Source organism: Vibrio sp. D173a (genome assembly GCF_030248475.1).
The window spans coordinates 1-47,987 of record NZ_JAHGAH010000248.1 but is presented as its reverse complement, the minus strand read 5'-3'; the positions used below and the strand labels follow the sequence as shown (position 1 = coordinate 47,987).

Annotated in this window: 44 protein-coding genes and 1 pseudogene; 26 read left to right on the top strand and 19 right to left on the bottom strand. The window is 44.9% G+C overall.

Going from position 1 to position 47,987, the window contains the following annotated elements:
* Positions 1 to 66 precede the first annotated feature (66 nt).
* Positions 67 to 2,085: a methyl-accepting chemotaxis protein gene (locus KIV40_RS22155; protein ID WP_285351342.1), complete on the bottom strand. Its 2,019-nt coding sequence runs from the start codon at positions 2,083 to 2,085 to the stop codon at positions 67 to 69.
* A 140-nt stretch (positions 2,086 to 2,225) separates the two neighbouring features.
* Here KIV40_RS22155 and KIV40_RS22150 point away from each other — a divergent pair, with 140 nt between their 5' ends.
* Positions 2,226 to 2,714, top strand: a complete 489-nt coding sequence (locus tag KIV40_RS22150; protein ID WP_181145802.1) for an NlpC/P60 family protein — start codon at positions 2,226 to 2,228, stop codon at positions 2,712 to 2,714.
* A gap of 34 nt (positions 2,715 to 2,748) precedes the next feature.
* Here the strand turns inward: KIV40_RS22150 and KIV40_RS22145 are convergent, their stop codons facing one another.
* From KIV40_RS22145 to KIV40_RS22135, 3 genes are all read right to left on the bottom strand, one after another.
* On the bottom strand, positions 2,749 to 3,093 hold the full coding sequence (locus tag KIV40_RS22145; RefSeq protein WP_005427720.1) for a DUF3802 family protein: 345 nt from the start codon (positions 3,091 to 3,093) through the stop codon (positions 2,749 to 2,751).
* 140 nt (positions 3,094 to 3,233) lie between these two features.
* A complete protein-coding gene (locus tag KIV40_RS22140; protein ID WP_285351340.1) occupies positions 3,234 to 4,196 on the bottom strand; it encodes a GGDEF domain-containing protein in 963 nt (320 codons plus the stop codon).
* Positions 4,196 to 5,164, bottom strand: coding sequence for a response regulator (locus KIV40_RS22135; protein WP_285351338.1), 969 nt, complete (start codon positions 5,162 to 5,164; stop codon positions 4,196 to 4,198). The genes KIV40_RS22140 and KIV40_RS22135 overlap by 1 nt, the downstream gene beginning before the upstream one ends.
* 224 nt (positions 5,165 to 5,388) lie before the next feature.
* On the opposite strand from KIV40_RS22135, the gene KIV40_RS22130 reads away from it, so the two are divergent.
* Positions 5,389 to 6,255, top strand: coding sequence for a fructosamine kinase family protein (locus KIV40_RS22130; protein ID WP_285351336.1), 867 nt, complete (start codon positions 5,389 to 5,391; stop codon positions 6,253 to 6,255).
* 252 nt (positions 6,256 to 6,507) lie between these two features.
* On the top strand, positions 6,508 to 6,702 hold the full coding sequence (locus tag KIV40_RS22125) for a CPXCG motif-containing cysteine-rich protein (RefSeq protein ID WP_005427574.1): 195 nt from the start codon (positions 6,508 to 6,510) through the stop codon (positions 6,700 to 6,702).
* Between the two features lie 108 nt (positions 6,703 to 6,810).
* On the opposite strand, the gene KIV40_RS22120 is transcribed toward KIV40_RS22125, so the two are convergent.
* Positions 6,811 to 7,422: a riboflavin synthase subunit alpha gene (locus KIV40_RS22120; RefSeq protein WP_285351335.1), complete on the bottom strand. Its 612-nt coding sequence runs from the start codon at positions 7,420 to 7,422 to the stop codon at positions 6,811 to 6,813.
* 281 nt (positions 7,423 to 7,703) lie between these two features.
* Here KIV40_RS22120 and KIV40_RS22115 point away from each other — a divergent pair, with 281 nt between their 5' ends.
* Together KIV40_RS22115 and KIV40_RS22110 are read left to right on the top strand one after the other, a co-directional pair.
* Positions 7,704 to 9,074, top strand: coding sequence for an MATE family efflux transporter (locus KIV40_RS22115; protein WP_012127939.1), 1,371 nt, complete (start codon positions 7,704 to 7,706; stop codon positions 9,072 to 9,074).
* A 120-nt stretch (positions 9,075 to 9,194) separates the two neighbouring features.
* Positions 9,195 to 10,211, top strand: coding sequence for a DUF3080 domain-containing protein (locus tag KIV40_RS22110; protein WP_134976928.1), 1,017 nt, complete (start codon positions 9,195 to 9,197; stop codon positions 10,209 to 10,211).
* 22 nt (positions 10,212 to 10,233) lie between these two features.
* Here the strand turns inward: KIV40_RS22110 and KIV40_RS22105 are convergent.
* Positions 10,234 to 11,076 (bottom strand): annotated as a pseudogene (locus tag KIV40_RS22105) (DNA ligase).
* A gap of 314 nt (positions 11,077 to 11,390) precedes the next feature.
* Between KIV40_RS22105 and KIV40_RS22100 the strand changes: the two are divergent.
* From KIV40_RS22100 to KIV40_RS22025, 16 genes are all read left to right on the top strand, one after another.
* Positions 11,391 to 11,711 (top strand): STAS domain-containing protein, encoded by a 321-nt coding sequence (locus KIV40_RS22100; RefSeq protein ID WP_005528376.1) that lies wholly within the window; start codon positions 11,391 to 11,393, stop codon positions 11,709 to 11,711.
* A 25-nt stretch (positions 11,712 to 11,736) separates the two neighbouring features.
* Positions 11,737 to 12,591: an OmpA family protein gene (locus tag KIV40_RS22095; RefSeq protein WP_005528374.1), complete on the top strand. Its 855-nt coding sequence runs from the start codon at positions 11,737 to 11,739 to the stop codon at positions 12,589 to 12,591.
* Positions 12,588 to 14,690: an SLBB domain-containing protein gene (locus KIV40_RS22090; protein WP_285351333.1), complete on the top strand. Its 2,103-nt coding sequence runs from the start codon at positions 12,588 to 12,590 to the stop codon at positions 14,688 to 14,690. The genes KIV40_RS22095 and KIV40_RS22090 overlap by 4 nt, the downstream gene beginning before the upstream one ends.
* On the top strand, positions 14,690 to 15,379 hold the full coding sequence (locus tag KIV40_RS22085; RefSeq protein WP_134976924.1) for an AAA family ATPase: 690 nt from the start codon (positions 14,690 to 14,692) through the stop codon (positions 15,377 to 15,379). Before KIV40_RS22090 ends, KIV40_RS22085 begins: the two co-directional genes overlap by 1 nt.
* A gap of 12 nt (positions 15,380 to 15,391) precedes the next feature.
* A complete protein-coding gene (locus KIV40_RS22080; protein WP_050904803.1) occupies positions 15,392 to 15,775 on the top strand; it encodes an Hpt domain-containing protein in 384 nt (127 codons plus the stop codon).
* 210 nt (positions 15,776 to 15,985) lie between these two features.
* Positions 15,986 to 17,527 (top strand): sigma-54 dependent transcriptional regulator, encoded by a 1,542-nt coding sequence (locus tag KIV40_RS22075; protein ID WP_285351332.1) that lies wholly within the window; start codon positions 15,986 to 15,988, stop codon positions 17,525 to 17,527.
* Positions 17,502 to 18,578: a glycosyltransferase gene (locus KIV40_RS22070; RefSeq protein WP_285351331.1), complete on the top strand. Its 1,077-nt coding sequence runs from the start codon at positions 17,502 to 17,504 to the stop codon at positions 18,576 to 18,578. The genes KIV40_RS22075 and KIV40_RS22070 overlap by 26 nt, the downstream gene beginning before the upstream one ends.
* A 152-nt stretch (positions 18,579 to 18,730) precedes the next feature.
* Positions 18,731 to 19,915 carry a glycosyltransferase gene (locus tag KIV40_RS22065; protein ID WP_285351330.1) on the top strand — a complete coding sequence of 395 codons (1,185 nt, stop codon included), beginning with the start codon at positions 18,731 to 18,733 and terminating at the stop codon, positions 19,913 to 19,915.
* 10 nt (positions 19,916 to 19,925) lie between these two features.
* Complete coding sequence (locus KIV40_RS22060) at positions 19,926 to 21,098, top strand: glycosyltransferase family 4 protein (protein ID WP_005528345.1); 1,173 nt, start codon at positions 19,926 to 19,928, stop codon at positions 21,096 to 21,098.
* A complete protein-coding gene (locus tag KIV40_RS22055; RefSeq protein ID WP_228174102.1) occupies positions 21,091 to 22,512 on the top strand; it encodes a lipopolysaccharide biosynthesis protein in 1,422 nt (473 codons plus the stop codon). The genes KIV40_RS22060 and KIV40_RS22055 overlap by 8 nt, the downstream gene beginning before the upstream one ends.
* Positions 22,509 to 23,894, top strand: a complete 1,386-nt coding sequence (locus tag KIV40_RS22050) for an O-antigen ligase family protein (RefSeq protein ID WP_285351329.1) — start codon at positions 22,509 to 22,511, stop codon at positions 23,892 to 23,894. The genes KIV40_RS22055 and KIV40_RS22050 overlap by 4 nt, the downstream gene beginning before the upstream one ends.
* A 92-nt stretch (positions 23,895 to 23,986) precedes the next feature.
* Positions 23,987 to 25,114, top strand: coding sequence for a glycosyltransferase (locus tag KIV40_RS22045; protein WP_285351328.1), 1,128 nt, complete (start codon positions 23,987 to 23,989; stop codon positions 25,112 to 25,114).
* Complete coding sequence (locus KIV40_RS22040) at positions 25,111 to 26,538, top strand: chain-length determining protein (protein WP_134976920.1); 1,428 nt, start codon at positions 25,111 to 25,113, stop codon at positions 26,536 to 26,538. The genes KIV40_RS22045 and KIV40_RS22040 overlap by 4 nt, the downstream gene beginning before the upstream one ends.
* 225 nt (positions 26,539 to 26,763) lie before the next feature.
* Positions 26,764 to 27,876: a glycosyltransferase gene (locus KIV40_RS22035; protein ID WP_228173976.1), complete on the top strand. Its 1,113-nt coding sequence runs from the start codon at positions 26,764 to 26,766 to the stop codon at positions 27,874 to 27,876.
* Positions 27,873 to 29,069, top strand: a complete 1,197-nt coding sequence (locus KIV40_RS22030; protein ID WP_285351327.1) for a glycosyltransferase family 2 protein — start codon at positions 27,873 to 27,875, stop codon at positions 29,067 to 29,069. Before KIV40_RS22035 ends, KIV40_RS22030 begins: the two co-directional genes overlap by 4 nt.
* A 10-nt stretch (positions 29,070 to 29,079) precedes the next feature.
* Positions 29,080 to 29,718: a sugar transferase gene (locus KIV40_RS22025; protein WP_285351326.1), complete on the top strand. Its 639-nt coding sequence runs from the start codon at positions 29,080 to 29,082 to the stop codon at positions 29,716 to 29,718.
* A 48-nt stretch (positions 29,719 to 29,766) separates the two neighbouring features.
* Here KIV40_RS22025 and KIV40_RS22020 read toward each other — a convergent pair whose 3' ends face one another.
* The 3 genes from KIV40_RS22020 to KIV40_RS22010 all read right to left on the bottom strand — a co-directional run bounded on the left by KIV40_RS22020 (position 29,767) and on the right by KIV40_RS22010 (position 31,544).
* A complete protein-coding gene (locus tag KIV40_RS22020; protein ID WP_134976915.1) occupies positions 29,767 to 30,156 on the bottom strand; it encodes an ATP-binding protein in 390 nt (129 codons plus the stop codon).
* Between the two features lie 419 nt (positions 30,157 to 30,575).
* A complete protein-coding gene (locus KIV40_RS22015) occupies positions 30,576 to 31,325 on the bottom strand; it encodes a class I SAM-dependent methyltransferase (RefSeq protein WP_285351325.1) in 750 nt (249 codons plus the stop codon).
* Between the two features lie 3 nt (positions 31,326 to 31,328).
* A complete protein-coding gene (locus KIV40_RS22010) occupies positions 31,329 to 31,544 on the bottom strand; it encodes a DUF6434 domain-containing protein (RefSeq protein ID WP_285351324.1) in 216 nt (71 codons plus the stop codon).
* A gap of 254 nt (positions 31,545 to 31,798) precedes the next feature.
* Between KIV40_RS22010 and KIV40_RS22005 the strand changes: the two genes are divergently transcribed.
* Positions 31,799 to 32,230, top strand: a complete 432-nt coding sequence (locus KIV40_RS22005) for a hypothetical protein (protein WP_021017747.1) — start codon at positions 31,799 to 31,801, stop codon at positions 32,228 to 32,230.
* Positions 32,231 to 32,282: 52 nt separating this feature from the next.
* Here KIV40_RS22005 and KIV40_RS22000 read toward each other — a convergent pair whose 3' ends face one another.
* Positions 32,283 to 33,821, bottom strand: a complete 1,539-nt coding sequence (locus tag KIV40_RS22000; RefSeq protein WP_285351323.1) for a diguanylate cyclase — start codon at positions 33,819 to 33,821, stop codon at positions 32,283 to 32,285.
* 448 nt (positions 33,822 to 34,269) lie between these two features.
* Between KIV40_RS22000 and KIV40_RS21995 the strand changes: the two genes are divergently transcribed.
* Genes KIV40_RS21995 through KIV40_RS21985 form a run of 3 tightly spaced genes read left to right on the top strand, consistent with a single transcriptional unit; the run spans position 34,270 to position 39,030 of the window.
* On the top strand, positions 34,270 to 37,434 hold the full coding sequence (locus KIV40_RS21995; RefSeq protein ID WP_285351322.1) for a response regulator: 3,165 nt from the start codon (positions 34,270 to 34,272) through the stop codon (positions 37,432 to 37,434).
* A 17-nt stretch (positions 37,435 to 37,451) separates the two neighbouring features.
* Positions 37,452 to 37,925, top strand: coding sequence for a hypothetical protein (locus tag KIV40_RS21990; RefSeq protein WP_285351321.1), 474 nt, complete (start codon positions 37,452 to 37,454; stop codon positions 37,923 to 37,925).
* A gap of 1 nt (position 37,926) precedes the next feature.
* Positions 37,927 to 39,030, top strand: a complete 1,104-nt coding sequence (locus KIV40_RS21985; RefSeq protein WP_285351320.1) for a porin — start codon at positions 37,927 to 37,929, stop codon at positions 39,028 to 39,030.
* Between the two features lie 78 nt (positions 39,031 to 39,108).
* Here KIV40_RS21985 and KIV40_RS21980 read toward each other — a convergent pair whose 3' ends face one another.
* From KIV40_RS21980 to KIV40_RS21945, 8 genes are all read right to left on the bottom strand, one after another.
* Complete coding sequence (locus KIV40_RS21980) at positions 39,109 to 40,050, bottom strand: DMT family transporter (protein ID WP_285351319.1); 942 nt, start codon at positions 40,048 to 40,050, stop codon at positions 39,109 to 39,111.
* A 183-nt stretch (positions 40,051 to 40,233) separates the two neighbouring features.
* Positions 40,234 to 40,848 (bottom strand): sugar O-acetyltransferase, encoded by a 615-nt coding sequence (locus tag KIV40_RS21975; RefSeq protein ID WP_285351318.1) that lies wholly within the window; start codon positions 40,846 to 40,848, stop codon positions 40,234 to 40,236.
* A gap of 171 nt (positions 40,849 to 41,019) precedes the next feature.
* On the bottom strand, positions 41,020 to 43,503 hold the full coding sequence (locus KIV40_RS21970; RefSeq protein ID WP_306431876.1) for an ATP-binding protein: 2,484 nt from the start codon (positions 43,501 to 43,503) through the stop codon (positions 41,020 to 41,022).
* A gap of 202 nt (positions 43,504 to 43,705) precedes the next feature.
* Positions 43,706 to 44,035 carry a hypothetical protein gene (locus tag KIV40_RS21965; RefSeq protein ID WP_012127910.1) on the bottom strand — a complete coding sequence of 110 codons (330 nt, stop codon included), beginning with the start codon at positions 44,033 to 44,035 and terminating at the stop codon, positions 43,706 to 43,708.
* A gap of 137 nt (positions 44,036 to 44,172) precedes the next feature.
* On the bottom strand, positions 44,173 to 44,721 hold the full coding sequence (cyaB, locus tag KIV40_RS21960; protein ID WP_285351316.1) for a class IV adenylate cyclase: 549 nt from the start codon (positions 44,719 to 44,721) through the stop codon (positions 44,173 to 44,175).
* A gap of 144 nt (positions 44,722 to 44,865) precedes the next feature.
* Entirely contained in the window at positions 44,866 to 45,252 is a 387-nt protein-coding gene (locus KIV40_RS21955; RefSeq protein WP_285351315.1) for an MAPEG family protein, read from the bottom strand.
* A 74-nt stretch (positions 45,253 to 45,326) separates the two neighbouring features.
* Positions 45,327 to 45,761: a DUF962 domain-containing protein gene (locus KIV40_RS21950; protein ID WP_134976905.1), complete on the bottom strand. Its 435-nt coding sequence runs from the start codon at positions 45,759 to 45,761 to the stop codon at positions 45,327 to 45,329.
* 185 nt (positions 45,762 to 45,946) lie between these two features.
* Complete coding sequence (locus KIV40_RS21945; protein ID WP_045380316.1) at positions 45,947 to 46,429, bottom strand: MarR family winged helix-turn-helix transcriptional regulator; 483 nt, start codon at positions 46,427 to 46,429, stop codon at positions 45,947 to 45,949.
* A gap of 120 nt (positions 46,430 to 46,549) precedes the next feature.
* On the opposite strand from KIV40_RS21945, the gene KIV40_RS21940 reads away from it, so the two are divergent.
* Positions 46,550 to 47,452 carry a DMT family transporter gene (locus tag KIV40_RS21940; RefSeq protein WP_285351314.1) on the top strand — a complete coding sequence of 301 codons (903 nt, stop codon included), beginning with the start codon at positions 46,550 to 46,552 and terminating at the stop codon, positions 47,450 to 47,452.
* Between the two features lie 65 nt (positions 47,453 to 47,517).
* On the opposite strand, the gene KIV40_RS21935 is transcribed toward KIV40_RS21940, so the two are convergent.
* Positions 47,518 to 47,844: a cupin domain-containing protein gene (locus KIV40_RS21935; protein WP_285351313.1), complete on the bottom strand. Its 327-nt coding sequence runs from the start codon at positions 47,842 to 47,844 to the stop codon at positions 47,518 to 47,520.
* Between the last annotated feature and the right edge of the window lie 143 nt (positions 47,845 to 47,987).

The window sequence follows — 47,987 nt, the reverse complement described above, 5'->3', positions numbered from 1 at the left end:
GGCATTAGAGCGATTGCCCTGCCTTTGGTCGTATTGGAAGTTCGTTTGGTCTTACCTAATGCTGGATCAACTCACTTGATGCAGTTCGTATTTATGCAGCATCGCTTGTTGATGCCCTGCGATGTCTGCAACTTGCTCTGAGCTTTCGACCACCGACTCCAACTGAAGTTTGGTGTGTTCACCTTGGTCTGAAATATGTGTAATGGCTTGCGACACATCCGCCGTTGCTCGCTCTTGCTCTTCTGTCGCAACAGAGATCTGGTCGACACGCTGCTGAATCAGTTGTACCGCTTCATTGATATCGGTAAATGCTGATTTCACTTGTTGACTTGATTGCAACGCACATGACATTTCTTCTCGCGAATCACTCACCGCTTTACGAGAACGTTCTGCCGCCGCAACTAACTCATTCATAATGTCGCGAATGTTGGTCGTTTGCTGCGAGGTATCTCTGGCTAACTTGCGAACTTCATCCGCAACGACCGCAAATCCTCGGCCTTGGTCTCCTGCCCGAGCGGCCTCGATCGCCGCGTTTAATGCAAGTAAGTTAGTGTTATCAGCAATGCCACTGATCATGTCCACCATTTCACGAATCTGTTTGACGCGCTCATCGAGCTCTAACATCGATTGTTCATTCATATTGAGTGAATTCTCTAACGACTCCAAACGCTGGCGATTTTTCTCAACCACGCCCACGCCTTTGACCGTATGTTTCGTCGCTAAGTGTGAAACTTCGGAAGAGGCATTGGTCACCATCGCAATCTCTCGAATCGAAGCCTCTAGTTGCGTAACCGTCGTTACCATACTCGCCAGCGCCGAATTTTGCACAGTTAGGCTTTGATTTGTTTGCTCTGCCGCATCATGGCTAATCTCCGCGGTTTGATACAAGGTTTCGCAGTTACGCGTGACAGTAGAAATTGAATCATGCGTTGAGTCGATAACTTGGTTCAGTTTGCGCGCGACTTCTTTTAACTCAAACGGTCCAACCTCTTGCGCTTTACCTCGGAAATCGTGCTCTGTCAGTGCCGACAAACGGCTAAGGATATTCTTGAGGCCCCGGTTGATCCACGTTCTTAGACCAAACCACGTCACTAAGACCACTAGAGAGATAACACCAGCGGATATAACTGACATCAAACTCGCGTTTTGAATTGTGCTGTGAACTACGGACTTACGATCATCAATAAGATCAGACGCGGCATCAGATACCTGGTCGAGCAAATACATGGTTTCGTTTGCGAGCTGCGAGGCACGTTGAAACTCCGCTTTCTGCTGTTCGCTCTGCTCTAGCTTGGTCAGTATTAAACGCAAGACGCCGTCATCGTTAAAGCCAGCTTGCACCATGTCATAAGGCGCGACCAAGCTGGTAAACTCATTAACCTCCGGATGCCACTTTTTGAAATCATCAAAAGCGAGATTGATACCAGCAATTCGATTGCGCATTTCCCTATACTCTTGCTCGGCTTTCTCTAACTCGGTGTGCGTCATCATAAGCAAGAAAGTACTCTCCATTGAGCTTGCTGAGGCGATAAAGCGGTTCGCTGCGTCACTAGACTCAGGGTTATCCTCACTCAGGAACGAACTAATTCGGTTCATCTCCGGCCCGATAGAGCTCAAGCCATAGCGAAAGCCACCCACTGCGGCGTTAATATCGCTTTGCATCTGAATCACCGCAGACTGTTTCGATAAGATGGAATTGGTGACTTGATGCAACTCTGCAACGTTTTCTCTCAGCATACTTGAGAGATGTTCAGCCACAGTGGATGTTTGCTCGATTACCCCATCACTCTGCTTTGCTAGCGCCTCAATTTGTGAAATGGTAAGAGGTAGTTCAGTGGGATCCGTAATTTGCATCCCATAGTTAAGTAACTTGACCTGTTCTAGCACATTGCGAGTGAGTGTCGCATTTGCCATTGCCATGGGTAACGCTTTTTGAGACAACTCTTCAAATTGTTCCCCAACCTGCTCCATTCCTTTGAAACTTGCGGTAGAAAGGGCTATAACAAGTGCGATGATAGTTAAAAATGTTGCACTGATAGTCTGAATCAGTGAAAAAGAAAAGCGTAAACGTTTGCGCGTCGTCATAATTAATTTATGTTCTTTCTCGGGTTTGAATCAACTTTCCGTTTGTTCGTCACATAAGTGAGACAATAACGTGATTTGCTGCCCATATTAGGTATTGGTTATGACATTAATATTTCAGTTTTAAGTCGTAGGGATGACAGATGGGTGATGTGCGTCGTATTTATTTTCCTTTGATAATCAGTGTGCTATTTAGTGCTTGTTCATCTGGCCCAGATCCAGAAACGCACGCAGAGCACTCCCTCCCTGTAACTCAGCTCCTCTCAGATAATCAAAGTTTGTTCGACTTTTATGATGAATGGGAAGGTACACCTTATCGATTAGGTGGAACGAAAAAGTCCGGCATTGACTGCTCTGCATTCGTGCAAAAAGCATTTGTTGAAGCATACCAAATGTCGCTACCTCGAACGACACGCCAACAATCTAAGCAAGGCGTTGAAATGAGTTGGTCAGACGCGCAACAAGGTGACTTGGTATTTTTTAAAACGAGAAGAAGCACCTACCACGTAGGTATCTATCTAGGAAATAAACAGTTTATGCACGCTTCTACATCAAAAGGCGTGATCATTTCTAGAATCGATAACCCTTACTGGGCGTCGAAATTTTGGCAAGTAAGAAGAGTTACCATGTAACCCTCCTTTAGATTGAAATGACGAAAGATTAGAATCAGTCGTAAGTCGCGACAGCGGTATCAAATAAGTTTTTCACCAACGCAATGTACTCATCTAGGAAAGCGATCTGTTCATTGGTCGCTTTCTTCGTCCATACACCCGCAAGCACTTCACCCAAATCTTCCACTACCGCATCAGCTTCTTTTAGTAACTTAAAGCGCACACTTGAATGCAATTCTGGGTTTTGTTCGAATATCGCCATGATGTTCGACGCAACCATGTCCGTTACGACATCTTCAATGCTTTCTGATCCTGTGTCACCAATTTCAGACGTGAAAATGTCTAAGTTGAGTGACAAGTGCTCGATTAGAGCGAGATATCCATCGGTTTCTACAACCACTGTTTTTCTCCGTTTTGTGCAAGCCTTCGAAGCTGAAAGCGAATTAGTTTCAATAGTAAGACATGCCGAGAAAATTTCATTAACTTATTTCATATTAATAAGCATTGATGCACTAACTGCATGGTTTTTATCCAATTAGCTTAAGCATCCTTATGATTGCAGGTTTGATTTCTTCCACTTTCTTTAGCGCGATATAACGCTGCATCGGCACTCTTTAGCCATTGTGTATGACTCTCAAAATACGATTTATACTCGCAAACGCCGATACTTATCGTGTAGTTAATCAAAAACTCTTCAACTTTCACGATTTCTTGCTCAATTCGCTTTCGTAATCGTTCAGCAAAGTAATTGGCTTGTTCTTGATTAGTGTGCGGCAGTAACACCGTAAACTCTTCCCCTCCGAAGCGACCACAAATATCACTACTACGCGCTGTTTTACGCAACAGGCTTGAGGTACGACGAATCACCTCATCTCCCGTGTGGTGTCCGTAGGTATCGTTGACCTTCTTAAAGTGGTCGATATCGAAAATAACCAGTGAACTCGCCCCTTCGATGACTTTAAGTTGAGCGAACTCCTCTTTCAACGACTGCTCCCAATACGCTCGGTTAAACAATCCAGTAAGGCCGTCTTTACGACTGATTTCCGACAGATGTTGGTTAGTCTCTCGCAAATGAATACGGTTACGCGCCGTTTCGGAAACGTCGTTAATCTGAATGGCAATGCGGCTAACATCACCTGACAATGAGCGCAGAGGTGTGATCACAATATCTTGGAACATCAGGTTACTGCTGTTGGAAACCGGAGAGAAGTTGTTGAACTTAAAAAGGTATGGTCGGTTTTCCCAACTAGAGAATGAACGCGTTTCTAAATCTGCAGATGTCTTAAGCTTGGTTTCTAGCCACGTTCTGGACAGCTCTTCAAAGTGATCGAACAAGCACTCACCAAGAATATTCTGGGACAAAATACCACTATAAGACTGCATAAAGCTGTTCCAAACACAGACTTTATAGTCTTGATCGAGAACAATAAGCCCAGAGTCCATGGTATCCAGTATTTGAGTGACCCAGTGAAAGTCTGCTATGTCCAGCGTAATTTCGGACATTAGATTAGCTCCATAATTTCATAGATGATGTCTACGGATGATTTATCTATCAGGAACAGAACTTCACACTCAAAGTCGAGTGATTCTGCCATATAGGTGTATTCAATGGTAAAGAGTTCACCAGATTCTTCTTTTTCTTCACAGTAAGGTGTGATGGTTTCAATAATGCCAGGTTGGCGCAGGGAAAACTGTTTATCTAACTGGTTTCCCAAAGAAGTTAAGAATGATGAAACCAGTAGGTTCGATACGTTTAGAATGATTTCATTATGTGGCGTGAATTCCAACAGGTACCCAAGGCGCTCACCAATTTGGTTAATGTCTTTACCACGTAAGCAGACCAGCGCTTCACCATGAATGCCACCGCCTACAAAGCGCTGCGCAACCGCCACGGAGCCATCTCTTCCAATAACGTCCACCAGCGTCATATGGAGTTCACCATAAGACAAAGGGCCAACATGAGGAACTGGAAGCTGAATGAATTCTCGTAAGTGGTCTGCCATGATCGCGGCACCTTTACCCAAAGCGATATTCGCGACTTCGCGGAACTTCGATAAGGGAGAGACCTCAGCAACAGGTAAAGGTTCTGCATTAGCATGAGCACTGAAGGCATAATGTAACCCCAGCTTTTCGTAGAGAGGAATGATCTCTTCTTCAGCCAGAGGCTTGGCGATAAAATCCATTGCACCAAGCTCTAAACATCGTTGCTTGGCTTCGTGTTGGACATCACCCGAAATAATGACAATCTTGGTTGGATATTGACTAACGGGTAACGACTCTAGTACTTCGAACCCATCCATGACGGGCATGGTCAAATCGAGGAACAAAACGTCAATATTTTGTTCCGCTAGGATTTTCAAAGCCTCATGGCCGTCTTGGGCCTCAAGTAGGTGTAATGATGTATCTTGTACGATGGAGCGGGTAATCAACTTTCGTGCGACTGCCGAATCATCACAAATTAGTATTTTCATGCCACCAATGGAACTAAAGTCAAAAAAATTATAATACTAGCTGTGCTGTTATAGCTCCATATGTTAAGCCGATAAATCATAGGGTTATAGGCGACGTGATTCACACTTATAAACATTTTTCACTATAGGTGGAAAAATTATTGTCGAAGTTTGCTTCACTCCGCGTCAATGTTCCGCCGTTTATCCTAAACTATTGTTGGTCAAATAGATAAGCGAGGTTTTGTATGTGGCAAGCAATATCGCAGCAGCTTTCTGATACCTTGATGTTCGAATATCAAATAACTGAGAAGGTAAAACTCTCGGGTGGGGACATCAGTGAAAGCTATATGATCAATGACGGAGAGCAGCGCTATTTCGTCAAACTCAACGATCGGGATTTCTTAGCCAACTTCGAAGTCGAGGCGGAAAGCCTGCACTTATTACGCGAAACCTCTACTCTATTTGTCCCAGAGGTTGTTTTGGTCGGAAAAACCAAGACGAACTCCTTTATTATTCTCAATTATCTGCCAACGAAACCGCTTGAAGATGCCGATAACAGCTTTAAATTTGGCGAACAATTAGCGCGTCTCCATTTGTGGGGAGAACAGAAAGAATTTGGTTTCGATACCGACAATTATATTGGTTCGACGCTGCAGCCTAACCAGTGGCATAAAAAATGGTGTGTGTTCTTTGCTGAACAACGTATAGGCTGGCAGCTTCAATTGCTGAAAGAAAAAGGCGTTTCTTTGGTCGATATCGATGACTTTATTGACGTCGTGAAACAGCTTTTGTCTCATCACGTCCCGCAACCTTCTCTATTGCATGGTGACCTATGGAACGGGAATGTGGCACTAACACCTGCCGGCCCTATCTGTTATGACCCATCCTGTTACTGGGGAGACCGTGAATGCGACCTCGCCATGACTGAGTTATTTGGAGGTTTCCAACCTGATTTTTATCAAGGATATGAATCAGTTGCACCACTTCCTGCTGGATATGAAGAACGGAAAGACATTTATAATCTTTACCATGTTCTCAACCATTGTAACCTGTTCGGAGGGCATTACCTCGAGCAAGCACAATCGATAATCAAGAAGATAATTTCTTATTGATTTGGAAGGGAAAGATCATTACTGAGTGTAAAATTTCGACGCACATCACCCAAGATAATGACCCCAAGCCCAACGTTGGGTTTGGGGTCAACTTTTGCACTTATTTCGACTCAATTAGCAACAAGAGCACCTAATATTCAAAGTAGCTCGACTTACGTTGTATCTCTAACTCTAAGAGACAAGCGAGTAACTAAGGGCTGTATTTTCTCTACAACAAAGTATTAAAAGCCCTGCAATACTAGGAGTTTTTGTATGCAAAATTACACTGAAAGACATGTGAAATGTCCCCACTGCGGGCACTCAATCGGCATCACGCTCGATGCAAGTAATGGTAACCAAGAGTTCTATGATGACTGTCCGGCCTGTTGTCATGCGATTCACCTCAACATGAAAGTTGATGAGTTGCAGCAGAAAGTCGAATTGTTCATCGACGACAACTACGAGTAACAACTTATCCCCCCAATAGAAATAAGAAAAGGAGCCTCGAGTGCTCCTTTGTTATTTTTACTCTGTTACTTTTACCTGGTTAGGCAAAGCCAACTATTGCTCGAAGATCTAAAGCTGCTTCGCGGCCAATACACGTTCTACCGTATCAACAATCGCTTGCGTTTGCGGGTCGAATTCCACATTGATCTTTTCTCCGGCTTGGCGACGACCAAATAGTGTTCTTTCTAGTGTTTCCGGAATTAAATGAACAGAGAAACGATTGTCTTCAACTTCACCAATCGTCAGTGAACATCCGTCGAGGCCGATATAACCTTTAGCAAGTACATACTTCATGGATTCTTGCGGTAGCGTAAACCAAATCGTACGGTTGTTTGTTGTATCAATCACTTCCGAGATTTCAGCCATCAAACTGATGTGGCCCGACATGCTATGACCACCAATCTCATCGCCAAACTTAGCCGCGCGCTCAATATTTACACTGTCGCCTTCCTCTAACTCACCAAGGTTGGTCAGCGCTAACGTCGCTTGCATTAGGTCAAAGCTGATTTGAGTCCCTTCGATTTTGGTTACAGTGAGACAACAGCCGTTGTGCGCGACAGATGCGCCAATTTCTAGCCCTTCATTTAATGCTCCTTCAAGCACCAAAACGTGAGTTTGAAAACGATCTTTCTTGTCGATATGAACGACTTTAGCCGTACCTTGAACAATTCCTGTAAACATTCTTTTTACCTATTTGTTATACGCAATTGATAGCCAAGACAAACGTCCACAGCTGATTTTTACAATCGCCTACCAATTAACCAAAATTCCACATGTTGTAGGTATGGCATCGGAGCATACAATTGTTTATCATCTGCGCGGAGTTCCTTCGAGGCATTTTTTCACCTTATAGTGACTAAAATCAACCATCAGATCAGTTCATCACATCTTTTGTCCTCAAGTACTCCCTATCTTTTCAAATAATTTCTTTTACAACCTATTGTTACGCTCTGGAGTATTTCGTGCATCGCTATAAAGAAGAAGCATCGAGTCTTATAAAATTAGCAACCCCTGTGTTGATCGCTTCTGTCGCGCAAACGGGGATGGGCTTTGTAGATACCGTAATGGCAGGTGGCGTAAGTGCGACCGACATGGCAGCGGTTTCTGTGGCAGCAAGTATTTGGCTTCCATCAATTTTATTTGGTGTGGGCTTATTAATGGCACTTGTGCCGGTAGTCGCTCAGCTTAATGGCTCAGGTCGTCGCGTTAAGATTCCATTTGAGATCCAACAAGGCATTGTCCTTGCGCTACTGATCAGCATTCCAATCATCGGAGTGTTATTCCAGACCCAATTCATTCTTGGGTTAATGGATGTCGAAACAGCAATGACAGAGAAGACCATTGGCTATATCCATGCGGTTATTTTCGCGGTTCCAGCCTTCTTGTTGTTCCAAACCTTGCGCAGCTTTACTGATGGTATGTCTCTCACTAAGCCTGCAATGTTTATCGGCTTTATTGGTTTGATGCTGAACATTCCACTTAACTGGATTTTCGTTTACGGCAAATTCGGTGCTCCAGCACTCGGTGGTGTTGGCTGTGGCGTTGCAACAGCCATCGTGTACTGGGTGATGTTTGGCTTACTACTACTTTACGTGACAACTTCAGCTCGCCTAAAGAGTATCAATCTATTTGGTGAGTTCCACAAACCTCAACTTAAAGCGCAAATTCGTCTGTTCAAACTGGGCTTTCCTGTGGCCGCGGCGTTGTTCTTTGAAGTTACCCTGTTTGCTGTGGTAGCACTCTTGGTTTCACCACTAGGGTCAATTATTGTTGCCGCGCACCAAGTTGCGATTAACTTCTCTTCGCTTGTGTTCATGCTACCAATGAGTGTGGGCGCGGCAGTAAGTATTCGCGTAGGTCACCGCTTGGGTGAAGAAAACGTAGACGGTGCACGAGTCGCTTCTCGAGTGGGCGTCATGGTCGGTCTGGCGCTTGCAATGATGACCGCTATCCTAACGGTGTTGTTCCGTGAGCAAATTGCCCTGCTCTACACTAATAACCCAGAAGTAGTTGAACTTGCGATGGTGTTATTGTTGTTCGCTGCAATCTACCAATGTACAGATGCGGTTCAAGTTATCGCAGCTGGTGCACTGCGCGGCTACAAAGATATGCGTGCTATCTTCAACCGTACTTTCATTGCCTACTGGTTGCTTGGTTTGCCTATCGGCTACGTGCTTGGCCGTACAGATTGGATTGTTGAGCCTATGGGTGCACAGGGTTTCTGGCTAGGTTTCATCATCGGTCTTTCTTCTGCGGCATTCCTATTGGGTATCCGCCTGCGTTGGATGCATCGCCAAGAGCCAGAAGTGCAGTTAAACTTCTCTCAGCAATAATTCAAATTAAAGCGTGACTCGATTTGAACGCATCATTTTAAAGCCAGCATCCGCTGGCTTTTTTGATCTCTCACGGCCGTCTGAAGGTATACTTATCTGAGTGATTAAAAAGGAAATGCTGTGAGAACTTCACTTATCGCAACAACGCTTTCGCTATCAATAACCTTGCTAAGTGGGTGTAACGAGTGGTTCAACCCGGAGAAAGCAGTGTTTGAGAAATACAACCAACGCCTGGCGAATGTATTAGACGTGTCGGAATCTGCGCTTGAACCTTCACCTGCGATTACCATTCCTGATAAACGGGAGCTGTTCCAAGAGCTCCCTCGCCTGTCGCTTGGGTTACTAGAAAGTTATCAACTACGTCAATGTGGATTGTTCAATTTGATTGCGGAAAAAAACTCGCAGCTCGGGAAAGTGCAAGACGCTTTTTACGATTTTGATTATCAAACCAGTTTACTTAGAACATTGAATGGCTGCTTGAGTGAGTACCCATTGAGTGATGAAGAAAGCACAAAGCTCAGCGGATTGTACGATCAGAAATGGCATCACCTGACAGTACACCTCGACAACATGCTGCTCACCAGTGACGCAATGCGCAAACAACTTACTGGCTCCGCGTGGCTCCCCTTGGAAAGCAAAGAACAGGTCGCTCACGTACGGGATGCTTTCTTCGTGTTGAATGCCATGTACCAAACCCCTTATCGCACGCTTTCTCGACTACCTGAAACCACCATCGTGAACTACCAAGAAGAGCTAGAAAAAACGCGTCTCATTGGCCGACTCTATTACACATTAATTGATGCGACTCACTGGTTAAATCACACCACACAGATGCTCGAAGCAAACCAAGACAAAATTATTTGCGGTGCTAACCGTGATACCACTCAGTTTCGGTATTTAAGAAATGTGTTTCAATCCATCTATGTTGCAGAAGTGCAACCTTACATGGCCTTTGTTGATGGCACTTATCAGCAGTTAGAGGGTGGGATTAACTTAGTTGAGCGTAGAATGGCAGCGCACGGTGCGGGTTATGGTATTGAAGAAGCACATGAACAATTTCGCAGAGAGACTTTAGAGCACGTTCAATTCTGGAAAGGCTTATTCAAACGTTGCGGGGTAACGGTTGGTAATCAGTGAAGAGACAACACACCAAACTTTGTCATTGAGAAATTCGTTCTCGTAAGAATCGCGCGAACCGAGGCTTCCCGTTATGGGTATATCCGTTGTATCGAAACGTGATTGTCGAGCCAATCTTTGGCGGTGATTTCCTCACATCATCGGTAAAGCCACTGCCTATATAAAACTCAGTCCCGTCCGTCAATCGAACTAGCACCGCTCCCATCATTCCCAGTAGCCGTCCCGTGCCGGGCTTGTACCCAATCACAGTCGCTTCTGCATCTGCAAAACGTTTTAATTTGAGTAAATCACTTCCCCTGCCTGCTTGATAACGGCTTCACACTTTTCTAAGCATCACGCCTTCGCCATCAGATTGCGAAATGTGATCTAACTGTTCAAACAAATGTTTCTCATCTTGAATGGCGCGATGCTCAACGTACTTAATATGCGGTGCATCCATTGCAAGCACTAAATGCTGAATATTGTAGTAGCGCTTTCTGTAATCTCCTGCCGAATAAGGCATGTCAAACACCATAAAGTCGATACGCTGCCAAACGCTTTAAATGGGCGTCTTATCCAATACCGTTTGTTGCACAAGATGAAAGTTACCTCGCCCTGCCCACAACTCCCCATCCAATGGGTAATCGGGCAATACGCGAATGAACCATTCCGGTGCGTATATGCGATTTCCATTACGAGTAACCAGATGCTGGCCTGTCCAATAAGATCTAATACCGTCCAACTTCTCGCTGTACCAATATTGGGAAATATCGATTCCGTCTCGATAAGAATCCGCGAGTGAAACCGGAGGATGTAAATGTGGACCCGCTTGCGGCTGTGCGGACGCAATCACGGCAAGTGCAATCAATGTCATTCTTAATGGCATGAGGAAACCTTTTTAATAAAGATTACCTATTGAACCGCATCTATTCATAAACGCCTAACCACAATTGACGTTCTTCGATCAATCGCAACTCCAACTCGCAATTAAATGCAACAACATACATAAAGTTCAGACAGATCTGGCACTTTAAAACAGGGGGATTTTTACGTTTATTTGATTCTCAAATTGAGAACACAAGTATTCTCAAAATGAAACCCTTCTCGCTATTAGTTTAAACCTCTGTTTTTAAAGACATTCACAATTGGCACACTCTCTGCTCTATTGAACCCAAGAAATCTTCAAACGGAGAGTGAAGCATGGAATTACGCAAGCAAGAAACGGCACCAAATACCTTAACCATTGAGTTTTTTGGCGATTTAGACGCAAAAGGCTGCCGTCAAGCACAGCATCAAATTGATGAAGTGATTCACAGTGATCATCACAAGGAAGTAGAAATAAACCTGCAACACGTCCAATTTCTTGATTCTTCAGGTATTGGTGCCATTGTTTATTTATATAAGCGCCTAGTTGAACGTGAACGCAGTATGATCATCGAAAACGTATCGGGACAACCATTGGAAATTATGAGCCTGCTACGTATCAATCACGCGATTCCGGTCAATTCAAAAGGTCACTAAAAAACCGGTTAATACGGAGGTTGGCATGGTGAAACTCTTACGACAAAGCGTGTTGTGCAGTCTTGTAGTCGGCACGTTTGGTTGCTCGACATTTGACTACCCTGATAATGGCAAGGGTGGCATGGCGGAAAATTACCAAGACATCTCCATCGAGAACTATCAGTTTTCACCTGTGATGCCAGACGAACCTCTTGGCCCTGAACATGGTTTGCGTTTCGACTGGCAACTAACCAAGTTGCATTTAGATGCTTTGATCCAAGAAGGTGCTCGTTGGTGCTTCCCTGCAGCGGTCGTTCAAGCACTTGAGAAACAAAATCGCATTGCTCGTGAACTTGAAGGTGGATTGTTATTGGATGCCGCCAACGACATCGTAATTCAACGTCGTCGTCTCAACCAACTTGAGCTCCAATTGGACTACGTGCTATCTCAAACCACTTGTAAGCCACCGCAAGACATCGAAGCGCTACGCAGCGACCTCAACATCGTCGCCAACATTTATGATCTACTGAACGTGGATAACCAGTTCGCCATCGATTCTGCAGAGATTAACCCTAAATACATGGGGCACCTTGCAGAAGCAGCTTACATCCTACGTGACCACCCTTCTCTTTCATTGGTTGTAACCGGACACGCTGACGCAACCGGCACGCCAGAATACAATCAAAAGCTAGCGCAAGATCGAGCAGAACAAGTGAAACGCTATTTAAACGTATTTGGCATTACCTCTGACCGTGTGCAAACAAAATCCGTGGGTGAAACGCTGCCTCTGTACGACGGGCAAACACCCGCAGTGCGGTTAACCAATCGCCGTGTCAGCATTGAAGTTCTTAATGCGAGATCTGACACCAGCGCAGAAATGGACATGGGAGGCACATTATGAGATTCCTCAAAGCGACTATCTCCCTGATTATGCTGTGTATCATCACCACGATGAGCTCTGCATGGGCTGATGAAGATGACGTGGTTAGAGTCGGTGATTTAGTGCAAATCAACCTACCCGGTGAAGCTTCTCTTAACAAAGGCTTCCAAGTCGACAAACGTGGCCGAATCAATTTGCCGGAGATTGGGCCGATATTTGTAGCTGGTTACAACGAAGCCCAGCTACAAAATGTGATTACAGATAACCTCAAAACGGCTTTTAGGGATGTGGACAACGTGCGTGTCTTCGTTAAGGAGCAACAGTTACTCATATCCGTGCAAGGTTATGTGGTCAAACCAGGAGAATACACACTCCCTTCTGGCTCCAACATTCAAATGTTCCTCTATGAAGCAGGAGGTCTGCGGGCCGGGGCTCAATTGGACAAAATCATCGTCAAGCGCGGTAACAAGAACATAGAATTCGACTATAAACTTTTTCTCGATACTGGCGATGATTCCAAACTACCAGCTCTAGAATCTTTAGATGTGCTTTTCGTCCCTGCATCCCCTCTAGTTGGGAATATCGAGCAAGAATTCGATGCAGCGAAATTCGCAAACTCTGGTGACAGTGCCGATTCCGCCCGTGCCATTAAAGTGTTTGGTGAAGTGAATGCACCCGGTTCATTCACTTACAAACCAAATACGACGCTCGTTGACGTGATCATGCGTGCCGGCGGTGTTACTCGTTACGCCAGTGTGGAACAGATCCGCGTGATCACTAATAACACGCCCGTCATGTTTAATCTTAAGCGCTATTTAGACTCGGGCGACCAAAGCTTACTGCCTAAAGTTCTGCCCGGCACGACCATTTTTGTACCAAAACAAGAAGAAGAAATTAAAGCCGGTGCAAACGTGGTTTATGTCATGGGTGAAGTTGCTCACCCAGGCGCCTATGAAGGTAAAAAAGGCGCGAGTTTTATGGACATTCTCGCCAATGCAGGCGGTCCGACACGTTTTGCTGAATCTCGCCAAATCCGCGTCATTAAAGCCGACGGTGGCGTGATCAGTTTCGATCTAACTTCGCATACCGAAGGGCTGTCGAATCAGCGTGTACCCGCAGTAGGTCCGGGCGATGCGATATTTGTCCCAGAGAAGACAGATATGAACGAAAAATCTTGGCTCAAAGTCGCGCCGAGTCGCGCCGTTGCGGTGATGGGTGAAGTTGTTCGTCCCGGGCGCATCGAATGGTCGGACGAAATGGATTTAATAGACCTGATCGCTCATGTTGGCGGCCCTACTCGCCGCGCAGACACCAGCAAAGTGGAAGTATCTAACAACGGCAAAGTCACCAAGTTCGATTTAGACAAATACATACTTCAGGGCTCACCGCATTCTAAACTGCCAAGGGTGTCCGCTGGTACTGTCGTTCGTGTACACGCGCTTCCCGACGATCCATCCGACAACAAATCGCAGTGGGTAAGTCAAAGCTCTGATGCTTCAATCTACGTCTTTGGCCAGATCAATGCACCAGGTCGATACCGCTTTACGACTGAGATGCACTTCCTTGACATTCTCTCAGTGGCGGATGGACCGACAAAGGATGCTGACATTCACAATATTAGAGTGACACACCGTGGATTGGGCTACGCCAAAGTCAGCAAGCTCAACCTATCGCTTTATTTTGAAACGGGTGATGAATCAATTCTCCCAGATGTTCGCCCAGGCGATACGATTTACATCCCTGAAAAAGATAGGAACTGGTTAGACCGTTCGAAAGAATCCACCGTTCGCGTATTAGGGGAAGTTCACTCACCGGGTCGTTATGTTTTTAATGACAACATGACGATTCTCGACATACTCGCCGAAGCTGGTGGACCCAGTGACAGCGCTTATGTCGAGAAAATCAGTGTGGTTAACATGTCTTGCTGCCAAGGTCAGGCTCGAGTCTTTAACTTGGCTGAATTCAGCAAGACTGCAAACATCTACGATCTACCTGTGATACGAGCTGGCGATACAATTTACGTTCCGCATAAAGATGAAAGCTTTGCCGAAAAAGCTCGTGCTGGTTTGCGTGATTTGCTGCAAATCACCACCACCATCGTACTGATAGGAGCGTTGTAATGACCATTCCTGCAACACATGCCGAGATTGAGCAAATCTATCTACAAAGTGAGCTCAAAGGTTATAAGTCTATTTGTGTGGTTGCTTGCCAATCTGAAGACGGCGTAACCTCTGTCGCTTCCGCATTGGCGGAACGTTTAATTCTAGCCGGACATAGAACCCTGTATGTAGACTTGAACCTATTTAAGCCCGCTTATAGTACGGTACATGCCTTCGATGAAGACAGTGAAGAAGTGGGACAATTGATCGCTCGTAAAGAAGATCATCAAACATTAGTAGGATTAACAGTCCCAGCTTTGGCAAGTACACAGCTTGCTTACCGAGATCCGACAATGCTACGCAACGCCGTCGAGGCTTGGCTCAAACAATACGATCGAGTGGTGATTGACACCTCTCCTCTGCTTAGCATGAACCGGAGCAATATTCCGGCACAAGTAGTTGCCGGAGTCTGCAATGCATGTGTATTAGTTGCTTGTTATGGTTCGACTACCACCAGCCAAATTGATCAAGCCAAAGCACTATTAGAGACAAGTAATGCCAATCTCTTGGGCGCGGTGCTTAACATGAAACACAACGCTGACCTCAAAGACGAGCTCCTTCGCCAGATCAAAAAGCTACGATTTGTGCCAGAAAAGCTCAAAGCAAAAATATCTGAACAAATCAAAAACAGTGAATTGTTTACCCTATAGGGAGCGCACACTATGAATACTCAAACAGGCACAGCATTAGAGGCAGAGTTGGTCGACGAGTTGATTCTCCAACAAATGATCAAAGACACATGTGCGGAGGTCATGCCCACGTTGATAGAGCACTACATTGAAGAGTCCCGAGAGCGCGTCGAAAAAATCCAGCAAGCATTAAGCAACCAAGATAAAGAAATGATAGAGTTTGAGGTGCATACGTTAGGCAGCTCGGCCCTCGCGCTGGGTAACCGCACTCTGTCACGACACGCTCGTACCATAGAAAAGCATTGTGTCGAAGGCGACACCGATCTCGCTTTTGAGCTCTGCCAATCATTACCAGAACTTGCAGAACTATCATTTCTCGCGTTAAACCAAAGAAAAGAGCAAGGTTTTGAAGACTAAGCAGGAAGAAAACGAATTTAATCCACTAAAAATAGAGAACTTTCAGCAATCCTCACTGTGTGTGCTAATACTTAAATATAAAGATTCTCAAAATGAGAAGCGCGAACAAGCCATTTGCTTGAGGTAATAAATTGAATTCATCATCACTGCATGAATCTCAAGCCGACTTAACGGATTAAAACAACAATTTATACAAGTTGGGAAAGGATTATGAGACCAAGGGTGTTACTGGTAGAGGACTCTACTTCACTAGCCATACTTTATAAGCAGTACGTCAAAGATGAACCTTACGACATTTTTCACGTTGAAACTGGCCGTGAGGCGATTCAATTCATTGAGAGCAACAAACCACAACTTATTATTCTCGACCTAAAACTTCCAGACATGTCCGGTGAAGACGTTCTTGATTGGATTAATGAGAATGAGATTCCAACCTCTGTCATCATCGTAACGGCGCATGGTAGCGTTGATCTAGCCGTCAACCTGATCCAGAAAGGCGCAGAAGATTTCCTAGAAAAGCCCATCAACGCAGATCGTTTGAAAACCTCCGTTGCCTTGCATTTAAAACGCGCCAAACTAGAAAATCTCGTCGAGAACATTCAATCGACTTTCGATCGTCACAACTATCACGGATTTATTGGCTCTAGTCTTCCAATGCAGGCGGTTTACAAAACCATTGATGCAGTTGCCCCGACCTCAGCTAGCGTATTTATCGTTGGTGAAAGTGGTACAGGTAAAGAAGTGTGTGCCGAAGCGGTTCACCGACAAAGTGATCGCAGAGACAAGCCATTCATTGCAATTAACTGCGGCGCTATCCCTCGTGATTTGATGGAAAGCGAAATATTTGGCCATGTAAAGGGAGCTTTCACTGGCGCTACCATCGATCGTAAAGGTGCAGCGACCCTTGCTCATGGTGGCACACTATTCTTGGACGAACTGTGTGAAATGGAGCTAGAGATGCAGAAAAAGTTATTACGCTTTCTGCAAACGGGAACCTACATGCCTCTCGGGGGCACCAAAGAGATGAAAGTCGATGTTCGTATTATCTGTGCAACCAACCGAGACCCTCTGAAAGAGGTAGAAGAAGGTCGTTTTCGTGAAGACTTGTATTATCGCGTTCATGTCGTCCCCATCGACATGCCGCCGCTAAGAGAAAGAGGCAGTGACATTGTCATGCTAGCGAAGCACTTTTTGCTCACTTATGCCAAACAAGATAAGAAGAAGTTCAAACACATCGGTAACGACGTCCAGCATGTCATTAAGAGCTACGACTGGCCAGGGAATGTTCGCCAGCTACAAAACATCATTCGTACCATTGTTGTATTAAATGATGACGATAAGGTAACGCTAACGCACTTGCCTGTTCAACTGACTCGTAAGCCGAAAAAGACGCCTTCTGTATCGCCTGCGAATGCTGAGAGCGCAGAGGAAACAAGCATCATTACCGAACAAACCTACTCCGTGCAGAATGAAGCCTTCCCAACCTCAGAGCCAACAAGCGCCGCCTATTCTTTCTCTGAGCCTGAAAGCCAACCAACTATCTCTGGAGTACAAAGGGCTTCAGTCTATTTCAATTCAGACGGCAGCATTCGTCCGATGTGGGAAGTCGAGCGAGAGGCGATTCAAAACGCAATTGCTTACTGTGATGGAAACGTACTTAACGCTGCGGTGATGTTGGAACTCAGCCCCTCAACGGTCTATCGCAAAAAACAAGCTTGGGAAGCGGATGAAGCTAATCTCAAACAATCTTGAGGTCCCCATTGCGGGTGAAGTCTGGATACTATTGGATAGTGGTGTGTTTGGAGGGATCGAAAGTCACGTTATCGAACTCAGCAAAGGACTACAAGCGTCGCATGTTCATGTAAGAGTGGTGTTGGTGTCAGAATCCTCACCACCCGCACCACTGGTTGGAAAACTCGAACATGCCAACATTCCCTTCAGTTACCTCTGGCACCTCTGTCCAAAATCGGAACGTTCCAAGAATATCCCAATTAAACAAATGACCAGTGCGATAGCCGAACACCAACCTAGCGTTATACACACTCACGGATACAAATCAGCGTTACTAGCCAGAGGAGCGAAGCTCTTTACGCGTACCTTCCCCCGCCTTATCTCTACTTTTCATGCCGGCGAGACGCCCAAAGGGAGAGTCTGGCTGTACGACTGGCTTGACCGACACTCAGCTCGTCTTTCCGATCATTGCTTTGCGGTTAGCCAAGCGATACAACACAAGCTCCCTACTCAATCAGAATTGCTTAATAATTTTGTCTCTATTCCCAACCACCACTGCCGCTATCAAGAAATCGCTTTTGTAGGCCGCTTGAGTCACGAGAAAGGCGCAGATCGTTTTATGGAAGTCGCGCGACACATTCCCGACCACCCCTTTTCTATCTACGGAGATGGCCCTGAAAAGAGCTCATTGGTTGAAAATACACCTTCTAATGTCATATTTCACGGATACCAAAGCGACATGGATGCTATTTGGAGCAACATCAGCGTCCTCGTGATTTCATCCCGTTATGAAGGGTTACCAATGGCAGCATTGGAGGCTATGGCTCGTGGCATTGTCGTGATAAGCCTGGAAGTTGGTCGACTGCCCGATCTCATCGAAGATGGAAGAAATGGATTCCTCGCTCACAACATCGTCTCACTTATCGGCAAAATCAATCAATGGTTAGGCATGAGCCACAGCGAACAGTATTCACTGCGTCATAACGCAATTGAGACCATCAAAGCTCATTACTCCTCTAGCTGCATCATTCCTGTTCTTATTGAACGCTACCAAATTGCGAACCCTACTTGATGCATATCCATTCTCAAATTGAGAAGTCTTCACCTTAGATTCTCTTTCTTCCCCACTTCCCACGCAAAAACAGAGGTTTAAACCAATAGCATATTTTGGCATTTCGGTTGCAATGGTTAACTAAAACAGATTGGCTGACCGAGGTAACACATATGACTAACCCAAAACGCATTCTCTATGTGCATTACGGGGACAATTGGATTCGCGGCAGCGAAAGAGTGCTGTTAAACCTTGTCTCAAACATCGACAGCAACCAGTACCAGCCTTTCGTTTGGTCAAACTGCGCGCCACTCATCGAGCGGTGCCAATCATTAGGTATCGTGACAAAGTATTCCGATTTCAGTCTAGTTGGCGGATGGAACACGCCACGATGGGATATCAGTGGCTGGAACGATTTGATCAAACAAGGCACAACCTTGATCGAAAACCACAACATTGACCTTGTCCACGTAAACAGTGGCGGCCCATGCCAATGGATGTGCCTAGCTGCTCGAATGAATCACATCCCTTTGGTAACGCAACTTCATTGCCACTACACCTTGCTTGACCGTTTCTCACTGGGTCTGCACCTTTCTCCAAAATTGATTTGTGTGAGTAAAGACGTAGGTCACGAGATTCTCAAAGATGGCTACCCAGAAGAACATCTCCATGTCGTTCATAACGGCGTGTCATTGGAGAGTCACGATGCACCTATCGATGTCAGAGATCGTCTGGGCATTCCGCACCAAGCATTTACCTTTATTTCGGTTGGATCTCTCATTAAACGCAAAGGCTTTGACCGCTTAATCCAAGCCATGCGTATGCACAACTACTATCAACATAATCCACACTTGGTAATTGTTGGTGACGGTGAAGAAAGTATCTCGCTGAAGCAGTTAGCCGTTGATTTGGGTGTGAAGGAGCGTGTGCATTTTGTTGGGGAACAACATAACGCCGGAGACTGGATGAGAGGTAATGTAGATGCCTTCATCAGTGGAGCTTACGAAGAGGCATTTGGTCTCGTTCTTGGTGAGGCGGCACTCGCGAAGTTACCAATCATCGCACCAAAAACAGGTGGCATCCCGGAATTGTTTGAGCACAACCACAGTGCTCTATTGTTCGCTAATCATGGTATGGCAAGTCTGTTAAATGCAATTCAGCAAATGATTCAAAATGCGCCGCTACGAAATAAGCTAGCCGAAAATGCGCATCAACACGCGAATCAGCATCTGACGGTTTCTGCCTCAGTCAAAGCAATTGAAGACATTTACCGCGATGAACTGACGCAGAAAGAACTGACATCCATGCCTGTCAGCCACTGCATGAAACCAATTTCGCGCTGGTTAAACATCAACTGAGGAGCTAGCCATGAAACGTGTTTTGATGTTTGACGCAATTCCAATGCAAGGCGGCTCTAAAATTGCCAACGCTGAATTGATTAAACAGTGCGACCAGCGTGACGTCATTAGCTATCTCGCAACAACGCACCCAGAGCATTGGACCGCTGCTTTTCGCTCCAATCCTCGCGTTCAGGTGCTTAAGATCAAATGTTCACCCATCACGTCACATCATGGTATCGCTTATTGGTTGATGAACTGTTTCTACTTAATCCAGCTCTTCTTGGTTACACTGAAGCTACCCAAGCTTGATTGGTTTATGGGTCTATCTTCGCCAAACAACGACATGCCTTTGTACCTGCTTCGTTTACTTTCTCGCAAACCTATCGTTCAAATGGTTCACGGACCAGTCGGCGTTTCACGTACTTCAGGCTATTGCTTGGTAAAAGCCCATGCGATTCATTACCTAGCCAATACCCGCGATTCAATGATTAATGCGCTTATGGCTTACCTAAAAGAGCCGAGACCTGCCGTAGAGCGCTACTGGACAACGCTAAATGCAAGTTCCTTCGTGAATGGGCTTTCTTCGCAGCGTACACCGAAGCAAGCGAATCCAATTTCCAAGCGTGTGTTTTGGGCAGCAAGTTTGTTGAAATGGAAGAATGTTGATTTACTGCTCGAAGCAATGCAGCAAGACGAAGCGACTTACCTTAATGCAATCATTTGCTATATCAAGCCCAACATAGCAGGCGTGGATTGCTCTGAGCCTGATTTTACTCACCCAAACGTCGAATGGCACGAGTCACCAAACAACTTAGATGAGCTTCGCGCACAGTGTGGGGTGTTTGTATCAACCAGCATCAATGAACCGTTTGGTCTATCTATACTAGAAGCCTTAGCTGCTGGCATGTGCGTTGTTATTCCTCAGGATGACAGTTACTGGGATCGCGTGCTAACACACGGTAAAAACTGCTTTAAATACATACCGAATGATGCAGCGTCGCTGCACAACGCGATCGTTCTTTTGAATGAATCACCATGGCTGAAAGTCACCATGGGACTTGAAGCCTTGAATGTTGCGAGCCTATATACCGCTGAACGTTGCTATTTCTCGGTCACTCAACAGCTTTGCAAAGACCCTTCTAGTAAAGAACCACAAAGCGTAAAGAAGCGTGACAAAGCTAAATGGTACGACCATGCTTAAAGCTATGACTAATATGTCACTTTTTGCCGTTGCGTTGGTGATCAACAAAAGCATTAGCCTCATTATGCTGCCTGTACTTCCGCAATTTTTGGCACCAGAGCAAATGGGCAAACTGGAGTTACTCACTTCTTTCGGCGTGGTTACAGCCCTACTTGCAAGCATGGCAATACATGAAGCGTTGTATCGTTTCGCCGGAGTGGAAAAAGACAAAGAAAAACAAGTGGCCATGCTTAACCACCTTTATTCGTTGTCCATTACGATTGCTGCAGTGATTGGTTTGATATTGCTGTTTATCATCTTAGTCGCGCCGATCCCTAGCCCATTTTCTCAGTTCGAGTTCATCGTGCTGATGCTCACAATTATTCTGGAAGGCGCCATTGGTATCGGTACAGCTTGGCTACGCATGCAAGATGACAAAGCCAAAACATTATTGCATGTGATGGTAACAACCACTGCTCTTCAGGTGGTGTTCATTGTTGCTGCTTTGATAATTTATCCTCACGTCATTTCTGTCTTGCTCGGTGGCTTATTGGCTGCCGTGATTCAATTCATCTGGTTACACATCGTCAATAAGTACAAGGTCGTTATACCTGACCTGACGTTGGCGATACAACACTTGCATTACTGCATTCCGGTCATGATGTCGGCGCTAGTCGCTTTCTGTATTAACGGTGCTGAGCGTTGGTTTATTGGTGCTAATGCATCACTGGCTACGCTTGGTGTTTATGCGATCGCGGTGAAGTTTGCTATTGGCATGTGTATATTGGTTCAACCTTTTTGCATGTGGTGGATGCCGCGACGATTCGCGTACTTGAAGCGGAGCCGTGGTGTGGAAGCGGTGAGAATTTCCCATCTCGGTATAATCTACATTGCAGCACTGAGTGTGCTTGCCGCGACACTTGCCTTCATTGTGATCAATCATTTTTTGCCTGATACGTATCAGCAAGCTGCACTTTACACCCTCTTCCTCTTGCCGATAGCCATGCTTAAAGAATGGAGTGAACTACTGAATATCGCCATTTTATACAAACGCAGAACGCGTTGGTTATTAGGCATCAATATTACCGCTGCAGGTATCGCTATAACGTTACTCTTTGTACTTTCTTCCCTAGGTATTTATGGCGTATTTATTGCGCTTTACTATGCACAATTGGCCAAGCTGGTCATGACGTTCATCATTGGGCAGCAATGCATACACTTACCATTCCAACTCAGTTTAATGGTCGCGTTACATATCATCTCTGGTCTGGCACTGTTCCTGCTCCACTCTGCTCAATCCATCGGGGGAGCAATCGCCATTTGCGTTTTGACATGCGTACTGTTTGCAGGTGTCGCATTCAGATTCATCCGCAGGAGTACACGCACCAATCTTGTAAATAAACTAAGGGCTGAAGCAAAAAGAGTATCGTTATGAATACCAAGGATGGAAGACCCGCACAAATTGCCGCTGCAACCACCATCACTGTGGTTATTGCAGCAGCATGGTTAGTGATACCCCTTCCAATATACATCGTCGCCATCTGCTTCGCTCCGCTTGTTATTTTGTTAGTTCTCAACCAAACCTTTTGGCTGGTCACCTTGTTCGTAATCTTTTCTTTCTTCCGGATTCACGAAGCCTGCCCCGCTATCTATAACTTCAAAATCCCTTTGCTACTTTCATTGGGGGCGCTAGGGGCGCTCTCTTTTCACCTGTTGATCAGTCGTCAGCTTACTGTGTACTGGCATCCTTCATTAAAATGGCTATTTATCTTCTGGGCTCTCGTCATTATCAGCATTGCATTCGCGTCATCTCGGGATATCGCAATCACCGCATTCAAGAATACCTATTGGAAGATAATTGTGATGACCTTGGCGATTACTTGGCTCATCACAACCTCTAAACAACTGGCACAAATGTCTAAAGCCATCATGGTTGCAGGCTTATTAGTGGGGTTAGTCGCACTATATAATGCGAGTAATGGCATCGATCTGGTCGAGGGCACTCGCGTGTCGATTGGCCGTTCATTCGGTTCTATGCTTGGCGATCCAAATGACTTAGCTCTAGTGTTACTGTTCCCTCTCGCCTTCACGGTTAGTCAGCTGGTAGAGAAACGCTCATCAATATGGATAAGAGGGTTTGCGTTACTGACTTGCCTTATTCTATTTCTGTCGATTATCGAAACACAGAGTCGAGGGGGCCTGCTAGGTGCCCTTTCTGTTTTTGGTTACTTTGCTTCCAAGCATATTAGGTGCAAAACATTAGTGCTTATTCTCGCGGTAGTGGCGGCAATATCACTGTATGTAGTCGCTGGTATTGATGGTCGTGCATCTGGTGGTGCAGCAGAAGCTGGTATTGATGCCTCTGCAATGGGTCGTTTGTACGCATGGGAAGCGGCGTTCAAAATGGCACTCGATAATCCGTTAACTGGCGTAGGTTTGGATAATTTCTACTATAACTACTTTTTCTATAGCTCCCATTGGGACGGCATGAATCACGCAGTCCATAGTACTTGGTTCGGTGTACTGGCAGAAACCGGGTTTATTGGTCTAATTGTTTTCGTTACTTTAATCGTGTCTTTGATTAAAACATCCTTATGCTCTATCTCGCTTTTACGCAAGCATTCAGACATTACTCTGTCTGTTGGCGCAAATGCCGTACTAAGCGGCCTTATCGGTACCATCGTATCCGGCACTTTCCTTACTCAAGGCTTTGTTTGGCCAATTTACATCCTTGCAGCGCTCAACATAGTGATAAATCGCATCGTTCAAACTGACTGTCAAAATGAGAAAGCGGAATATTCTCAAATTCAAAAATAACATAACCGGTTGGTTTTTATAGATTTAAACCATTGGCATACATCGTGATACGACTTGGGTTACAACAACACAATTGGCTCACGGAGAGAACGATGACAGATATCGTAGTATTTGGAGAAGATTTCGGTGGCTTACCCTCTTCCACTCAACATCTGATAAAGCACTTAGCAAAGAACCATCGTATTCTTTGGGTTAATTCTATTGGCCTTAGACAACCGGCACCGACCACAAAAGACGCCAAACGTTTATTTGCCAAACTGTCTGGTTCAGTAAAGCAAAAAGACGACAAAGCACAAGCCGCGTTTAGTCACCACGATGACTCAGATATTCGTACCATAACCTTGCTTACCATCCCAGCTCCACGTTCTGCATGGGCGCGTAAAGTTGCAACTCAAATGATGAAGTACCAACTAAGCAAAAAACTTCATGAGCTTGGCTTTCAACACACCGTTTTCTGGACGTCACTTCCGACTGCCGTAGATATTTGCAAAGAAATGAGTGCGAAAGGCATTGTCTACTACTGCGGTGATGATTTTGGTGCATTGGCAGGAGTAGACCATCAGACTGTATTGGAGCATGAAACTGAGCTCATTGATTGTGCAGACCTTATTCTAGCGGCCAGTGAAAAGTTGGCGGCTAACTTTCCTCACGAAAAAACCGTCACCATACCTCATGGTGTCGATTTCAGCCTATTCTCAGAATCGGTAGACAAAGCAGAAGACATGCCCAATAACGGACGAAAAGTACTTGGCTTTTACGGCAGCCTGTCGGAGTGGTTGGATTATCAATTGATTGAGCAAGTGGCAAAGCAAGCGCAAGATTGGGATTTGGTGTTCATTGGCCCTAATGAGCTTCCTCACAACCCCTTACCACAACGAAGCAATGTTCATTACCTAGGGGCGAGAGCACATCAGGACTTACCACGTTATTCCCAGCATTGGGATGCAAGCTGGTTACCTTTTGTAGATAACGCCCAAATTCAAGCTTGTAACCCACTCAAACTACTGGAATACCTTGCGACTGGTACTCCTGTGATCAGCACACCTTTCCCTGCCCTTAAGCCATACCAACACATGCTGCATGTCGTGACGAATGTTGAGGATGTGTGTGCGAGCTTGAATCACCTTCTTCCACCACCCGAAGGATCGCTCTCGCTCATTCAACAACAAAGTTGGGAATCAAGAGCGCACCAAATTGAGCGATTAGTGAGGGCGTTATGAGCGATTTAAGAGACAACCTCACTCTATTACTGCACGGGGCATGGCGACGCCGCTACCTGATAGTAATCCCTATGATAGTGCTGCCTATTTTGGGCTTCCTTGTCAGTAAAGCAGTGCCGACTAAGTATGTGGCTCACACCAGCATGCTGATCCAAGAAACGGCCAAAATGAACCCATTCCTTGAAGACCTTGCAGTTTCAACAATGTTGAAAGACCGGTTGAGTGCTTTGAGTACCTTACTCAAAAGCCGCCATGTGCTGTATTCCGTTGCCAAAGAGCAAGGCTTGATCGACGATACTATGGACGCGAACGAACAAGAGTTCATCATAAAAGACCTTGCCAATCGCTTAACGGTTCAACAACTCGGTAAGGACTTCATTCAAATCCAACTCACGAGCAGCCAATCAGAAGGGATGGAAGCGGTGTTAGGCTCTGTCAGCAATCACTTTGTCGAACAGCTCTTAGCGCCAGAGCGCTCATCAATAAAGGATTCTAGCCACTTCTTGACTATTCACATTGATAAACGCCGTGAAGAATTGGACAAAGCGGAACAAGCTTTTGCTGAATACAAAAACGCTTATTCTCATGCAACACCAGCGATGCAAGCACAGAGCTTGACGCGTCTCGCCAGCTTAAAACAAACGTTGGCAGAGAAGGAAGCCGAGTTAGCGGGTGTCAAGCGTAGCCTTGGTAGTTTAGACCAGCAACTTTCAAAGACCAATCCGGTGATTGGTAAGATTGAAGAGCAAATTATCGAGATTCGAAGTGAGCTCACTCTGTTGCGTGCACGATACACAGAAGCACACAGTTTAGTGCAAGGTAAGCTACGTGAGTTGAACCGTCTGGAACAGGAGCGCTCAGTGCTACTCAACTCAAAACAGCCGGAAATGAACAGTGACCAACTTTGGGATATTGCAAGTACAGCGACCATAAGCACGATTGGTGATGCTCAACCGCTGCTTGTATCTCAACTCCACCAACTGCAAATCATGCGTGGCCGTTACGAATCTTTGGAAGAAGAAACGGTTAGTCTAAGAAACATGATCCAAGAGCTGGAAAGCGACGCCAATCGCTTTGGTAGCACAGCAACAGAAATCAATCGACTTGCTCGTGATGTCGCTGTAAAGCGTGAACTTTATGATGATCTGGTTGAACGTTACGAGATGGCGCAATTGACAGGATCTTTAGGTGTTTTTGAAGAAAACAAACGCGTGAAAGTTATCGATGAGCCTTACACGCCAACCTTGCCAGCTAACTTACCTGCTATTATCTTTGTTCTTCTTGGATTAATTGGGGGGGCAGGTTTAGGCATTGGCCTTGCCACCATTGCAGAACTGGCAGATAACTCTATTCGCTCTCGCAAAGCATTGGAAAAACACCTTGGCGCTCCTGTCATCACCACCATCCCTAAAGTCATATTCTGACCTTATTTTTTGACTAATCCTAAGACACTCTCTTCAGAGTGTTTTTTTATTGAGCCATTTCACCTCAAACTCACCTCTATCAATTTTGAATCTCAAATTAGGAATATCGATTTTCCAATTTGAACCTTTATAACAATTAAATATAAGCCATTGTTTAGTCAATACTTAAATTCTGGCATGCCCCCTGCAACGTTTAAGCGATAGCGATACATCGAGGGCTCAGGAATGGAAAACTCAGGTACACAAGAATCACCAATACACGGCAACGTGATTGTTCACGTCGTTCAACACCTAGCTCCCGGAGGCTTAGAAACATTGGTATTGGAGATGCTTCGCTTTGCGAAACCCGAAGATTCGGTTTTTGTTATTAGCTTAGAGGGAAGTAAAACAACAGCACTAAACCATTGGGAGAAACTAGAGAGCTTTGAAGCCCAACTCCACTTTTTGAACAAGCCTGCTGGTTTTAATCTCACTACGATTCGAACTTTGAGCGCCAAGTTGAAGGCATTAAATGCGAATGTCGTTCACACGCATCACATTGGCCCGCTTTTATACGGAGGCATCGCCGCACGGCTTAATGGTGTGAAAACCTTAATCCATACGGAACACGATGCCTGGCACTTAAACAATAAAAAAGCAGCACGATTACAGTCGATTCTGTTGAATGCGCTTAAGCCACAAGTGGCAGCCGATGCCGACTTTGTTGCAAAACAAATCATCAATAAATTAGGCTATCGCAATGTAAACACCATCCACAATGGCATAGATTGCAACAAGTTTACTGATGGTGATAGAAGTGCCGCTCGAACATTTTTCTCTCTACCCAAAGACAAGGTTATTATCGGTACGGCTGGACGCTTGGAAGCGGTAAAAGGCCAAGAAATACTAATCAAAGCTTTTTCCCATCTCCCCAAAGATACCTACCTTGCAATTGCAGGTTGCGGAAGCCAAAAATCGTTGCTTGAAGCGCAAGCACAGTACTTGGGCATCCGAGACAGAGTGACTTTTCTTGGCTTGGTCGATGATATGCCGCGTTTTTACCAAAGCCTCAACCTCTTTTGCTTGCCGTCACTTCAAGAGGGCTTTCCTCTTTCCACACTTGAAGCGCAGGCGTGTGGCGTGCCTTGTATAGCCAGTGATGTTGGTGCGGTTAGAGAAACCCTTTCTCCTCACACAGGAACACTCGTAGAACCAAACCAAGTGCCAATGTTGACCGACGCCCTATCGCAACAGCTCACGTCACCACCTCGCTCTCCTAGGGAGCACATTCTTAAGCACTTTGACATTAGAACTATGGTTAATCGCTATGCGACTCTGGCTCAAGGAGAGAACTTATGATCGATCTACTTTGGACAATCGGCTTCGTTTTGTCTGCGCTACTGATCATCTATCATCACGTCGGTTACCCGTTGGTTTTGAATTGGCTATCCGCTCGTCGCAAGCGACGTCAAACGTCAAAAAAAATGGGGAAAGAACGTTGTTATAGAGCTTCAAAATCCGATTGCACGCTTCCAACGATGACGGTGATCGTCCCAGCGTACAATGAAGAACAATGGATTGCAGAAAAGATTCGTAACCTAGCGAGCTTAGACTACCCCAGAGATAAGCTGACCATCATCGTCGCCTGTGATGGTTGTACCGATAACACCGCAGAGATCGCACAAGACACCATCCAAGAAGCGATTTGCGCAGATACCTTGTTCATCGTGCACGACCATAAAAACAACCGTGGTAAAGTAAACTTGATCAACACAGAGATGGAAAATGTTACTTCTGAGATCACTGCTCTGAGTGATGTTTCTGCTCTTGTATCTTGCGATTCGCTCTTGCTTGCCAGCCAGCACTATCAAAACGAGAACGTTGGTGTGGTCAATGCCACTTACCAAATTATGTCTACCCAAAATCAAGGTGAAGCAGCCTACTGGCGTTATCAATCTAAAGTGAAACTCAAAGAGTCATTGATCGGCTCGACCATCGGGTCTCACGGCGCGTTTTACACATTTAGAACTGACCTATTCACACCTTTAGAGCCAGAGGTAATCAACGATGACTTTATCTTACCAATGCGTATCGTGCTTCAGGGCTATGCCTCTGTCTATGAACCAAAGATGCTCGCGATTGAGTTAGAAAAGAGCTCCGATGATTCTGACTTCAAACGTCGCCTACGTATCTCCGCAGGCAATATGCAGCAGTTCTTGAAGCTGAAAAGGTTGCTACTACCTCGTTACCGTGGGACCGCATTTGCGTTTTTGTCAGGAAAGGTTTTGCGACTCGCGACCCCTTACTTAATGATTATGTGCCTGACGAGTTCTATTTTGCTCATTGAGCACCCCACTTTCCAACTTCTGTTAGCCGGACAGTTAGCCGTCTACTTAGTGGCGTTTATCACTTACTTAATACCAGCATTCAATTTGTTTAAGCCGTTCAAGTTGATCAACTACATGGTGGTTGGACACATAGCAAACTTTGTAGGCGGACTGAGCTACCTACTTGGTATGGAAAGTGGCCGCTGGAAGCGCGTTAATCATTAAGGAAAACACAATGAAAATTTCACGCTACGACTCAAATATTCATTTAGCAAAACGCGCTTTCGACGTCGTTATCTCACTACTCATCTTGTTGGCGACGATACCAATTATGCCTATGATTGCACTTGTCATTGTGGTCAATTCAAAAGGCCCTGTCATTTATCGTCAACTTCGGGTTGGTCGCTGCACACCAGAGAAAATGGGCTTGTTCGAAATTATGAAGTTTCGCACCATGTACATCGATGCTGAACAGTGCTCAGGAGCGGTGTGGGCCAGCGAAAATGACCCTCGGATAACCCCTGTTGGCCGATTCCTACGCAAGACGCGCTTGGATGAACTACCGCAATTGTTCAATGTTCTTAAAGGGGAAATGTCTCTGATTGGCCCTCGCCCAGAGCGCCCTGCTTTCTATCAAAAACTAGAAGAAGAAATTCCTTATTTTGTTGAACGTACCTACGGCGTATTACCGGGTATCACTGGCTTAGCGCAAGTCAACCAAGGTTATGACTCGTCTATTGAGGACGTTCGCCGCAAAGTGGGCTTCGACCACAGCTATGCATTAAGTCTAAGTTCTTTTAATTCTTGGATTTCGATGGATATTTCGATCATGAGCAAAACGCTCGTCGTCATGATCAATGGTCGAGGACAGTAAGGTTAGCGAGATAGAACGGAAGTCAAAAAGGAAGACATAGATGAAACGTTACTCTTGCCATTGGCGGCGCATATTATCTATCGTCGCTGATGGCACACCATGAATGCTCAGATACTCACCTCGGCAAACCTGCACTTCCACTTCAATCTGTTTTTTCTCGCAATACTTTAGATACCGTTTCATCTCCCAATGGCGCACAAACGTGTTACTGACAATCACAGTCTTTCCTTTGCTTAACCATTTGCGAGTTTGCTGAAAGCACCATTCATGGGCATTAGTCAGCTTTGTACCGTCAAAAACGTATTCACCACTTTCATTCTCAAAGTACATGTCAGCTTCAAAATGTTTTGCTTTAAGCTGTTTGGACAACTTCTTGGCAAGCGTCGTCTTACCAGAGCCCGGTAAGCCACGAATTAGGATAAGTTTTGCGTTGGGCATAATGGTGTGATTTTAGTGGAAAACCAGCAAACTGTACGCGATTTTTATAGAAAAGAAAGCCAAAGTGAATAGAAGCTTCATCTACTCTCTCGATCTTGCTCTCAGTTACGTAAATAATTACCCCGCAGCGTTAATTTTTGTTCCCTCCTGCCGCATTTAAAACTAGAATGCGCGCGCATTTATTGAGCCTCAGAAAACACTTACTTCAGGCCCAATCAAACGCAATAACGCTTAATGCCCAATCACGCTCTGCCAGCAATGTTTCACACTGCTCAAAAGCGAAGTCTGCTTGCTGTCTAAACTTCGAAAACCACCGGCAGAGTTCGCTCTCACCTGGCCCGTGCGCACTCGCCTCTCTGGGTATCCAATCTCACTCAACTGTTCAGATAACGTTTCTACAATATTCATTTTTCTTCTTTCTACACTTCCTTGGTGATACGTTTGGCGTGAATCAACCACCAAGGTCGCCCGTCAAACAAACGAGAGCCAACTTGTTCAACTTCCAACATCAAGCCGTCGACAACTTCGCTAGGCAATACTTCCCTTAATTGAACTTCATTACTCACCCATTCTTGATAAATGGCATGCCAAAATTCAGAAACACCCTTTCTCTCAATCGCTTCAACTAATTCAAATCCGTTTCTTTCTAGCGCTGAACGCCATGCACAGCCCAGCTTTTTCGATTTAGGCGAGCCCTCTAGTGGCTCCCGTGTTGTGAAAATCAGTTGGCCATCCATATTTAGTAAGCGATGAATATCTGACAGCAATTGGTCTTCGTCTTTTGCAAATGGTAAAGCGTCGATGCTGACAACACAGTCAAACCTATTGTAAAGGCGGGATAAATTTTCAAATTCCACCACAGAAAACTCGACGCTTGAGCCCTCCTGTGTATGGTGCTTAGCGTACTCAATTGCGAATTCAGAACGATCTACGCCTAACACGTCGCAATCTAACGCTTGGTTAAGCCAGCGACTAAAACCACCAGCTCCACAACCTAAATCCAATACAGCCTTAGGTTTTTTGTTAATGAGTTTACCTTGAATTTGCTCGAGTAACTCGACAGTACAACTGCTGTAAGGCTGCAAGTTCGAGGGGTAGATCTCACCTGTCGCTTTTGTCCATAATGAATTAAAGAAATCGTTGTTTAAACGGTATTGATAGCTACCCATAAATTACTTTGCTTCCTGTCTGCGTAACCATTCTTGTGCGGCTTCCCCCATGGTTATGCACTCTGCTTTGTTCATCCATTGCATGAAGCCGCGATCAAACGCGAAATTATCTCCACACTTCGCTTTGAAGTAGCGACGTACATTCTGAGTACTCTTATAAGAGGAAGTCACTAACATGTTGTCTTCTATCTGGTCTTTATGCCAATCCACTTTATTCATCTCACATTCCTTGCCTGACTTTAATACACAACGTCTTGCTTAAAAGAGAGAGTGACATCTTTTATTACCCACATCTACTTGGTGCTACTGAATACTTCATTTTTGCTGATAGGCTCATATTCCAACCATTTATGGGTTGCACGGGGAAAACAAAATGGGAACGAGACTCAAATATTTACCGATCGCATTGTAATCAGAGCTTCGCTAAGGCGGTCTGCAACTAGGGTCTCCCACTATTTATTGAAGGAATGAAAATGAAACAAACGCTTCACCCTAAAGTTCAACAGCAGTTAGGAATAGCTTTACTTGCATTGCGACTCAGTATCGCACTGGTGTTTATCATGTGGGCGCTGGATAAAGTGCTGGTGCCCGAACATGCTATGAAAGTATTTTCTGGCTTCTATGGCTTAGATATTTCGAGTGGCTTTTCTGTCGCGCTGGGTATTGCCCAGTTAGTTTTCATCGGAGCCTTTCTGGCTGGGCTTTGGAAGAACCTAACTTACCTTGCGATTCTCGTATTGCACGCCGGCTCGACGTTCTCTTCGTTCGCTAAGTACCTAGATCCATTCAACAACCTACTATTCTTCGCGGCATGGCCAATGCTTGCGGCATGTTTCGCTCTCTACCTGTTGCGCAAGCATGACATTTATGTACTGAGAAAACAGCCTCAAGCGGTCTCTGTTTAACTCATCTCCAAGAACAAAGCGCATTAAAAAGGGAGGCTTCTCGCCTCCCTCCTCACTCATAGAATATCGGTACTTCTATCATCGAAGCGTGATAAAACGCATATCGCCCTTTGCCTAATTGCTTGGCTCGATACACTGCCATATCAGAACAGTGCAATAAGGTCTCGATGTCTCTTCCTGCATTATCTGTCATGACAACACCAATGGATGCGGTTAAGTTGATATCGAGACCGAGACTGTCGGCAGTGCTCTGTAGCTTTTCAAGAAATCTATCTAGCTTGAGTTCCAGATCCCGCTTGTTTCTAAACTCTTTCGTCAATACCACAAATTCGTCGCCGCCAAATCGACCTACAATGTCACGCTTATGGCCAAAGCTCTCTCTCAATACCGCCACAAATAATGCGAGGACTTTATCACCCGCGAGGTGACCGTAGGTATCGTTGATATATTTGAGGTTATCCATATCAAAGAAAATACAGGCTCTAGGCGTGTTGCCAAGGGCTAGTGATTTCTCTGCACCTCGCAAGAAGTATTCGCGTGTTAGCAATCCACTACGTGAACAAAAGACACCATTGCGACTGGCTTGAATAACTTGCTCGAAATGCTCTTTTAATTCCATAGAAGCGTCATTAAACACGACCTTACTCTCTTCCAAGAATCGGTCAAGCGGCTGCGTAAGACCCACCACTTGCTTACCCATTAAACGTGCGATCACGATGTAGATAGCGATAATCAACAACACGTTTGCACCAAACATCAATGTGCCTTCGCCAAGTAACGCGCTAAATTTCGCTTTGGAAAGCAAAATCCAAGGCGTACCTTCTACCCTAGTAAATTCAACGTATGATAAATCCAGAGGATAACTGTAAGTAAAGAAGCCACCTCTCTCGGAGCCCGTTAGTGCTTTTAAATTCTCTTCACGGTCAAACAGTTTTTCATAACCGTAGTTGAACAAGTTGACACCAATGTAATGCTCGTCTCGAGAGTGGCTGATGATGTTAAGATCTTCATCTAATAGCACGCTGTAAATGTCGCTCTCTCCCTCTGTACCCAATGCTTTTTGAATCTCAGAGAAATGAATGGACGCAGATATCGTGCCTTGTAAATCGCCACCCTCATCAAACATTGGGCGACACAATACATATACCGTTTGCCCGTTAGACACATCGATGAGGACATTAGTCATGACTGTTTTTTTGGTGCGAATAACCTGGTGGAAGTACTTTCGGTGAGCAATAGAGTGGACTTTGTCATTATGAGTACTCACCATGTTTCCTACACCATCACTGAAACCAATGCCCGCAAGGTCAAACGCTTGTTTATAAGGCATTGCTCTCTGTGCACGCTCGTGTAAGGAGATATCGGGTTCAGTGAAATGTTGGTCGGAACTCATTGCTCGCAATAAATCACGGTAGCCACCAATGATCGTACCAAGATTAATTTCTGCCGATTTGACGTGATATTTGGAAAGGTTTTGAGCTTCACCGACTTGCTGATACGCCCAGTAAGTAAAGTTAGTGAATAATGCAATGAGGAATATCGGGACGGTATACCGCAGTGTGACCGATTGAAGACTTCTGGATACGTTCATGATTTAGTTATTGTTATTAATAGCCGTACAAAATTTTTCGTTTGCATAATAATGATTTCCCCGCCCTGAGCTTGTGACCTTATGAAGTTCAAATCACAAAAATTTCAAGTACGTTCTGCACATAGTCTCAATCACAAGAAAATTCGGCAATTATACCCATGCCTTGGTATCTAAACAGCCATTTTCAGGCCTTATTCGACAAAATATTTTACTCACTCAACAAAAGGCATTTGTTTATAAATATCATCATGTTAAATAAACCATAATTATGCATAAAAACTGACTTATACTGATAGATTAGAAAACCTATATCCTTAAATCATCTAACTTTTGTCGTAGGAGTCACAGTTTCCACGCCGTACAAGTATGAATTTTTCTACCCCATTTCTAACAATTGAGATAGTTAGCCTACACTTTTATATCAACCAATTAGATATGGGTGTGTAATGTGGTCAGGTCGCTTTCATGGAATAACCTATCTGTTAAGCACAAGTTATTTAGCTTAGTTGTTTTACCCATTGTCCTGCTCCTCTTTCTCGCGGGACAACAAGTTCATCGACTCTCTACACAAGCGCAAGATCTAGAGAGGGCTCAGTTATTTTCTGACTATATGGATAACGTTTCTTTTCTGTATAACTTGCCAAACAACGGTGACGTTTCAAACAGGGAATTAGCGATCAAATCCATCACCCAGTCACTTAACAACGAAGCAAAGCGCATCTTTGCAGACAAAGGTTTAGAAATGGCCGATCTGCTTTCCAGCATAGAAGAAGCGAGCTTATCTCTGACGACCACAACAGACATGAATGAGCGTCTAGACATTGCAGAATGGCGAGCAGACACCTACAAGCAGATCCTACTCGCATTAGAAAAAGTGCCGTTTAATGACGCTTCCTATGAAATCCAAGCGCACCTCTCTGCGCTAATGCAAATCGAGTGGTTGATGTTTTGGTCTAAAGAAGAGAACCGCCTGAGCCAATATCTGATTTACTCCGTTGAGCACAACCAATTTTATGATGCCGACATAAGCAGCGAGATTGAGTCTCTGGTCAAAAATCAACAATTGTTCCTTGAACGCTTCGTCACTCTCAACGCCAACCAACAACAAGTTGAACTGTTAATCGACACATTCACCAATGAAGTGTTCGTCCTTAGCCAAGAGTTCAGAAGCTTTCTGTTCAACGAAGAAGCGCTCAGCACCCTGCCAGAAGCTGAAGTTGCAGCAGGATTAACCGCCCTAAATGGACGCTTAGCCTTGCTCAAAAACGTCGATAACGACATATCCAATCAACTCAAAACGGATGTTGGTCAAGCGATCACCATAGCCAATCAGCAGCGTTTGATGTTCATTGCCGTTATGTCTTTCATTACCATCGCGGTGATTAGCTTAGCGCTACGCCTCGTGCGTAAAGTAACCAACAACCTTCAATTGGTTCTCGAATTTCTCCGTCGTGATAGCTACAGCAAAGAATCTCCACTAAGAGAGTTAATCAAAGGCAAAGATGAGTTAAGTAAATTTGCGCAAGAAGTTGAGCGGTTGAGTTACGAACGCGAGCAAGCCAAGGTCAAACTCACCCAAGCTAAGGAAGACGCGGAACAAGCAAAAGATGATGCGATTAAAGCCAGTAAAGCAAAAAGCAGTTTCCTTGCCAATATGTCGCATGAAATACGTACCCCGTTGAATGGTGTTATCGGTATTTCAGAAGTGCTGTCCGATACCTCTCTTACCGCTACGCAAAAAGACTACGTCGACACCATTGAGACATCATCACAGCTACTACTGAGCTTGATTAATGACATTTTGGACTTTTCCAAGATTGAATCTGGCATGCTACTTATCAGCCCTCATTCCACATGCGTGCGCGAATCCATTTACGACATCGCATCTATTGTCTCGCCAAAAGCAAAAGAAAAAGGCATCGACCTTAAAGTGAGCATTAGCCGTAATACCCCTTATCGATTGATGATTGATGATCACCGTCTACGCCAAGTTATCATGAACTTTATGTCTAATGCGGTGAAGTTCACCGAAAAAGGCAGCGTGCATCTCTCTGTTACCACACACGGCGTCTCAGGCGCCAACGCTGTCATGGAGTTTTCTGTTCAGGATTCAGGTATTGGGATCGACGAGCAACAACAAAAGAACATCTTCGAACCATTCGCGCAAGAAGATAACTCTACAACCCGCCAGTTTGGTGGTACTGGTCTTGGCTTAGCAATAAGTACACAGCTCGTCGAGTTAATGGGAGGCAAGATCCAACTAGAATCTGAAAAAGGACACGGCAGTCGATTTTTCTTCCAAATATCCCCTGTAATCGTTCATTTGGGCTTTGATCCCAAGCATGCTGCCAGCGACAGCCAAATTTGGTTAGTTTGCGAAGATGCAGACATGGAACGGATACTGCGCGATGAACTGAGCTTCTACCAGATTGCGGTTCATCAATCGATAACACACTTAGACGCCCTTCCTGCTTGGATTAGCGATAAGGAACGCGTCATCGTGATTTACAACGAGACACGACCAAATTCAGCGATGAAAAACGAAGCAACATTCCAACGACTAGCTGCTCAAAATGTACATATTTGTCTCGGTAGACACCTTCATAGCGACCAGTTTGACTTTGGTGAAAATGTCAGTGCGATTATTACTCAGCCACTTCTGGGTCAACGCTTAGTCAAGGCGATTGAAAGCTGTCAGGCAAGATTCAGTCAAACCGCTCTAGAGGCAGCTGCAAGCAAAACATCGAATACGAACAACAAAATCTTGGTGGTCGATGACAACACGGTAAACCAAAAAATCGCAGGGTTACATGTGACAAAGGCTGGCTATGAATTTGACTTAGCGGCCAATGGCCAAGAAGCGGTCGAGATGTTCGCTAAAAATCAATACGCATTGATTCTGATGGATTGCATGATGCCCGTGATGGATGGGTTTGAAGCAACAAAAAGAATTCGCCAATTGGAAAAAGAGGTCAATAGAGGCTATCGAATCCCAATCATTGCCTTGACAGCAAGCGTAGTGGATGACGATATACAGAAATGTTTCGATGTCGGTATGGATGACTACGTGCCTAAACCATTCAAAGCAGCGGTATTAAAAGATAAATTGTCAAAAGCCGTTGAGGCTAGCAAATCGAACGTAGCAATAACTCCCGCGGTACCTTCAACTATAAGCAGCCGAATCAACACTCAACCAAAAGAAAGGCCGGAAGAACCGATGACAACGCCATTACCCAGCCGATCTGAGCGTATTCTTTTGGTTGAAGACAATACGGTCAACCAAAAAGTCGCCTCTCTACTTCTGAGTAAGGCGGGATATCAATTTGAAATCGCTGAAAATGGTCAGATCGCCTTGGACATGTTCCAACAAGATAATAGCTTCGACATCATCTTAATGGATTGCATGATGCCGGTGATGGATGGCTTCGAAGCAACTAAAGAGATTCGTGCATACGAAAAAGTTTCTGGTCTGCCTAAGACCCCTATCATCGCACTCACAGCGAGTGTCGTAGACGATGATATTCAGCGCTGTTATGACTCTGGCATGGATGCCTATGTACCAAAACCAGTGAGAAAAGAAAAACTTCTTCATCAAATTGAAAGTGTGATTTAAAGAGCAAGGTAATGGTCATGGATACCCATTTCTTAAAAAACAAGGTGCTGAGCGTTGTCTCTACCGCAATGATTGCTTTTGCATTGCTGATCTCCTTCGATAGTGAAGCCTTGGCAGCAGATAGCTATGCTATTTTTTCTCTCGATTCAGATTTTGATGAACTCAACATCACCAAAGCCCGAAAGCTATATCGAGGGAAAACCAAACGACTGCAGGGTAAACGAATTGAGCTTTCTGATTGGCCTGAGACCTCATCAGAACGCTCTGAGTTCTACCGATACCTCCTCAACAAAAATATCGCGCAAATGAATGCGCATTGGGCAAGCTTGTTATTCTCAGGTAAAGCGCGCCCACCCAAAGTTATCGACAATTCCGATATGGATGCCCTTTTGACATGGATGAAAGAAAAGCCAAATCGCATTGGCTATGCACTGGTGAGTAGCCTTCCGTCAAATGCACAGATCCTCTACGTAGTAAGCTCGGAGAAATAATATGAAGAAAACACTCATCGCATCAGTGATAGCAACAACGCTAAGCAGTGTGGCCTTACCGAGCTTAGCGGCAATAGAGATCACCGATAATTTATCGTTGAGCGGCTTTGGCTCTACCTCATGGGCAACAACTGACAACGAAACACCAGTGCTCGTTAATCGATTCATCGACGATGAAAACTGCTACGACTGTGATACCACCTTTGGTGTTCAACTCGACTTCTATTACGACGCTTTTAAAGCTTCTGCTCAAATGGTCAAAAGACCACAGGACCACTGGAGCGATCCTCAGCTAGAATGGGCCTACCTTGCCTACAGCTATGGCAATATTGAGTTTCGCGCTGGTCGCCTACGAATGCCTGTATTCCTCGCCTCCGAGTATTACTATGTCGGGCACGCCTTTACGCCAGCAAGGCCACCAAACGAAGTCTATGACAGTATTCTGGGAATTACGGCGTTCAATGGGATTTCATTTCTATGGAACTATGACATCAACGACAGCATGACGTTAACCACGACACCTTTCATTGGTTTTCATGATGAAAGTACCGTCGACTTCAACGCCAATACCGAGCTGACGTTTAAAACTAACGATATGTATGGCGTGAACTTCATCTTGAGTGGTGATTATTATCGTTGGAACTTGACCTATTTAGATTCGAATTACGACCAAGAAACGAAACTGCGCAACCTCACTACCACTATTCCTGGTGTTGGTGCTGTTCCCATTCCAGATCAAACCATCAAAGCAAAAGGCCAAGATATTCAGCTTATCTCGCTGGGCGCAGAATATGAGTTTGATGCCCTGACTTTAACTTTGGAAGGTCAAACCAACGACATTGCATCTGCATGGTATGCACAAGGCAGCTATAACTTAAACAAGTTCACACCGTATGCTATTTATGGCCAACAGTTTGATGACCATGAACATAAAGTGAGCGATAGCTATCTATTGGGTGTGAGATACGATCTGCACTACAACGTGTCACTCAATGCGGAATGGCAACACTTTAAAGCTTATCGAGACGCCTCAGGTGCATTTGTTTCTCCCCCTTCAGATGACAGCGCAGATATGTACACCATTATGGCTAACTTTGTGTTCTAAGCCTTTGGCAGGTCAATGCTTATCGACCTGCCTCCCCTCTATCACCGTCTCCGCTCTTCGTCTTCTGTAATAGAGTACTCATGACTTAAACCGGTTGATCATCACAACCGAAACAACGGTCAGCATCATCCCCAAGGCATGAAACCAAGTAAATGATTCATTCAATATAAAAATGGCGCACAACGCCGTCATCGCAGGACCAATATTGCTCACCAAACTCAGGTGTGTAGGGTCGAGCCGCGCCATTGCGGCAGCTATCAAATATGAGGGAATAACCGTGCAGAAGATGCCAAGCAATACCCCAATGGTGATGAGTTCTTCACTCATAGTATTTAACTGTAGCGAGCTAAAAGACAGATGAATAAGAATTGCAATCCCAGCACTCCCCATTCCAATACTGGTGAACAGCTTACTACCGAGTTTTACGATACTGGCTTTACTCATGACCAAGTACACGGCAAATACAAATGCCGACGCAATCGCTAATCCACCACCGAGCCAAATCTTCTCTCCATAGTGAGAAAGATCGTGCGCCACAATGAGACCAACCCCAAGATACCCAACCAAAACGGCAAATAATACCGAACGCTTGGGTGATTGCCCCTCTTTAAACCACATGATCAGCACAACAAAAGTAGGAAAAAGGAAAAGTAATAACCGCTCAAGTTGGGCGGAAATGTAATTAAGTGCCGTAATGTCTAAATAACTGGCCAAGTAATAACCCAGCACGCCAATGGACGCCGCTTTAAGTCCATACCTTCTCACTTTCCCGCGATATTCAGAGTTACGCAACGTCCAAAACAAAATGCCAAGGTAAACTGGTAATGAACTCATCGCTCGTAACGTTATGATACTGACCGCATCACCACCATGCTGGTAAGCGAGTTTGACAAAGACAGGTTTAATCGAAAACAGCAGTGTTCCGGCAAGTGCAAGCATGACACCTATTGTCACTGCACTCACTGGGTTCTTTTTAGTCTGGCTTTCTGATTGGTCGTTGGAATCGGATGCCGTATTCATTTTGTCTCCTTGATGATTGATGACTTTCAAACAAGGCTACGAGATAGAATACGACTCTGGCTGCATCTACTCGCAGCCAGGCACAACTCAACCTACCGACTGCTTGGCATTGGAAGGAGGAGCCACCAGAGGTTGGTTGTGCGGATGAGCATTTTACTTTCCTATTCGGATAAAAGGTTCAGATTAACCATTGAACATATTTTGTTCAAGCTTACGGTCTTTAAAATAGTACTCTTTGTCGTGTTGTCCGACTTCTCTCAGCACACGACATGGATTACCAACCGCAACAACGTTGGCAGGAATGTCCTTGGTTACTATGCTGCCAGCGCCAATCACTGAATTTTCTCCAATCGTCACACCCGGTAATACCACCGAGTTTGCGCCAATCCACACGTTATCTCCGATTCGAACTGGTATGTTGAACTGAGCGACATCTCGTCTCAAATCAGGATCGATTGGGTGCCCTGCCGTCGCTATAGTCACATTCGGTCCAATCATTACGCTATTCCCAATGTAGATGTAAGTATCGTCAACCAAAGTGAGGTTGAAGTTTGCGTAAACATTATCACCGAGGTACGTATGGCATCCCCAGTTCGCCCTTAAAGGCGGTTCGATGTAGCAATTCTCACCTACAGACGCGAGAAGACGCCCAACTATCTCGCCCCGCTTTTCTGATTCCGAAGGACGGGTGTGATTGTAATCGTATAATGTTTCAAGACATTCGGTTTGCATTGTCGCCAGCTCTTCATCATTGCAGAAGTACACTTTTTGGCTGTGCAGCATGGTTTTATTATCCATTTTCATTCCTGTTTAGGGGATGTTCTTGGTTGGGATTTAGCAGAGTAAGAATAGAAATGCTTGCCAGAAGTCATGAAATTCGTACTTTACTTTATAGTAGGGTGAAGTTATGAACCCAAGGCACGTTTTTACCGATGATGTATTGTTTCTTAACAGACAAAAATGAGACGCTTATTCTGTTGACGCGTTAGGTAAATGCCGAGACAAAGCATCTATGAGATCCTTTTTGATGAGTGGTTTGGCAAGAACTTCATCAGCACCTGCATCGATAAAAGATTGTGTCGATTGTTGCATCACATCCGCAGTCCATCCGAAGATCACGATATCATCTAACCCTTGTTCGCGGATTAGCTTAACAACCTCAATACCACTCATTTCTGGCATATGGTTATCAATAATGATTAGATTGAAAGACTGCTCTTTCAACAAGTTCAGTGCTTCTTGTCCACTGCTGCATGTGTGACTTTTCGCCCCTAACTTATCCAAAAAGACTTTCGCGATGATTTGATTCATCCGATTGTCATCCGTAATCAGCGCGTTAACGGACGAGAGATCTTTACCCTTCACGTCCTCTGTTTTCTCTTCAATTACCTCGCCTAAATCACTTGGTAAGCTAATCACAAAGCGGAACTGGCTTCCCTTTCCTAGCCCACTCTCAACACTGATTTGGCCATTCATAAGAGTCACTAGTTTTTGACAAATCGCTAAGCCCAATCCGGTGCCACCATACTGCCGAGTCGTCGACACTTCCGCTTGTTCAAATTCATTAAAAATAGAATCCATCCGATCTTGAGGAATACCGATACCGGAATCTTCTACGCAAAATTCGACGAAAGGTGACTCTAGCGCTTTGATGCAAACGTTAATATGACCAGTCTTAGTAAACTTGAGCGCATTGCCGACAAGATTGAGCAAGACCTGTCGAATACGCACAGAATCACCACAATAGTAGCAGTCATCACTGCAGTGGTTATCCACGTTAAACACAATGCCTTTCTCTGAGCACAATCCCTGGTAAGTCACTTCCACCGGAGTAATGATGTCGGCCATTTTGAAAGGATGAATATCGAGTGCAAGCGCATCACTTTCTACCTTGGCTAAATCTAAGATATCATTGAGAATCGAGAGCAGGTGTTCACCCGAGTTCAATGCGAGTCGCAGCACTTTCCTCTGTTCCAAGTCTCGGATGTCATCGTTCAATATTTGTAGCATGCCCAAGAGCCCATTAAGTGGTGTCCTTATTTCATGACTCATCGTTGCTAAAAATGCCGATTTCGCTTCATTGGCGCGCCTTGCCTTCAATGCCTCGGTTTCAAGGTCACTTTCTAAGCGTTTTACTTCTGTGATGTCGCGTTCAATAGCAATAAAACGCTCAACAACACCTTGCTCATTCCTCAATGGGATGATATCGATATCAATCCAATAGGGCTGTTTGTTTCTCGTATAGTTGAGTATCTCCGTCCTAACTTGCTCACCCTGTCGAACCGCTTTTCCGATGTCTGCAATCGTATCTGGTGAAGTATCGGCACCTTGCAAGAAAGCACCCGGCGCTAACCCTTTGATGCCATCGAGTTGATAACCCGTCATGGATTCAAACGCCTTATTTACCCATTCAACCTTTCCGTGGTGGTCTGTGATAACAATGGCATCTCTTGCGGCTTTAACTACGGTCGCCAATAACTCGCTCTCCTTCTCTTTTTCTTTCAACTGAAGGTTTGATCCTTCTAGCTCCCGCTTGGATTTTTCGAGTTCACGGTGTGGGTTAACAAATAGCCTTTTTCCTATGAATGTTACAATAATCGAACTCACGATCAGCACACCAATTAAGCCCTTTAGCAAACTGCTTTGAAGGTTTGTTAACTGTTCGTCCAAGAAGGATCTACTGACACCTTGAGTCAAAAGCAAATTACCTCGGCTCAAGGGTTCTTTATTGATGATCCATCGGTCGATGGCGCTTACGGTTAGAACATGCTCATGGCTATGGGAGAGATGGTCTTGCGCCTGTTTTTCGGTTATGTGAGCCAGTTCAGGAAGCGGTGGGATGGTTTGACTGAGTTCATACCAACGCTCTCTTCCTGTTACGAACGAACCAAAAAAGTCATCGTAGTCAACAGCGGTTTCACCATATAACATCCCGACAAAATCACCGTTATTCACAAGAGGCATAAAAAGCTTTAAGCAGATGTGGTTAGTATCATCGTGCAGCAGATACACGATGCGCTCATTTAGTCGAGACTCAGAAAGCGCATTAAAAATCGCGACTTCTTGTTCAGATGCGGGGTGACGGAAAGTGTCTTCGAACAACAACTCACCGTTTACATCTCTTGCTGCAAATTGCATCGTTTGATGTTGGCCTTTAAAGCGCTCCAGCTGAAACGCTAACCCTTCAACATCATTGTCGACTAAGGCATCAATAACCCCACTGTATTGGGATGCAAGGACGATTCGGTCTTCCGCTACCTCTAAGTACTTCTCCATAAAGATCTTGGCCGACTCCAATTCAAACCGACCATTCCCCTTTTGGAGTTGCTTTATTGTAGCCTGACTTTCTTGAGATAACACAATCAATGAAATGACTCCAAAAATGAGCGCAGTCATCCCAATAAAAATGAGTAATAGAGCTTTCGGACTGAACCTAGAGAGCTTTTTTGCCATGAGCACATGCTTCCTTGCGCGAATTCACCGCTTTCACATCAATAAGTGTAGGATACACAACCGGTTAATTCTCATACTCATTTAGGGTTAGCCTTTGGGAACCAACTCCTTCAATACAAATCACACATCAACCTAATGAGCGGAAAATACCGAACTGGCAGGATCAAAAATGCCGCAAATTTCGAACCTTGCGGCATTTGTTCTAAGTAGGCTTATTTCTTTTTTTACGAGCCTCCAGACGCGCTTTAAATTTCTTATCTCGACGCTTTAATGCTCGGAAAAACTTCGATTCTTCGTGATACCAACCAATAACACTGACAGGAAATCCAACCAGCATCATGATAAAAATATCGGCGGGGAACTGCTGCGTAATATCTTTCAATGAATGCAGCTCACCAAAAACAAATAAACCGATTACCTTGCCAACCAACAACGCACAGCAAATCATCAAGAAAGACTTCATAATGTAGTGCCATTTGCCTTTCTTGCGTTCTTCTCGCCAATACACATATTTGTGCTCGCGGTTGTACATTTCCCCCTCCGCTTAAGTGACGTTGTCACCATCATTTTCGAAATGGAATGTTAACGCGAGACGCCAGCTCGCACTACTTTAATCATAGTGCGATTGGAGGGAGTTGCTTATTAGACTAATCAGAAATGGCGGGGATTTTACTGAGCGGTCCATATTTGTTTGTAAGAGAGCGGTTCTCGGTTGGACTCATCCAAACCAAACATGCCTGCTAGAGCCTCTAGTTTTTGCTTGTAACGTCCTAATGCGCTTTCATCATCAGTCATGATCGCGAATTCTGCGAAATAACCAATGCCTTCAAGGTGATCGAGCGTGATATGGAATTCACCGACAAAGTAGATGCTGCGAACCTTCTTAGTATGAAGAATCACCTCATACCCCATGTTCTCCAACATGCTTTTGGCTGCGTGGGACTTGGTGATGTCTGTCGCTTCGCAACGATCTTCTTCCGGTCCTTTCACAATCCAAAGCTTAATCCCAGACGGTTCAATCTCACGAATCACCAAGCTTTTGTTTTCGTTGGTTAGTTTGCGATCAGGTGTATCGTAAAACCAATCTGCTTCTTGGTTATCTTCGAACATCACCTCGTGCTTTAGGCTGCTTAGCGTGGTTAAAAATGCTCGCTTGTCTTTCACTCTGTATTTCAATTCAACTTCAAACTGCCCCAGAAAATGATCTTGTGCACTCACGCGACTACCTCACTACCACTGTTCGCTTCGACTTTTTGTTGTTCTTTGCAACGTTAAAGGACTTCTAAAACCAGCGAGATGGTAACATAGGTTAGTAATTCGAAATGCTGCACAAGATAACTTTGTGCAAACGCGTCGTTAAAATCAAAACGCAAGAGAAAGCATATAAATACAGCTTGTCACGCCCACAATAACGACAAAGGTTCGGCCAATCGCGATATTTGCGATGTACATAACCGGATGCGCTATTCGCGTTATAGCAAATATGATGGCTGGCATAGACAAGTCTGACCAAGGAACGCCACTCAAGTTCACCGTTAAAATTGTGGCTGTGTAGAAAGACAGCGCTTCCCAAGCATTGGATTGAGCAGCGATAATTCTCGCCGCACGCCCACTAAGTTTCCTCTCCTGCAAGCGTGGATGATGATTATCAAGATGACCGAGTTGCTGAACCTTGGCATATCCACCAAGACCTGCAAGTACATAAGGAATGAAGCTAACAAAAACTAAAACAAACAGAGCGGTAGGCATAATAGATCTCGATAAAAATGGGAACTACCTAGAGTCTAGTAACTCCTTATTCCCATAACTTCTTGCTCATCTCATTAATGCTTACGAAACACCCAAATAGGACCAATCAGTAAAAACTGAACATCTTCAAAAAACGATGGTTTCTTCCCTTCGATTTTGTGCCCGATAAACTGGAAAATCCAAAGCACACCAAACAGCAGCATCGAAATCTGTAAAACCGGCCAACCGAGTATGTCCATCGACCAGATTAGCCCAATACAGGCAACGGTGTAGCCAATCATCATCATAAATACGCTTAGAGAAAGGCGGTAGTAAAAGATCCACGCGGGTAGCGCAACAACCCATACCCAGTTGAGATTGAACCCAAATAAAGGAATTTGCGGAATGGACCAAATCAAGCCAACCACGGATAAAAAGATACCCGGCACCGCCACTTTATGAATCTTTTGATTGATTGGGTTTTGATGGCTTTCACCGTAGGCTTCTAACCATTCAGAAAGTGCACGCATAACTTCACCCTTAACATCGCTATAACATTTATATAGTCGGTGCGAGTTAAAGGTGCTAGCTTTTGCCTGAAGATATTGATAATAAACAAAGTATCTGTGACCAAGCACAAAGTATGTTACTGATATCCCGATGAAATACGCGGCCCTTTAGTCAGTTTCGAATCCACAAGGTTATAGGTTATCGATTACTCGTACTGCGGCAATAAGAGCTTTAACGCCTGATTAACCTGCCCTTTTTCTGCACTGCTCAAAGACCCCATCAACTCATGTTGCGCTTGAAGGTGCTGCTCTATCAGCGAGTCAATGAGCTCGAAACCTTTTGCTGTGAGTTCAACAGTGACGCTACGGCGATCTTCTTTACTGTGCTCACGCGCGATCAGACCTTTCTTCTCTAGCTTATCAAGCCTATTTGTCATGGCACCGGATGTCAGCATCATGGATGAAATCAGCTCTGATGGCGTTAAACGATATGGCTGACCACTGCGTCGCAGCGTTGCTAAAACATCAAACTCGCCCATTTTGAGATCGTAACGTTTGTGCAGTTCGGCGACGTGGTTTTCCATGTGCTTTGCGATTCTCATCAAGCGCCCCATGATCGCCATCGGTTCGGTGTCGAGCTCCGGCTTTTCCTTAGCCCATTGGCTTACCACTCTGTCAATTGCGTCCATTACCCTTTCATCTCCAAAGACATTCTGATTTACAAATTAATCTTAACATAAAGATACTTTACAAAAAGTCATTTCATACGTATCGTTACAATAAATTATCTCAACGTGAAGATATTTAATATGAACATTTTACTCGCGATGATTCCGGCGTTCTTTTGGGGCACCACTTACGCCGTAACACAATTTACTCTGCCAGACTGGCCGCCAGTGTTGCTTGGCGCACTGCGAGCTTTGCCGGCTGGCCTTTTGTTGCTTGCTATCAAACCATCACTACCAAAGAAACAAGATTGGAAGATCTTATTGGTACTCGGCACGATCAATATCGCCCTTTTCTTCGGACTCATCTTTGTTATGGCGTTGACCTTGCCTTCCGCAATTTCTGGCGTCGGCATGATTTCTGTCCCTGTGTTCGCGATGTTATTTGGCTGGGTAGTATACAAACGACAACCAAGTTTGATTCAAGGGATAAGTGGCGCAGCGCTCATTGCATTGGCGTGGTTCCTGTTTGATCCTAGCTCAATCACACTTAACCCCATTGGCTTAATCGCAATGCTATCTGCAATCATGTGTATCGTTATCGGCAGTAGCGTCACTAAGTCTCTTGGGACAAGAATGCACTGGTGGACGGTGGTAACATGGCAGCTCATCTTAGGCGGTATCATTCTTTCTATCGCTGCAGCCATCTTTGCGAGCTTTAATCCTGAGCCGTATGTGAGCGCCCTACAAAACGCATCATTGAGAAACGTCGCTGGTTTATTATGGGTTATCGTACTTAACACTGCGCTTGGCTACGGCATGTACGTGTGGCTATTGCAACGCATGTCGGTGGTGGACTTTACCTTCGGTGGTATCGCAAACCCAGTAGCTGGCATTGTTTCTGGCTTAGTATTGATGGGAGAAAGCTTCACACCCCTTCAATACAGCTTGATGCTTGGCATGATCCTGATGTCGCTCGTTCCGCAACTGGTGATGTCGTTTAAACAAAAACGCAGTATTGATCACGCAAAGCCTTGTGAGTCATAACGCTCTATAACGTGAAACACAAAAAGCCTGAGTTTTTATGCTCGGGCTTTTGGTTCTGCTGTTCTTCACTTCACCGTTATCGGCTTACCTTTCACACCGACGTAAAAGACCAGAATCTCTGTCGGCTCATCACCCGTATTTGCACCAAAATGCCATTGGTCGACGACTTCCGCAATTGCGTCTCCGGCTTTCAGCACGCCCTTCGGGACGGTAATTTTCAAAATAGTGACTTCAGGTTGGCCTTTGGGGTATTCAGGCAACGTAGTGCCGTCCCAGCTGGTGGTAGTCTGTAATACCACTTCAGCCTCTACTGAGTCTGGCGATTGAATGTCTGCCCATACACAGCTAAACACCAATGAAAGTGCAATCACTGCAGTTTGAATCGGTTTCAAAGTTCTCTCCTTGTTTATTAATAACCTTTACTTAAACAGTAAGAGAGATTCAGATATGAGCCTGACTTGAATGGTGAATATGTGAGGTTGAGGTCGATTTTAAGTCGTCCATAAAAAATGCCCACCGAATCGGCCTGTCTCTT

Excerpts from the sequence above, each read along its gene's own strand:
- KIV40_RS22050 (WP_285351329.1), top strand. The coding sequence starts at position 22,509 with ATGAATACCAAGGATGGAAGACCCGCACAAATTGCCGCTGCAACCACC.
- KIV40_RS21985 (WP_285351320.1), top strand. The coding sequence starts at position 37,927 with ATGAAGAAAACACTCATCGCATCAGTGATAGCAACAACGCTAAGCAGT.
- KIV40_RS22125 (WP_005427574.1), top strand. The coding sequence starts at position 6,508 with ATGCAAAATTACACTGAAAGACATGTGAAATGTCCCCACTGCGGGCAC.
- KIV40_RS22000 (WP_285351323.1), bottom strand. The coding sequence starts at position 33,821 with ATGAACGTATCCAGAAGTCTTCAATCGGTCACACTGCGGTATACCGTC.
- KIV40_RS22095 (WP_005528374.1), top strand. The coding sequence starts at position 11,737 with ATGGTGAAACTCTTACGACAAAGCGTGTTGTGCAGTCTTGTAGTCGGC.
- KIV40_RS22030 (WP_285351327.1), top strand. The coding sequence starts at position 27,873 with ATGATCGATCTACTTTGGACAATCGGCTTCGTTTTGTCTGCGCTACTG.
- KIV40_RS21955 (WP_285351315.1), bottom strand. The coding sequence starts at position 45,252 with ATGCCTACCGCTCTGTTTGTTTTAGTTTTTGTTAGCTTCATTCCTTAT.
- KIV40_RS21990 (WP_285351321.1), top strand. The coding sequence starts at position 37,452 with ATGGATACCCATTTCTTAAAAAACAAGGTGCTGAGCGTTGTCTCTACC.
- KIV40_RS22045 (WP_285351328.1), top strand. The coding sequence starts at position 23,987 with ATGACAGATATCGTAGTATTTGGAGAAGATTTCGGTGGCTTACCCTCT.
- KIV40_RS22100 (WP_005528376.1), top strand. The coding sequence starts at position 11,391 with ATGGAATTACGCAAGCAAGAAACGGCACCAAATACCTTAACCATTGAG.
- KIV40_RS22015 (WP_285351325.1), bottom strand. The coding sequence starts at position 31,325 with ATGGGTAGCTATCAATACCGTTTAAACAACGATTTCTTTAATTCATTA.
- KIV40_RS22135 (WP_285351338.1), bottom strand. The coding sequence starts at position 5,164 with ATGAAAATACTAATTTGTGATGATTCGGCAGTCGCACGAAAGTTGATT.
- KIV40_RS22005 (WP_021017747.1), top strand. The coding sequence starts at position 31,799 with ATGAAACAAACGCTTCACCCTAAAGTTCAACAGCAGTTAGGAATAGCT.
- KIV40_RS21945 (WP_045380316.1), bottom strand. The coding sequence starts at position 46,429 with ATGGACGCAATTGACAGAGTGGTAAGCCAATGGGCTAAGGAAAAGCCG.
- KIV40_RS21950 (WP_134976905.1), bottom strand. The coding sequence starts at position 45,761 with ATGCGTGCACTTTCTGAATGGTTAGAAGCCTACGGTGAAAGCCATCAA.
- KIV40_RS22120 (WP_285351335.1), bottom strand. The coding sequence starts at position 7,422 with ATGTTTACAGGAATTGTTCAAGGTACGGCTAAAGTCGTTCATATCGAC.
- KIV40_RS22090 (WP_285351333.1), top strand. The coding sequence starts at position 12,588 with ATGAGATTCCTCAAAGCGACTATCTCCCTGATTATGCTGTGTATCATC.
- KIV40_RS22055 (WP_228174102.1), top strand. The coding sequence starts at position 21,091 with ATGCTTAAAGCTATGACTAATATGTCACTTTTTGCCGTTGCGTTGGTG.
- KIV40_RS21940 (WP_285351314.1), top strand. The coding sequence starts at position 46,550 with ATGAACATTTTACTCGCGATGATTCCGGCGTTCTTTTGGGGCACCACT.
- KIV40_RS22080 (WP_050904803.1), top strand. The coding sequence starts at position 15,392 with ATGAATACTCAAACAGGCACAGCATTAGAGGCAGAGTTGGTCGACGAG.
- KIV40_RS22040 (WP_134976920.1), top strand. The coding sequence starts at position 25,111 with ATGAGCGATTTAAGAGACAACCTCACTCTATTACTGCACGGGGCATGG.
- KIV40_RS22025 (WP_285351326.1), top strand. The coding sequence starts at position 29,080 with ATGAAAATTTCACGCTACGACTCAAATATTCATTTAGCAAAACGCGCT.
- KIV40_RS22035 (WP_228173976.1), top strand. The coding sequence starts at position 26,764 with ATGGAAAACTCAGGTACACAAGAATCACCAATACACGGCAACGTGATT.
- KIV40_RS21980 (WP_285351319.1), bottom strand. The coding sequence starts at position 40,050 with ATGAATACGGCATCCGATTCCAACGACCAATCAGAAAGCCAGACTAAA.
- KIV40_RS22150 (WP_181145802.1), top strand. The coding sequence starts at position 2,226 with ATGGGTGATGTGCGTCGTATTTATTTTCCTTTGATAATCAGTGTGCTA.
- KIV40_RS22130 (WP_285351336.1), top strand. The coding sequence starts at position 5,389 with ATGTGGCAAGCAATATCGCAGCAGCTTTCTGATACCTTGATGTTCGAA.
- KIV40_RS21975 (WP_285351318.1), bottom strand. The coding sequence starts at position 40,848 with ATGGATAATAAAACCATGCTGCACAGCCAAAAAGTGTACTTCTGCAAT.
- KIV40_RS22065 (WP_285351330.1), top strand. The coding sequence starts at position 18,731 with ATGACTAACCCAAAACGCATTCTCTATGTGCATTACGGGGACAATTGG.
- KIV40_RS22140 (WP_285351340.1), bottom strand. The coding sequence starts at position 4,196 with ATGTCCGAAATTACGCTGGACATAGCAGACTTTCACTGGGTCACTCAA.
- KIV40_RS22020 (WP_134976915.1), bottom strand. The coding sequence starts at position 30,156 with ATGCCCAACGCAAAACTTATCCTAATTCGTGGCTTACCGGGCTCTGGT.
- KIV40_RS22155 (WP_285351342.1), bottom strand. The coding sequence starts at position 2,085 with ATGACGACGCGCAAACGTTTACGCTTTTCTTTTTCACTGATTCAGACT.
- KIV40_RS22075 (WP_285351332.1), top strand. The coding sequence starts at position 15,986 with ATGAGACCAAGGGTGTTACTGGTAGAGGACTCTACTTCACTAGCCATA.
- KIV40_RS22010 (WP_285351324.1), bottom strand. The coding sequence starts at position 31,544 with ATGAATAAAGTGGATTGGCATAAAGACCAGATAGAAGACAACATGTTA.
- KIV40_RS21970 (WP_306431876.1), bottom strand. The coding sequence starts at position 43,503 with ATGGCAAAAAAGCTCTCTAGGTTCAGTCCGAAAGCTCTATTACTCATT.
- KIV40_RS22085 (WP_134976924.1), top strand. The coding sequence starts at position 14,690 with ATGACCATTCCTGCAACACATGCCGAGATTGAGCAAATCTATCTACAA.
- KIV40_RS22070 (WP_285351331.1), top strand. The coding sequence starts at position 17,502 with ATGAAGCTAATCTCAAACAATCTTGAGGTCCCCATTGCGGGTGAAGTC.
- KIV40_RS22060 (WP_005528345.1), top strand. The coding sequence starts at position 19,926 with ATGAAACGTGTTTTGATGTTTGACGCAATTCCAATGCAAGGCGGCTCT.
- KIV40_RS21965 (WP_012127910.1), bottom strand. The coding sequence starts at position 44,035 with ATGTACAACCGCGAGCACAAATATGTGTATTGGCGAGAAGAACGCAAG.